Genomic DNA, 56,907 nt, shown 5'->3' with positions numbered 1-56,907 from the left:
GGAAATCGCTGGGCCGCGATCCAGCGCGGTTTTCGACGTCCAGGGCCCACTCCCAACCAACCTTGGCATTCTTTTCGCGCGCCTGGACGTCCTGCATGGCAACGTTAAGATGCTGTGCAGAAATGGTTTTTCAGAGGGCTCATGCAACCCTATGAATATGGTTGGGACCTCTTTTCCCACGTCTGTTCCAGAAGAGGATGGAAATTATGGATGATGATGGCCAGCCTAATGGGCACCCAGTTGCTGTCTGCTGACGCGTGGTCCGATGTCGGTCCCGCGCCTGTCATCCTTACGGCCAATGTGATCCATGGTGATGGAACGCAACGATGGGTCGCCACGGGCCAGGTCAAGGTGGTATACGGAAACCGTATTCTCTACGCAGACAAGGCCATCTATCACCAAAAAGACAATACCATTGAGGTAGTAGGACACGTCAAGCTGGTCAGCCCCGGACTGATTACCCATGCTCCACAAGCGATAGTCCACCTGACGACAAACCAAGGGTACATTCTGAAGCCGCGTTACGAACTACCCGCTATTCAAGGGCATGGATCGGCTTCTCGCGGTGAGGAATTGGGCAAAGGGATCTATCGCATGCAGCAAAGCTGCTTTACCACCTGTGCTGGCGGTTCTCCGGCCTGGCAACTCTATACGCATGTGCTCAATCTGAATCAAACCCAGGGCATGGTCAGCACGCAAAACACCACATTGGATTTTTTTGGCCTGCCGGTTTTCTGGTCTCCCTATTTCCAGTTTCCTTTGCGGCGGCATTCCGGGTTTCTGACACCGAATTTCGGTACGTCTGCCATTAACGGCACGGATGTCAGCATCCCTTACTATTTCGATATAGCGGACAATCTCGACGATACCCTGACCCTCAATTACTACAGCGCACGTGGCACGTTGTTGCAAAATCAGTTTCGTTATCTTGAGCCCGACTACAACGGCGACCTACAGCTAGATGTTTTGCCCGATGATGCCCTTACCCACACGACAGTTTGGGCCATTTCTTGGCAGCATCAACAGAATCTGGGGCAGGGATGGTCATTGAATGTGAACTACAACCGGGTCAGCTATGCAGGTTTTTTGTCCGACTTCGGATCGAGCGGAGGTTTGACCGGCGGTTCACTAGGCGGTGCCAGCGCCGCTGCGTACATACCGGAATCTGCAGGGGTGAATTATGCGAACAGTCATATCCAGGCTGGCATTGGGTTGAACGCTTATCAACTACTCCTCCCAACGACAGCACCCTACGAGCAGTTACCGCATGCCTATCTGAATGGGTATTGGGCTCCGGCCCCGAGAATGTTTGCGCAGGTTACCTCGAGCCTGGATGAATTCTATGCACCCACTGGGGTTATCGGCCAACGCCTGAACCTGGTCCCCAGTTTCGGATGGAAACTTTCCAGCGGATGGGGTTATCTGGAGCCGCAGGCCTGATTGTATTACACCCGTTACCAATTGCAGCGTACGACCGTAGGTGAACCCGCTACCATCAACCGGACGTTACCAGCACTCAGTCTCGCAGGCGGCCTCAATATGATCCGTTATGGAGAGAATGGGAGTACTGACTTGCTCCAGCCACGCTTTAAATACCTGTATATCCCAACAGTTAACCAAAGCACAATTCCTAACTTTGACAGCAGTGAGCCTGTCATGTCCTTCCCCGCAATCTTCTCAGACAATCAATATAGTGGCTGGGATCGCATCAATGGAGCCAATCAGGTAGCTGTGGGGCTGACCAATACCTGGCTTACCGCAACGGGGCAGCAGCTCTGGCAGATTTCTGCTGGACAAATTCGCAGTTTCAATGCTACGCAGATCAACTTGAGTGGTGATATTGTTCCGGCAGCGCCACAATCGGGTTATTTCCTGCAAGGGAGCTATACCCCGACAATCCACTTGAACACCCTTTTTTCCAGTGAAGTTAACTCTCAATTCAACGCCATCAGTAACCTGAACTTGGTATCTCAATGGACACCCGGGAAAGGCCGTGTTCTTAATCTGGATTATGCGTATATCCAAGGGGATGTCGATCAGGTCGGAATATCGGGTGCATGGCCCATTGTTCATCGCATCCAACTCCTAGCCAGTTACCAATATGGTGTTAGTACCCACCAACCTCTGGAGCAGCTCGGTGGCATCGGCTATGACGGCGGCTGCTGGGACGCGCGTTTTTATGCTTATCATCAGATATTACTCGGAGGACAAGGGAATGATGCGGTCTATTTTGAAATTCAGTTGCACGGTTTAACCAGTTTGGGCAACGCCTCAAAGGCCGTGATTAATCAATACATACCGGGCATTCCCAGTGGCTTTTGAATGTAACGCACCCTTTTAACCCTATTGAATTAAGGACGTCTCCCATGAGCCTGCTATTACATCCCCGTATAAATCTATCGATAGTCATTGCGGCCGCGCTGACCATGAGCGCTTGTGCACAAACCACTACGCCCCTGAAATTATCCCCCACCAATGCCAGTCCCACGCAATCAGCGCTTGTGACCCTTCCAAATTTTGCGCCCGTTATGAACAAGGTGGGACCTGCTGTCGTCAACATCAGTAGCACCAGTGTGCAGTCCGGGTATACCCAACAGTCACAAAATCCGTTTTCTCCCGATTCGCCGCTCTATGAGCTTTACCAGCAATTTCTAAGGTCTCAACGCCCCTTCATTACCCGACATCAACAGGTGGAATCCTTGGGATCCGGTTTTATTATCAGCACCAATGGATACATTATCACCGCCGCACACGTTGTTAAGGGTGCGTCAAATATCGTCGTTACCCTGACCGACCATAAGGCCTACCATGCTCATCTGGTTGGGCTCTCCGTACGCTATGATACGGCTCTCCTCAAAATTCAGGCGCATCATTTGCCCACGGTGACTTTGGGGAATGCCCATCGACTGCGGGTAGGGGAATGGGTTTTGGCCATTGGTGCGCCCTTCGGTCTGAATAATACTCTCACTCAGGGTGTTGTGGGCGCATTACAGCGGCCTTTGCCAAGTGATCTGTATATCCCCTTTATCCAAACTGATGTACCCATTAATCCGGGAAGTTCTGGTGGCCCCCTGCTCAATATGGCCGGTCAGGTAGTGGGTATCAATGACCAGATTTACACCGAAGACGGCGGCTACATGGGCTTGTCTTTTTCGATCCCTATCAACACCGCCCTACGTGCGGTGCAGGCCATAAAAAATCATCAACCTTTGCAGTTTGGCTGGTTGGGAGTGGCGATGCAAAGCGTCACACCAGAGATGGCGGAAGCCCTTCATCTGAAAGAACCTATTGGCGCCTTGCTTGACTCGGTAGAACCTGGAGGACCGGCACAAGTGGCAGGCTTGCAAAGGGGCGATGTGATACAATCTTTTAATGGGTACCCCATTGATTTCATTGGTCAACTGCCTATTCTTGTCGGCCAAACTCCACCGGGAGCCACGGTCCCTATTGGAATCATCAGAAATGGAAAATCTAAAACCATAGAAGTCCGTGTCGGCATTCAACCGGAAGCACCGAGGATTCCACCCAGTGCCCCAATGACTCAGATTACCCGTCTAAACCTGCAGGTGGTACCCCTTGATGCGCAGATAAAAAAAGCCCTGCAGATTGATTACGGTGTCATTGTCATCAAAGTGAGGCATGGCCCCGCACAAACCATCGGCATCAGACCGGGAATGCTCATTAAACAAATCGCTGGGCAGGATATACGTACTCCCGAGCAGTTAAAGCATCTCGTCGCAACACTTCCAGCTAAAAAACCCATCCCCATCCTTATTCAAATGGGCCAGGATAGCACTTTTCTGACCATTGAACTCCCTTGAGATCGCTGTTTTTGTGCAAAACTGATGCAAAGTGTGAATGGATTCGGCAGCTTATTTACACTTGTTGACAATTTGTCGCTGGCAACAGAGGGGGCAAGTCGTTAACGTGTATTCCACGGAAAGGGACGAACCTTTTCCCCCCTGAGAGACGAGGAGCAATAGAATGTCGAAACTGAAATATGCAGTATCCGGTTTGATGATTGCCGCATTCGGTATGACTGCTTTGCCAGCATTTGCCGAAGATGCACCCCCGCCGCCCATGGCCGGACATGGCCCCATGGAACCGGGGATGATGCATGGCCATCACGGACCATGGCAGCATGGACCCATGCGTGGTCCCTGGATGCAGAATATGCCCGTTCCCATGTTGATGCCTATTGTCTGGCGCCATGCGATTGACCTGAAATTGACCCCGGCACAGGAGAGCGACCTGAAAAATTGGCGGAATACCCAGCGTAAGGATTTTCCGGCCTGGCGTCAGGGCATGATGGCGCACAACAAGGCGCTGCGCGATGCTCTCCTCAACGGTGAATCCGGTGCCGCGCTGGCACCGCTGAAAGCGGCTGTGGTCAAGGATCATGAAATGATGCTGGATCGGGGTATTGAGCAGGTTCAGTATCTTCATAAAATCCTGACCCCGGTGCAATGGCAGACCGTCGTGAAGATGGCGGAGCACAAGGGCCATCGTCCAGGACCCTGGGGTAAATAAAATGGCTGAGAACGGCAAGATACTGCTGGTCGATGATGATCCCAGAGTGCGGACCATGCTGGTCCGCTATTTGGAAGGGCAGGGTTTTGCCGTTCAGGCAGTGGGGTCCGGGGTACAGATGGACCGACATCTGGAGCGGGAATATTACGATTTGTTGCTTCTGGATGTCATGATGCCCGGCGAAGATGGTTTCAGCATTTGTCGCCGCCTGCGTGTGCAGGAACCCCAGCTGCCAATTATCATGCTCACGGCACGGGGCGACCTCAGTGACCGGGTAGAGGGGCTGGATGTGGGTGCCGATGATTATTTGCCCAAGCCTTTTGAACCCCGTGAGTTGACGGCTCGTATTCGGGCGGTGTTGCGGCGTAGTCAGGAAATCCGGACGGTGGATCCGGCGCCTGGAGCCATAGAATTCGGCCCCTTTCGTCTGGCTCTGGACACGCGCAGCTTGTGGCGGGGAGCGGAAAAAATCTCCCTGACCGATAGCGAGTTTTCCATTTTACATGCCCTCGCCAGTCACGCCTGGCAACCCTTGTCCAGAGAGCGTCTGCTGGCTATGAGTCATGGGAGTGAAGAAGTCACTGCGGGATCGCGGGGAGTCGATGTGTTTATTTCCCGGTTGCGGCGCATTGTGGAAACGGATCCGGGTGATCCGCGTTATATACAAACCGTGTGGGGACGCGGCTATGTGCTGGTGCCCGATGGCGGAAATGTTTCTGCGGAGCGGGAGGAAACCTAGCACACCCTTATTAAACCTAAAAACGGCAATTGCCGTTTTTAGGCTAAAGGGTTCTTTTTGACGAGGGCATTTTGGGCAAGGCCGGGGCGGTGCTTCTCCGACATCGCGCTCTGTTGGTTCAGAATGCCCTCGTCAAAAAGCGCATTGGGGTGAAGGATTATGAAAAAAAATCAATTCTGGTGGCCGGATACCCTGTTTAACCGGATGTTTCTGATTATTGCCGGATTGCTCTTTCTGAGTCAGTTAGCGGTTTACTGGTTTTTTAATATTTATCAGGCTAATCCCCAGGCCGAGCATATGGCTCAGAATTGGGCGCAGGTTCTGACCCTCAGCGAAACGCTCAGTCCTGCCCAGCGGACCGCCATTCAGCCGATTTTGTCCCGGCAAGGTTTGCAGGTGTTGCCGGCCAGCGCGATGAGCGGGCGCAATCCCCGCATTCCTCCCTTGGTCAATGCCCTGCAGCAACTCCGGCAGATGGGCTGGCCGGACGCCCTGTTGCGTTTTGATCCGCGCTCCGGGACCTTGTGGTTGCAGACGCATCCCGGTGCGGCTCTGGCTCTGGCCATGCCGATGCCACGTCCGGCAGGCTTACCTCTGCCCTGGTTCAAGCTTGCCGCTATTCTGCTCTTGTCCTGGTTGGGCGCGTATTTGGTTGTACGCCAGGTTACCCGCCCCCTGACGCGTTTGATGCAGGGCGTAGATCGCTTGCGCAGCGGGGATACCCTGGGGGATTTGCCGGAAGCCGGGCCTGCGGATTTACGGCGTCTGGCGGAAAGATTCAATCAGACCCTGCGGGACCTGCAGCGTTTGTGGCGAGAGCGGGAAATGGTTCTGGTGGGAGTTTCCCATGATTTGCGGACGCCTCTGACGCGGATGCGTTTAAGTGCGGAGTTTCTGCCAGCTGAGGAAGAAGCCCGGCAGGAAATCATCGACAATATTCAGGAAATGGACAAAGTCATCCATCAGTTCATGGGGTATGCGCGCAGCGGCGAACGCGAGCTGCTGGTGGAAACCGATATCGGGAGCTGGTTGCAGCAACTGGTGCTGCGTCAGCAGGCTGAAGTGCGCTGGCATCCCGCGCCTGGTCCTTTGCCGAAATTGGCCATCCAGGAGGTCGGTTTGGCGCGCGCCCTGCAAAATCTGATTGATAATGCTCAGGTGCACGGCGTGGGACCCGTAGATATTTATGCCGAAAAAGTCGGTCAGCAGATGCTGATCCGGGTGCGGGATCATGGTTCAGGGATTGCTGAATCCCAGTTACAAACCGTACGCGCTCCTTTTGCCCAGGCGGGCAAGGGCGGTGGGATTGGTCTGGGCTTGGCCATTGTCGAACGGGTTATGGCCTACCATAACGGGCAGTTGAATTTGTATAATGCCCCTGATGGCGGCCTGGTTGCCGAACTCGTCCTGCCCTTGAGTCAGCCTTACTGAACCGATCTGTTCAGGGTGTCGGCTTTTGCGCCGGGCACAACTTGCGGAGATTGGCTTCGGCGGAAGGGCTGAGATCGTGCCAGGCAATATTGCCGCATTTGCCACTGAGGGGGCCTTGCAGAGAGCCTTCCTGAGAAATGGTTTTTCCCACCGGAAAGTCGGCCACGGACACTGTAGACACTGTTGGTGCCGCGAGTTTTACGGCGGCGGCCGCTTCAGCTGCTTTTTGGGTCCGTTGGACCGATTGCTTATGCTGCCAAAAGAAAAAAGCCAAAACGGCGATCAGCAGCACAATAATGACCACGATCAGCCAGCGCCAGCTTTGGTATGATTGCTCTTGCTTCATTGCTTCGGTCCCTCACGGTGTTCAGCAGGCTAACTGTAGCAAGGCATCGGCTGTTTTGCCAAAGTTGCTGCAAAGCCTCCGGGCCAACTGCCGTTTTTATCGGGAAGCATGGGTTAATGCTGGCGTAAGCGCTGAGGTTTTCGTTATAGTCGCGGGCAGAAAGGAGGTGCAGGCATGAGTGAAAAAATGTGGGGCGGGCGCTTCGCTGCAGGTACGGATAGTTTGGTGGAAGCCTTCACGGCATCCATTCAGGTGGACAGCCGGTTATATGCGGAGGATATCCGAGGTTCGCAAGCCCATGCCCGCATGTTGGGGCGGGTTGGCGTGCTGACCGCCAGCGAGGTGGAAGCCATTGTCGCCGGACTGCAGCAGGTGGAGCAGGAAATTGCCGAACAGCGCCTGCCATTTGTCGACAGCCTCGAAGATATTCACATGCATGTTGAATCCCGTTTGACCGAAATCATCGGGGACGTAGGGAAAAAGCTGCACACGGGCCGTTCCCGCAATGATCAGGTGGCCACCGATCTGCGCCTCTATACCCGCTCCTGTGTGGATGATCTGGTCGCCGCTTTGCGCCATCTGCAGGGAGTATTTGTGGACCTGGCCGAGCGCGAGGTGGAAACCATCCTGCCCGGCCTGACCCATATGCAGGTGGCGCAGCCGGTCAGCTTCGGCCACCATTGCATGGCCTATGTTGAAATGTTTCAGCGCGATGCCCAGCGTCTCCAGGACGCCCGCAAACGAGTTAATGTGCTGCCCCTGGGTGCAGCGGCTCTGGCAGGTACCACTTTCCCGATTGATCGTTGGGATGTGGCGCGGCAACTGGGTTTTGATGCCGTCGCGGAAAACAGCCTGGACGCTGTTTCCGACCGGGATTTTGTCATGGAAGTGCTGGCTGATCTGGCCATGATTGCTGTCCATTTATCGCGTTTATGCGAAGAATTGATTTTGTGGATGTCCGCACCTTTTGGCTTCATTGATCTCCCGGACAGTTTTTGTACGGGTTCCAGCATTATGCCCCAGAAGAAAAATCCGGATGTGGCGGAAATCATTCGTGGCAAAAGCGGTCGGGTAGTCGGTGATCTGGTCGCCATGCTGGTGCTGATGAAGGGCCAGCCCCTGACTTACAATCGGGATAATCAGGAAGACAAGGAAACTTTTTTTGATGCGCTGGATCAGGTGCGGGCCAGCGTCGAAATCATGAGTCGCATGTTGCCGGGCCTGCAAACCCGCCCCGCAGTTATGCGCGCCCAGGCAGAACGAGGTTATGCCACGGCTACGGATCTGGCCGATTACCTGGTGCGTAAAAGTTTGCCTTTCCGTGATGCGCATGCGGTGGTGGGTAAAGCCGTGCGTCTCGCCCAGGATCGCAATATAGGCCTGGAAGCCATGCCCTTGCCTGACTTGCAGGCCCTGTCCCCGCTTATTACCGAAGAGGTTTATCAGGTGCTGACCCTGGAGGGTTCGCTTGCGGCCCGTAATCATCTCGGCGGAACGGCCCCTGATCAGGTGCGGGCGGCTATCGCCCGTGCCCGTGCGCGCCTGGCTGAGGAGCAGTCTGCATGAAATCCCTGGCCGCTGTGGTCTTCGTCTGGGTGTTGGTCCTCGGTCTGGCGGGCTGTGGACGGAAGACGCCACTGAGTCTGCCGCCACCCCCTCCGGCACATCCTGCCGCCAATACGGCTGTCGCGCCAGCACCAATCAGCCCGACCAGCAGTGCCACGGGGAGTGCTGCGCGGCCATGAATCCCTTCCATTACCATCAGGGAGACTTGTACTGCGAGGATTTATCCCTCGCCACCATTGCCCGGCATTATGATACTCCCTGCTATGTATATTCCGGGGCGGCGCTGCGCGAACGCTACCATTCCTTCAGTAACGCACTGGGTGACGGCACGCAGGTGTGTTATGCCGTCAAAGCCAACAGTAATCTCGCGGTGCTGCGTTTATTTGCTGAAATGGGTGCCGGTTTTGACATTGTTTCGGGCGGAGAACTGGAACGGGTGCTGCGTGCCGGAGGTGCAGCGGAGAAAATCATTTTTTCGGGCGTAGGTAAGTCTGCTGATGAAATTCGTGCCGCCCTGTCTGCCGGCATTGCCTGTCTCAATGTGGAGTCTGCTGCAGAGTTGTGGCGGATTGCCGATATTGCTGCTGATATGGGCCTGCGCGCGCCCATTGCCCTGCGCGTGAATCCGGATGTAGACCCCGGCACCCATGCGTACATTGCCACCGGCCTTAAGGAAAGCAAGTTCGGGATCCCCATGGATGCTGCGCGGACTCTCTACCTGGAGGCCGCAAAACATCCTGCTCTGGAGCTCAAGGGCATAGCCTGTCATATCGGATCTCAATTACTTAATCTTGCGCCCCTCGGCGAAGCGGTGACGCGGGTGCGTGCCCTCTATGCAGACCTCTCTGCCCAGGGCCTTACCCTGGAGCATCTGGATCTCGGGGGGGGGTGGGTATTCGTTATCACGATGAGAACCCGCCCAGTCCTGCGGATTATGCGGAGGTTCTCAACCAGGCCCTGCAGGGCCTGGCCGTCAAAAGGGCGGTAGAGCTGGGCCGGGCCCTGGTGGGGAATGCAGGGGTTCTGCTGACTAGGGTGGAATACCTCAAGGATAATGGCAGCAAGCAGTTTTGTGTGGTGGATGCCGCCATGAATGATTTGTTGCGCCCCGCTCTTTATGGGGCCTGGCACGATATTTTGCCACTCCGCCAGGATGCGGCAGCCGGGCAGGTCATGGATGTGGTTGGGCCGATCTGCGAAAGCGGCGACTTCATCGCCAAGGACCGCCCCGTTCGTGCGGAGGCAGGACAGTTGTTGGCCATTATGGGTGCCGGTGCGTACGGCTTTGCCATGAGTAGCAACTACAATACCCGGCCCCGGCCCCCGGAGGTGCTGGTCCATGGTCATCAACATCGCCTCATTCGGCGACGGGAAAACTGGGATGATCTGATGGGCATGGAGCTCCCCTGACCCCAATTCATTGTCCAGGGCTTGGTGTTTGATCTGCACCATGACTTGCCCTGCGGCCATCGCGAGTGCTCATTTTCTGCTATCGTTATATAAAGCTGGTTGTTTTTTTGCGGGCGAAGTGATTGCACCGTTTGTCGATGTTTTGGCCAGCAGCCCGCACGTCAGTGAGGAGGCAGACATGGCAGCAGAAATGAAAGTATTCAGTACCGGAATTGATCCAGAAGACTGGATTCCCAAACGTTTCGCCCATCCCGGTGAAGGCAGGACCCCGTCCATTTTTTGGCAACATCTTCCCCCCAACACCAAGAGTCTGGTGTTGCTCATGGAACATCGGGAGGCCGAATCGGGGCAACGGGTACATTGGTTGCTCTACGATATTTCTCCAACGATCGAAGGTTTACACGAGGGGGGTCCTCTCCCCGATGGCATCCTCACCGGACGCAACAGTTTCGGGACGTTGGGTTATCGCCCCCCTGAGGCAGCGGCTGATCACCAGTTGCAGCATTATGATTTCCTGCTGCTGGCGACGGACAAAGCCACACTGGGTCTGGCCGAAGGGGCTGATTGGGAGGCGGTAAAGGCGAGATTGCATACGCCAGGCCATGACGCCGACCAGCTTGGCCCGCCCCCTGCCGCAGATCCGCGTGCCCGTGAAATGCACAGTTTGGGGCATGTGCTGGATCATGCCGAATTCTCAGGGCATTTCGCGCTGGATAATCCTTGACTTGACCGAAGCTGCTCCACCGCTGATAATACGCGGCCTTGACGCTGTTCTGGTGTCGTTTGCGTATGTATGGGAATGTAGCTCAGTCGGTAGAGCAGCGGCCTTTTAAGCCGTGGGTCGCGGGTTCGAATCCCGCCGTTCCCACCATTAAAAACAAACAGTTGTGAATCGCGTAAATTACTCCATAGCAGCAAAATGTGAATCTGGTCCCCATACAGTCCCTACTTGGCGGGATTTTTTCGCGCTGGCGCTTCCCACGCCCAGATACCATCGAACCGTTACGGTAACGCAATGGCGAGAGCAATCTCAGTTGTATTCGCCAAAGGTAGAGCAGTGGGCAATGCTTCTCACCAGTCCTTCTTCTTTCTTGGCGGGTGTGAACATCTTGTTCGAATAGTAAGCACCTCCATTACCCGGAAGGGCGCCGCTATTTTCAAAAAGTATGGCTGGAGTGACTGATTTTTACCAGGAAGAGCGCAGCGCTGGCATCTTTTGTCCCAATAAGGTTTCCAGTTTTTCAATATCCGGTGCGTAAATTTGTTCCAGATACTGACGTGCAGCCGGATCTATCTGCGGTTTGGAAGCGGCTTTCAGGATCAGATTCTGATATAGCCACCATTGCAGCTTTCTGGGCATCAGATGATAACCAATCCAGCGGGCTAGCGGACTGGATGCGCAACGCCGCGACCAGTTCCCCCGGGGGGCCTTGAAGCCATTGTGCACCTGGTCTACATCCATTTCCTGAAAGGGTGCAGGGTCAATATGCAAGTGAGCAGCTACGCGCTTTAGAGTCTGTTCAGGCGCATTCACCAGATCGTCAAATTGCAGGACCAGTACCTGATCCTCACCAAAAATTTGCAGATAGCGCTGCACCTGATCGTGATACAAGCCAAGATCCACATACAGTCGGGACACACCCCAGCCTTTTTCACTTTGCGCAAAATCCCCCTGGAGTAACTCTACTGAAAAAGGAAGATCCACAAGACCCTCACGAAAATCCATCAGGTAGTGGGAGTGGGCGCGGCTGACCGGGTCGCGCAATAAAATGATAATACGGGCATCGGGGGCGACGTCATGAATGCGTGCTGGAGCTTCCGGATACCAGAGGTTGGAAGTACTGGCATCACCAATGGCCGGAAAGTCTCCGGCATTTTCGTAAAGATGCAGGTAGGCATGTTCTTCACTAATGTGTTCAATGAGATGCCGTTGTTCTGGCTTGGGCTGAATCCGGGCAAAATAGTGTGGTTCTTTAAAGGCCGGTAAAAATACCTCGGGATGCCCGCGAAGGTGACGATACATAGAGGTGGTGCCACCTTTCACTGTTCCGGTAATAAAAAAATTGGGCCAGAGGGCATGGCTGACGGAATTTAGGCGGGAAGGGACTGAACTGGACAAATCAACTCCTTGACTGAAGGTTGGTGTTGCATCCGAAGCTGTAAGCCCGGCGAACTCGCCCCAGTATAGCATTTCCTGTCTCTATCGTGCCTGAAGCAGCTAACGGGGTGACTGCCCTGCTTGGCTACCATGGCGCACAAAAACCCTTCAGGAAAGCAGATACTCCGGCATTTCAGGGCAAATTTCTGATCATGATGCGCAAATACGCTTTTTGTGCGCCGGTGCTTAAATTCTCCGCTTCATGCAAGCGCGCTCTAACCCATGCGTCGGCTTTTTCTGCATTACCTTTGGCGGCAATCAGGTTTTCCCAGTCTTTTGCTCAGGTTAAATTCTCAGGGTTTTCGATCATCTCAAGAAATTTCTGGAGCATTATCGAGCGCCGGTCGGGTTGTGGTGCGGCCATGAAATTCAGGCAGACCATCTGGTGGCTTTCCAGCGTGGCGGTAGCTACCTGCCAGTCGGAGCGTTTGTCTAACACTCTTTTGCTCATGAAGCCGATGCCCAGGTTGGCATTGATCATCGTGCCTACCGATTCAATATCGGCTACTTCGATAAAATGCCTGGGGACGATGCCACGGCGGCGAAATTCCTTTTCTATGGCGCCGCGTACAGCAGAACCCGGTTCGCGCCAAATAATGGGATAACTTTCCAACTCCTCAAAGGAAACATTTTGGCGTCCGGCTAGAGGATGCTGCAAGGGAGTGACAATGACAATTTCATTATCCTGCCAGGGTACACTTTTAAAATAATCGGGCAGTTCCGGAAGATCGCTGTCACCTTCATAAAAAAACACATCTACTTCGCCCGCCGCTGCATCTTTCCAGTATCGTTCGCCGCTTTTGATGTAGAGATTGATCCCCGGATATTGCTGTCTGAATCGGGTTAGAAAAGGGGGTAAATAATAATTGGCAATGAGGCTGGTAGAAACAATATTGAGTTCTCCTTCCATGAGGCGCTGACGACGCCTGATAATACTGTCAATATCGCGCAGGACGCGGCGTAGGCGTTCAATGTCGGGAATGAGTACGGCCCCCGCCTGAGTGAGCTTTACCCCATTGATTTCACGCGTATAAAGAGGCTCTCCGACCAGTTCGGTCAGTTTTCTCAGGCGTTCGGAAATGGCCGATTGGCCCCGATGTAAATGCTCGGCGGCCGCACTGATGCTACCGTGCTCGGCGATGGCCAGTAGGGAAAGAAGTTGTTCGTCATCTGCCATTATCGATTTCTCCGATAAAGTTACCAATAAAATACATTTGCTATGATGTCTGGTGTATCCGTATGTTTAAACCCTATATCGCACTTTACAAATATAGGGAAAATATTTCCATGGCCACAGAAAGTTTAGCGCCCTCAGCCGATACACTCTCCGTTACAGTACGTCGGACACATTCTCAACATGGTCAGGTTCGTGCAGAAACTGCCCTATCCAGTCATCGTATCAACGTCTATTTGCAGGAGATCGCTTATCATGAACTTTTGACTGCATTGGAAGAAGAACATCTGCTTAACAGAATTCAGCACAATGATCGTGAAGCCTGGCATGAATTACTCGAAATGCATTTACGATTGGTGTTACGTATTGCACGGAGCTATCACGATCAAACACCGCACGCTTTGATTGATTTTATTGAAGCAGGTAACCTGGCGCTGATTGACGCCGCTCGCCAGTTTGTGGTGGATGGCAATGAGCGTTTTGCCATTTATGCGACCCGACACATATGTCAGAGACTGGATTCCAGTATGTCGGTGCGCGGTCCGGCGGTAGCTTAGACCGAAAGATCAATATGGCTCGATAGTTACGCAGAGCTGGCGGGAGGGGGTGCTGTGACGGCAGATCTTTTTGAAAACTTTCTCTTGCCTGCTACGGCGGTGGAATCGCTTGAAGAAGGGGCCACGATTCTGAGGGGTTGGGCCTTAGCCGATGCCGAATCCCTGATTCATGCGGTGCAACAGGGGTTGATGCAGTCGGCACTGCGGCAGATGAGCACCCCGGGTGGAAAAACAATGTCCGTCGCCATGAGTAATTTCGGCTCATGGGGATGGGTGTCGGACAGGCAGGGTTATCGATATGTGTCCAAAGATCCAGAAAATGCGGAACCTTGGCCGGAAATTCCCGCCATTATTTTGAATTTGGCTCAAGCTGCGTCAAAAAAAGCGGGTTTTGCCGGTTTCACGCCAGATGCCTGTCTGGTGAATGTGTATGTTCCGGGAGCGCGGATGTCTTTACATCAGGATAGGGACGAGCAGGACATGGATGCGCCCATTGTTTCCATTTCTCTGGGTTTGCCAGCCACTTTTCTGTTTGGCGGTGCGCAACGCCGGGATAAGGTGAAACGTATTTTTGTAGAGCATGGTGATGTGTTGGTCTGGGGCGGTCCTGCCCGCCTGCGCTATCATGGTGTTGCTCCGATCAAGCCGGGAGAACACCCTCTCGTGGGTGCACGGCGCATTAATCTGACTTTGCGCAAGGCGCACTGAAATTGCGGATGTCGGTCTTTGCACGCTGAACGCGATTGACGTCGTCCCAACGGGAATTGTTTTGCTTATTCCGCAGGAATAACATGAGCCCTCGTGTTCCGGTAGCCAACAATAGGAGTGCTCGTGAGCGTAGAAAATTCCGACGGAAAAGAACTGAGAAGTGTGGCATTGGCCATTGGTACGGCGCGCACCAGATGGGGCCGCAACCTGAAAATCATCACCTTTTTTATTACTTTTGTGTTGACCCTGCTCATCCCTATGGGGGTCATCGTCATTTATTACCTATGGAAGCATGGCGCGCAGATTGTCAGTGAAAGGGAAGCGTTGACAGTTTCCGCATCCGTTCTCGACTACGGCAACAGCACCGGCGAAGAATAAGCCGAGGCTGGAGCAGGCGGTGGCAAAAGAACGGTCGGCGGACGATTGCTCGGGGGGCGGATAGGTCTGGGTGGAGGCCGCCGCCAATGGGGTGGACGACCGGGTCGATACGGTGGAAAAGGCGCAGGGCCGATATAGGCCGGTATGTAAACATGGTGCTCGGGCTCCGGGGGCGGTCGCAGGCTGTTTTGATAGTTATTCAGTGCCGCCAGGAGATTCAAGCGTTCTATGGCTGTCAGGGTTTTATCGCTGGCTGCTGAAGATGGGGTTACAGTTGCTGCCTTTTGCGGAGTTTGCAGATGCGCTACGGGCGGTGGTGCCGGAGGAATGGGTGGCAGAGACTGCAGCTTTGATGCGTTTGGTGGTGGCTGATCACCATAGCTGACGGTGCCATTGGGAGACACCCAACGGTAAATGGCTGCCTGGGCAGGTAACAACGCGTTACCTGCAGATAAAATAAAAACGGCAGCCAAAACCCGACAGGCACGGCTGCAATGAAGCAAAAAACCTTTCAGTAAATGCTGGTCCATGGTTATTGTTATTACTTAAAAGGCCGGACATTGTAAAGTTTTCGCCAATAGGAGTCCGGTGAACTCTGGCATAAGGCCGTGACAGGCTATTCCGGCTTTCCCCAGGCATTTTCAGGCAACCGGGCATATTGTCCGGTAAACTTTTCCGGTTCCATGCTGAAGGAAACAGGGGTTGTGTCGCCGGGTTGGTAACGAACAATCCAGAAGTAGTCGAAGGTTTTCTTGGGCCAGGTTTGCGGTACATTCTTGAATTTGTTGAGATGCAGCAATTGCCGGAAAGTGATCTGTTGCCCAGGAAACTGGGCTTCCAGCTTGGCATTGGCAATATGTTTATGTTCCCACATGATGACCACAACCTTCTGATCATAGGCGGGATTGGTCATGATGTCGTGAACGGCTTCCCGGGTGCGGAGATTTTCCTGCACCATTTTCTGATGTTTGCTCAGACCTGGTTCCGGAACGACCGTAAAGGCCGTCACCGGAAGCCCCCAACTCTGCGCTGTCGGTGTCATGGTTTCAATGGTATGCAGGGTGATGGCGATGAGGGCGGCGGGCTTTTCGTGTGCTGGCAGCAGGCTATGGGTTGCGTTTTTTCCCAGATACTGCCGGGCGAGGGCCGCTGCGCGGGCCTGACCCACGGGTGACAGGGCGTAGGGGTTCATTTTTTCGCCATGGCGCAGCAGGATGATTTCAGCCGGTGTGGCAGAAGCTACGAGGGGCAGGCAGACGCCACCTAAAGCAGCAATCAGCAGGGTGGTAATAAGCTTGAGGTTGTTCATGTCTGGACTCCAGTACGAGTAATAGTGGCAACACGATAAAATTTAACGACGCAGCAGCAGTCCCCGGGCTACTCCCAGGATGAGTGCCGAACTGAGCACGCCAATGACCGACATGGCCATGCCATCACCAATGACGCCTTGCCGGAAATTGGCATAAATGTAAGTGGAAATCACCTGTACCCCCGCAGGCTGCAGCATCAACGAGGCCACCAGTTCGCGCATGGACAGGGCAAATACTACGGTCGCACCCCCAATCAGCATCGGCCAGGCGATGGGAATATGCACTTTCAGGAAAGTTCGCAAGGGCCCACTACCATGTACCCGGCTGGCGTTATCCAAAAGCGGCGGTATTTGCGCCAGCCCGGCGCGGGCATAGCGCATGGCAAAAGGAAAGGTGGTGGTGGCATAGGCAACGCCGAGAATGGCGGTAGTGCCGAAGACGGGCAGGTGGTTCCATGGCGCATTCCAGAAAAGGATCATGCCCACGGCCAGGACAACGCCGGGTATGGCCATGGGCAGGGTGGCCAGCAAATCCAGAAAAGTAGCAAAACGACCACTACGGCGGACAATATTGGCCGTCAGCAGGGCGGCCACCATGGTACCAAAAGCCACCAGGGCGGCGAGTTCCAGGCTGGTTTCAAGGGCTCCGAACGCACTGGATTGATGAGAGAGAATATGATGGTAGTGATGCCAGGTGAAATTGCTGAATTTCAGTCCTACCGTAATGGCTTTCTCAAAAGACACCGCCAGCACCGCCCCGATGGGTAACAACATGGCAATCAAAACAAAAGCGGCTAGAGGAAGCATTGACCACCAGCGGCTTGGGTAGTGAAGCTGGTGGATTTGTCCACGATTTTCGTTGGCCAGGGGACGATAAAAAAACCAGGCGACAATGCCCAGGGTACACAATACCAGGCCGATGGCGGAGGCGCGTGGCAAATTGACGGGCCAGACATTGGTGGCGGCCTCAATGCTGGTGCTGAGCACAGTAACTCCGGCATAGCCACTCAGCAAGGCAGGCACACCAAATTCTGCTGAAGTATCCAGGAAAACCAGTAAACCTGCAGCGGCCAATGCGGGCAAAACCAGGGGCAAAACGCCGACGCGAAAGGCCCGCCACAGTCCTGCCCCATGTACACGGGCTGCCTGAATCAGGCGAAAATCCCCATTTTGTAAGGCTGCACGCAGAATAATGTACACCAGCGGGGTGAGATGCAGGGCCATTACCGCAGCCATTCCCGCCAACGAGTACAAAAAATTTTCCAGGGGCGTTCCGAGACCATGGATGAGTTGTTCAATGAGTCCTACCGGACCAACCAGCAAGGTCCAGGCCTCGGCAGTCAGGTAAGGTGGTATTAAAAAGGGGATAAGAATCAGCCCTTCCCAAACCAAGCTGAATTTGGGCGGGGCGTAAAACATCAACAAGGCCAGAATCAGCCCGATGGGCAGCGCAAAAACCACCGCCAGAGCAGCCATGCCTGCGGTGCCCAGCAGGGCGTGGATAAAGTGCTGGTCTACTCCCAACTGCAGCAGAGCCATGCCATGATGATGGCTGGCGTCGGGCTGCAGCGCCTCGAAAACGATGGTGGCCAGCGGTGCGAGAACCAGCAGGCCAAGGATGCCAAAAACCAGCAGCCGATTCAGGCTGCGTCCCATCATTGACCGAGAATGTCCTTGCGGAATTTGGCCAGCACGCTGGCGCGGGTTGCGGCGACCTGATCCCAGTTGACCTGCATGACCGGATAAGTACCGAGCTTGGCCAGAGCAGGTTTGGCGGCAACGCCATTCAGGGAAGGATAGAGATTATATTTGGCGACGAGTTTTTGTCCGGCAGGGGACATGGTGAAATTGACAAACTGTTCGGCCAGCTTTTTATCCGGCGCCGACTGCATGATCATGATGGGGCGGGGAATCAGCATGGTGCCTTCTTTCGGGTAAATCAGCTGAATGGAGTTGCCCTGTACCTTGGCCTGCACGGCGGCATGCCCAACGCACTCCACCATCCCACTGCGTTCACCGGAAAGTACCGGCATCAGTGCGGTATGATTAGTCCCCGGCCAGACGGTGCCATTGGCTTTCAGGTCGGAAAAATATTGCCAGGCCTTGTTGCCGTATTTATCCACAAAGGCAATGACAAAATCCGAAGCCGTGCCCGAGAGCAGCGGGTTGGGCGCGGTGAGGTGATTTTTCCAGACGGGAGCGGTCAGATCAAACCAGCTGGTAGGCATGCTCGCGCCCTTGGGCAAGGCTTTGGTGTTCATGACCATGGAAACCGTATCGGCACCATAGGGCAGGAAGGGTCCTTTGAGCTGCATGGCCGGGAAAAGATTTTTGTCGATGCTTTCAGGTTGATAGTCATAAACCATCTTGTCTTTGGCGAGTTCCAGGCCGGCTGTCCAGTCGGCGACCATGACCACATCGGCATGCGGATGGTCAGCTTCGGCCGCAAGGCGGGCCATGACTTTTCCGGTGCTGGATGTCCACACGGCGACGTGATCACCGGTTTTTTTGCTGAATGCGCGCGCCAGAGCCTTGGCTAAAGAAGCTGGCGCAGCACTGTACAAAGTCAGCGTGGCGGCAGAAGCAGTGCCTGCAAATGCCAGACTCATGATGGCCAAGGTAACTTGTTTGACTACGGGTTTCATAGGGTTTTCTCCTGAGTTGCGGAAGTTTCGGCAGGAATGCACCAGCCGTGATTTGGGTAAATTTGCCAGTGGCGCGGACCCAGACTGCTTTGCTGGGAGTAGCTCAATAATTCGTGCTGGCCGAAAGCCTGCAAATGCACCAGATAGCGACCATCACTCCAATGGGAATGAATGGCTTCGCCAGCAAATGCGGCTTCCGGGCCGTCGCAGTCAATGTCTCCGGGGCGCAGCAGCAAAAGACCAGGTTTGCCTTCACGTAGTGTATCGGCCCCGGGTACCCATATTTTCTGGCCATTTGCCAACGCGACTTCGGCTTTACCGCCCTGATATTGAATAATCTTTACGGGTAGGCTCCGGACGGAGCCGCTGAGTCGAGCTACATTTTCACTAGCCGGGAAACGGAACAGTTTCTCCGGTTGATCCCATTGTTCCAGATGACCGCTGTGGAGAACGCCGACATGTTGGCCCAGATAAAAGGCTTCGCTGGGATCATGGGTGACATGCAGGGCGGCAATGCCTTCTTCACGAAACAGGGTACGGAGAAAGTAGCGGATTTCTTCGCGAACCCCCTGATCTACGGCGGATAAGGGTTCATCCAGTAAGACCAGACGCGGACGGGCGATGATGGCGCGGGCAATGGCGACCCGCTGCCGTTGCCCACCCGATAATTCGTGGGGTTTGCGCTTTGCTGCCGTAGCAGGAATGTTCATTTTTTCCAGCAGCAGCATGGCCCGCTCGCGATCTACCGGAAGCCCCTGAGCGCGCAGGGGAAAAAGAACATTATCAATGACCCGGAGGTGGGGCCAGAGCGCCGCATCCTGAAAAACCATACCAATGCCGCGTTTTTCGGGAGGAATCTGTATGCCCCCGGCGGTGAATACATGCTGACCGCGCAGGCGAATACTGCCAGCCCGGGGCTTGATGAGTCCAGCAATGGCCGCCAGCAAGGTGCTCTTGCCTGATCCTGATTCACCCAGCAGGCAGGCGTAACGACCATCTTCAAGATCCATCTGGACGTTACTCAATACTGTCTGGGCGCCAAAGCGCACATTCAGTCCCTGCACCGAAAGCGCCGGTTCGTTGGGCACAGCCGCGATTGCCGGCCGGTTTTTTACCTGCAGTTCAGCAACCATGGAACGTTAGTAGATGTGTAGTTTGTTTAATTACAAGGGTATTCATCATTGTACGGCTACAATCAGCTTGTTTCGAGGCATGACAATTATCTCCATCTATTTATGGAGCGTAGTGTACGCCTCGAATGTGACAGTTTTATGACAACGGGTGCTAGGAAGAGGATTCTCCTGAACGCTGGTCGGTCAGAGGCCGGGAATGCTGGTCAAGCCGCCATAGACACCCAGCCCGGCAGACAGAATGACCACAAAAAGAACCAGCCAAAGGTATGGGCCACGCAGGCGATGCTCAGCGGGGAGTGCTTTCATTGCCAGAGCGACCAGGAAACCAAGAACCAGGGGCAGCAGCAGGGCGTTCATGACTTCCACACCAATATCCAGGCTGACCAGGTCGGGAATGCTGATCACGGCCACGGCACCGGCGATGATGATGGCGGTATATATTCCGTAAAACCAGGGGGCGTCTTTGGGGTGGTGTTCGAGGGAGTGGCGGAATCCGGTGACTTCTCCCCAGCCCCAGGCTCCGGCCAGTGAGGCAACAATGGCCGCTACCATGCCGGCCCCCAGAATACCCAGGGAAAACACCAGGCGTCCCCAGGTGTCTCCCAGGTACGGGGTGATGGCCTCGGAGAGTTGATGGACGGTATTCAGGGGCGCGTTGGGATTGAGGCGGCCGATAGTGGCCGCTGTGGCAATCAGCACGGCGGCCATGATGGCCTGGGTAAGGACGGCACCAATGGCTGTATCCCAACGGGCATGCCGATAGTTCTCAGGATGGAGCCCCTTATCGGCAACGGCGGACTGCTGATAAAATACCATCCAGGGCATGATGACAGCACCGATGTTGGCGGCTACCAGCATCATGTAATTCTTATCAGTAATGGGTGCATGGGTCAGGCCGTGGAGAATATCCTGAAGATCGGGGTGAGAGACCCAGGCGATCCCGAAAAAGACCAGTTCAAACAGGCCCATGATCAGGGCAATGCGCTCTACGCGCCGGTAGGAGCCGGTCCAGACAATGGTCAGTAAGGTGGCTGCGGCGAGAATGACACCCACGGCACGCGGTAATCCATATAGATGACTCACCCCTGCAACCCCCGAAAACTCGGTCAGCAGAGCACCGGTAGTGGCGATGCTCAGTCCGGCTACCGACAAATAAGCCCAGCCGGTGCCAAAGGTTTCACGAATCAGTTCACCGTGCCCCTTGCCGGTGAAAATTCCCAGGCGTACGGTGAGTTCCTGCACGATGTAGAGAATCGGCATGAGAATAAATTGCAGCAGCAGCAGTTTGAAGCCCCACTGCGCGCCACTTTGGGCGGCGGTGATAATGCTGCCGACATCAGTATCGGCGAGCATGACGACCAAGCCGGGGCCAAGTACAATCAGAAAAACAGACCAGCGGGAGTGGCGCTGAGGCATTGTGGAGTTGTTTGCAGTCATTATTAAGAATAATCCGTATTTACGTTTTTGGTTTGCGAATGATTCCTGTTTAATAGAAAGTTGTCAAGTCTTGAGAGGCGCAATGACTGGAAATTGTAGCCTGACTACCAGCCCTCCCTCTGCGGCATTCTCAAAATGTATGGTCCCGCCGTGCAAGTCCATGATGCGCTTGCAGATGCGTATTCCAATACCCGCACCGTGGCCGGTTTGACGCGGAAGTGTGCCCTGATTCATGGCCAGGAGATGCGCTGCAGAAACTCCGGAGCCGTAATCCCGCAGTTGTATTTCCGTGTGCCCGGGATGACTGAGAACCCGAATCTGCAGGCTGCCGTCGCCGTAACGGCGCGTATTGTCGAAAATAATCCGAAACACCCGCTCCAGCGCCAGGGGGCAACATCGAAAAGAATTTGCACTATCACCAGAATGATTTTCCGCAACGCTGATGTCCAGCCCATAGCGTTCCCTGGCAATTTCCTGCATTTCCTCCAGCCAGTCCCGCACGTTGACGACAACGGCTTTTTCCTGATCCCCGCTGCGCACGAGAGTCAGAAACTTGTCGATGGTTTCGTCCATCTCGTTGACATCCACACACATGGCGGATTTCTGTTCCAGAAAATCTGAATCGGGCAAGTGCAGGGTCAAAAGCAGTCGGGACAGCGGCGTCCGAAGCTCGTGGGAAATGCCCGTGAGCAGCAGGGTGCGCTCTTCATGAAGACGATGCAGATCATTGGCCATACCGGTAATGGCCTGAGTCAGGTGCTGTACTTCCAGGGGACCACCGATGGGTTGCAGGGTGTCGGGGGTATCACCAAGACCAATGCGTGGAGCTTCAGCGGCCAGGCGGGCCAGGGGGCGGTTAATCTGGCGGACAATCAGCCAGGCCCCCAGCAAGGTCACCAGCGCAATGACTCCAAGACGCATGAACATGAATCCCTGCCCACCAAAGTTCATAGGCGATACCGGCATGCCCAGCCAGGGCTGGTGAGGGCCGCCGCGTATCCACATCCAGGTAGTAGTACCCTCATCCAAACCTACGCGGAGTCTGGCCCCCGGTACCTGCTGCTCGACATAGTGAGCGGTCTTGTCCATGAAGTACTTATCTGGAATTTTGCCCGGTTTGGCACTGGCAGGTCGCCATTGCAGGTTTCCGTTGGGGGCATATTGTGCCCCGCTACTGATCAGTGCGTGGTCGGTTTGCAGCAGAAACTCGGCAAAGCGTTCGGCGGCTGGATTCATCACATACTGATGAAAAAGAACGTAAACAGCGGCTTGGGTGCCAAGCAGCAGCAGGCCGAGTAGCAGCAGGGTCCGCCCCAGTGTACTGCGGGGCCAAAATGTACGGATGTTCAGGGTTCGGCCACGAAGAGGTAGCCGTGTCCCCAGACCGTACGAATGTGCCGGGGGCGACCAGGGCCTTTGTCGAGCAGGCGGCGGAGCCGCGATATCTGCATATCGATACTGCGGTCATCGGCTTCCAGCTGGCGGCCACGTGTCAACCACATCAGTTTTTCACGGGTCAGTGCCTGTCCTTCATGCTGAATGAGGGTGGCCAGGGTTAAAAATTCAGCGCTGGTCAGGGAGATGAGCTGGTCATGAAGATGAATTTCCTGGCGACTCATGTCCACCCGAAACGGACCCTTTTCAAAACTGGCGGTGACCCCTGAGGTTCTGGGCGCACTGCCCCGGACCCGGCGCAAAATGGCCTGGATACGGGCAACCAGCTCACGGGGATGAAAGGGTTTGGCCAGATAATCGTCGGCACCCATTTCCAGGCCTAAAATCCGGTCGACTTCGTCACCCCGAGCGGTGAGCATGAGAATCGGCACGTCGTGCTGCTGGCGCAGGCGTCGGCATATCTGCAGGCCATCTTCATGGGGAAGACCCAGGTCGAGAATAATGAGATCTACCGGGTTTTCTGCAAGACTGGCTTCAATCTGGCGACCATCACCCATGCCCTGAACCACAAATCCATACCCTTTCAGGTGGGATTCCACCAGGCTGCGCAGTCGCAAGTCATCATCAATCACTAAAATTCGCGCTTTGTTTTCCATGCATTGTACTGTACTCCCCGGATGCGGATAGACCAAACGTAAATGTAACAAACGGGGTGCTCCGGAAATGAACAGACACTTTGTTACATATTGGAGCGGTGTCTGCGCACGATTGTTACAGGCCTCCCCGTTATGCTTTTCCTGAACTTCCATTGGACCTGAACAAGGATAATACATGGCACAGGAAAATGCGGCGGCCCGGCGCTGGCCGGGACCCCGAATACGCAGGCGGGGCATCGCCATATTGTTGGGCTCGGGTTTGATGATCGGTTTGGCGGGTTGTGCGGTGGGCCCCCATTGGTCCGTACCGAAGATGCGTACGCCGCCATCTTATAATGCCCATCCCGCTGCTTTGCCGGCAGACGAGCAAAAAGTCCAGTGGACGCAGCAGCAGGCGCGTTCCTGGTGGTTGTTGTTTCACTCAAAACCGCTCAACAACTATATCCAGCAGGCCATGCAGGCTAATCCGGATTTGCAGGCAGCCCATGCGGCTTTGGCAAGGCAGCAGGCGCTGATGGTGGCTGCGCAGGGGGGCTTGGCTCCACAGGTTTCGGCAAACGCGGGAATCAGTCGCGCGCGGGCCTTGCGGACAGGTGCCGACGGCGGACAAAGTTACCGTATTCCGGGCAATCTCTATAGCCTTTTTCTGGGCACCATTGACGTCAGCTATAACCCGGATGTGTTTGGCCGGCAGAAAGATCTGGTCCATGCAGCCCGGGCACAGGCGGCGGTGACCAAGGCCAATCTGCATCAGAGTGAAGTGTTTCTCGCCGCAGACGTCAGTCGGGCTGTCATCAGTGGTGCCGCCGCCCGCGCCCAGTTGCATTCAGCCCGGCAGATTGCCACAGCGGATGCCCATTTGCTGAAACTGTTGCAGCAGGAATATAAACTGGGTGATCAGAATCTGCAGAATGTAGAACAGCAGGCGGCCATGACGGCCGCTGCGCGTGCCCGCATTGCCCCTCTTGCGGCAGATCTGGCGGCGGCCCGCCACGCCCTGGCGGCGTTGCTGGGGCAAACGCCGAATGTGGCCCTCAGTATTCCCGCTCTGCAAAGTCTGCATTTGCCCGCCCGCTTGCCCACGACCATTCCCTCGGCACTGGCTGAAAATCGTCCGGATATCCAGGCGGCAACAGCGGAGATCAAGGTTGCTGCTGCCCAGGCGGATGTGGCGACAGCCAATTTATATCCCCAATTCAACATTTCTGCGGAGATTGGCAAGGCAGCCATGACCGGTGGCCTGTTTTTCAACCCTGTTTCCACCCTCTGGTCAATGGGCGCTGGCTTGGCAGCGCCCATTTATAATGGTGGCAGCCTGCATGCAGAGCGGCGTGCGGCGTTGGATCAGTATCAGGTAGCCAGTGACCAGTATCGCAGCACGGTATTGAATGCCTTTAAACAGGTGGCCGATGCCTTGCGCACCCTGCAGGGTGCTGATACGGCTTACATTCAGCAAAAACAGGCACAGCAAGCTTCTGCCAGGGCCCTGCACCTGGCCGAGGCCCGATATCGGGATGGTGCTACGGACTATGCCACGGTATTGAATGCCGAAATTGCCTATCAACAGGATTCTGTCGCCGCTATTCAAGGCCGCAGTCAGCGCTATCTGGATAGCGTCGCGCTGTTTGTGGCGCTGGGTGATGGCTGGCAACCGGATCAACCAGCACCCAAAGCGCATTCTGTGCCCTCTGAAACCCCCATGGTAAACACTGCAGGAGCCCCCGCATGAAAAAGGCGTTTCTTCTCTTAGGATTGGTTGTTGTGCTGCTTTTTGGAGCCGTGTATGGCTGGTATGCATGGCGGCAGCAACGCCTGCATACCCAATTGCTTGCTGCTGCCAATCCGGCGGTGACGGTTTCTGCTGTAAAAGTCAAAACCCGCAATATAGCGGGTGAATTGACCGCCGTTGGCGAGGTGGTGCCGCAGCAGGGCGCAGCACTTGGCCCGCAAGTCGGTGGGGTTATTCAGAAACTGTATTTTCACTCGGGACAAACGGTGCGCAAGGGGCAGTTGCTCCTCGCCCTGGATCCGGGTGCCTTGCCGGGACAGTTGCAGGCAGCTCAGGCTCATGCCCGGCTGGCTTTGGTCGATTATCGACGCGCCCAAAAGGTTTATGCCATTCACGGTATATCTACCGCCGCACTGGACAAGGCGCAATACGATGCCGAGGCCGCTCAGGGAGAAGTTTCAGCATTGCAGGAGTCGCTGGCCGACACTCAACTCCGCGCGCCATTTTCGGGAGTGCTCAGTCTGCGCACCGTCAATACCGGTGAATTTATTCATGCGGGAACCGCTGTGGTGCATCTGGAGAATCTGCAGCATTTGTATGTTGATTTCACCGTTCCGCAACGCGATGCCCAGATCCTGCACAAAGGTGCGCCGGTGCAGGTAGATATTCACAATGGCGACGCAGTTCGGCACTACAGCGCTTCTGTACAGGCGATTTCCAGTCATGTGCATGCGGATAATCGTGCCCTCAGTGTAAGAGCCTTGCTCCAGACCGAACCGGGGTTGAAGCCGGGTATGTTTGTGCGTGTGATTCTGGAGAAAGAGGCGCCCAAAGCAGCGCTGCTGATTCCCACTGTTGCGGTGAGCTTCAATACCTATGGTGATTTTGTTTATGTGCTGAGTCCCGGGCCGGACCATCGGCTGATCGCCCGCGAACAAAAAGTGCTCACCGGCATGCAGAAGGGCCAGGATACGGTGATTCGTTCCGGACTCAAGGTCGGGGATACGGTGGTCACAGCCGGGCAGGTGAAGCTGCACAGTGGCGACTCCGTGCAGATCAATAATGCTGTGCATCTATAGGGACGAAGACCAACATGCATTTTACCGAACCATTTATCCGTCGCCCGATTTTGGCCATTTCCCTGAGCCTGGTACTGTTTTTCTTTGGCCTGCGCTCCCTGGGGCTGATGCCCATCACCGAATATCCGCCTACTGATAGTTCGATGATCACGGTCACGACCCACTATTTCGGGGCCACCCCCAAAACCGTCAACGCCTTTATCACCGCCCCTCTGGAAAAGGCGGTGGGTCAGGCCCCAGGCATAAACTATATGACGGCGGTCAGTGAAGACGGTATTTCCATTCTGACCCTGTATATGCGGATGGGGGAAAACCCCAATGCCGCCCTGTCGCAGGTGCAAAGCAAGGTCAATACGGTCCTGAATCAGCTGCCCAAGGGGGTCATGCAACCGGTGGTTCAGGAAATGTCTGGTTCAGGGGCTTATCTGATGCTGTTGAGTTACCACGGTAAGGGCTTTAATCAGCAGCAGATTACCGATTATCTGACCCGCGTCGTGCAGCCCGCCATTCAATCGGTTCCAGGCGTGGGTCTGACTGCCATTCTGCCTCCGGGTACCGGGCCTAACGGTAATACTTACGCCATGCGGGTCTGGCTGAATCCGCAGGAAATGGCGGTATTGGGAGTGACCCCGGCGCAGGTCAGCGATGCGCTCAAGAAAAATGACTTTGTCGCGGCGGTAGGGCGGTTGCGCGGCGAATATACGGCAGTATCCCTCAGTGCCAATACCGCCCTGCATAGTGCGGCAGAATTCCGCAATCTGGTAGTGGCGACGGTGCACGGCGTACCCATCCATCTGGAGCAGGTCGCCAAGGTCTCTTTGGGCGCTCAGACTTATGATTCATCCGTCATGGTGGATGGACAGCCGGCTGTCAATATCGGTATTCAGCAGGCCCCCGGCAGTAACGCCCTGCAGGTCGCCCAGGGTATTCACAAAGTCATGACCCAGTTGAAGACGACCATGCCTCCGGGAATGCAGGGGTACACCATTTATAATGGGGCCCAGTTTGTCAAAAGCTCCCTGCAGGAAGTAGAAATCAATATTGGCCTGGCACTACTGGTGGTCATTCTGGTCATCTATTTGTTCATGGGTTCCTGGCGCGCGCTGATTGTTCCGGCACTGGCGATTCCTGTGGCCATGGTGGGAGCCCTCACCATACTGCATGCTCTGGGATATACCCTCAATTTGCTGACCCTGTTGGCGATGGTGCTGGCTATTGGTCTGGTGGTGGACGACGCGATTATTGTGGTGGAAAACGTTCATCGTCATATTGAACATGGGGCAACTCCTTTACATGCGGCACTGCTCAGTGCCAAAGAACTGGCCAGCCCGATTCTGGTGATGGCCACGACGCTGGTGGCCGTATTTGCCCCCATGGCCTTTATTGGCGGGTTGGTGGGCCACTTATTCAGCGAATTTGCTTTTACCATTGTGGCCACGGTGCTGTTGTCCATGATTGCCGCGCTGACCCTGGCACCTATGTTGGCTTCACGAGTTTTGAAAGCGGGACAGGAGGGCCGGGTCTCCCATTTGGTGGATCATGTATTTGGACGCTTGAAGGCCTTTTACGGACGCCTTCTTTTCGCGAGTTTGCGGGTTTGGCCGGCCACCGTGGCTTTGGCGCTGGTATTGACGGGAGGCATCTATTTTCTTTTCAGCATCAGCCAGAGTGAGCTGGCACCGCCGGCGAATCAGGGCATTGTTTATGTGAACGGCGTTGCCCAGCCCACGGCGACGCTGGAATACATGAATGCTTATGATCACTATCTGACGAATACGGTTTTCGACAAAATTGCCAGCCGCAGTCATAGCTTTGCGGTCAACGGGGTGGGTATTGGCGGCATGCTGTTAAATAATGAAGTGATGGCGGGTGTGGTTCTGAAGCCCGAGCGCGGCGCTGTGACTACGCAACAGGTCAAAACCAAGGTGCAGAAGCTGGCCGGGCAGGTACCCGGTATGAAACTGTCCGCTTTTGGCTTGCCGCCACTCCCCGGGGCAGCGGTCGGCTTGCCGGTGCAGTTCGTATTGACCAGTACGGGAGGCTCCTATCATCAACTGGATGGCATTTCTGCCAAACTGGTTCAGGAAGCCAAAGCCAGCGGCCTTTTTTCTTTTGTCTGCAAAAATCTGAAGTACAACAATCAGATTCAGCAGGTGGTCATTAATCGGCAAATGGCTGCATCGTTTGGACTCAGCATGGCCGATATCGGACAAAATCTGGAGACGCTATTGGGTGGCAACTACGTCAACTACTTCGATATGGACGGTTTGAGCTATCGGGTAGTGCCACAAGTACCACCTGCGTTGCGGGCCAACCCCGATTTTCTCAAGGCCTATACCATTAAAACGCCTTCCGGCGCCGAGATTCCTCTATCCACTTTTGTGTCCCTGAAGTCGGAATCGGCACCGACTTTTTTACCGCAGTTTCAGCAGTTGCCGGCGGTATTTATTCAGGCCAACCCGGCCCCTGGCGTGTCATTGGGACAAGCGCTGCAGTTTTTGCAATCTCATGCGCAAAAAATTCTTCCCGGTGGTGATCAGATCCATTATGCCGGTGTATCCCGCCAGTATGTGCATCAGGGTAATGCGCTGGCGATCACTTTTGCCTTTGCCCTGTTGATGGTGTTGCTCCTGCTCGCGGCACAGTTCAACAGTTTCCGGGATGCTCTGGTGGTGCTCACGGCTGTTCCGGTGGCTCTGTTTGGGGCGTTGTTGCCCATCAGTCTCGGCGCTTCCAGTGTCAATATTTACTCGGAAGTAGGAATGGTCATGCTGATTGGTCTGATTGCCAAGCAGGGGATTCTGATTGTGCAATTTGCCCGGGTCATGCAGGAAGAAAAGCAACTGGACAAACGCCATGCCGTCGTGGAAGCAGCCACTTTACGGCTACGTCCCATTTTGATGACGGTGGCCGCCATGATTGCCGGAGCCGTGCCCCTGCTTTTTGCCAGTGGGGGTAATGCCGATGCCCGATTCTCCATGGGTCTGGTCATTGTCAGTGGTCTGGGCTTTGGGTCCCTGGTGTCCCTGTTTGTGATTCCGGCCTTTTATCTGTGGTTTGGGCGATCGGTGCATCACCATGCGTTAAAGGCGGGGTCTTGAGTCATGGCATTTGTCAACCCAGCGCCAATGAAATGGCTATTGTCCGGTTTCAGGGGCAGCACGTAGCGGCTATTACAGCCAAGTTAATACTTGAAACGTCTGTAATTAACTGCCAGGTCATGAATGGGCAAATTCAAGCAATATTTTTTGGCGTAATTTTCTGGCTGTCATGGGTGTTACGAGATTGCTTTTGTGATTTTCGTAATGTCCCATGACCGAAACAATATCCCCATAGTGTAACAGGGCGTAAACCTTGCGTGCGTTTTTGTAGGGCTCCTCCACGCAACCCGCACTTTGAGGCCAGCCGTAGCCTTTGCGCGGATAAAAGTGAATGGCGCGGCCATCGTAAAAGTAATTTACGAAATGCACATTGGGCGCGGTATAATGTTGCCAGCGGACATGATATCCATGATAAATACTTCGGTCTGAGGCAGGGAGTAAATGGTATTGCTGGGGGCTGACCGCAATAGGGAATTTACCGGTCATGGTAGTTTTGGCAAGGCGCTGATAAATTGGCCAGCTACCATCCGGGGTGGAGTGCATGACCCCGGTGTTGACGACTGTCCGGTAAATCCATTGTCCTTTTCCCTGGGGATCGGGTGGCACCTGCCAGATCTGCAAGTGCTCCGGGTGCGTGCTCTTGTCCACCTTAATCCATTGAAATGGAAAACGATTTTTTGGGATTGGCGCGCGCAGGGCTGAGAGGACTTCCGGTGTGACCCGCCCGCGTGAAATGCCCCGGCGATTGAGCAAGTGATCTGCGCGTTCAAACTGGATCAGACCGCTACGAAAAGCGGGATTATAGGGCGAATAACCCCAGTTGTTGGAAATTTTTTGCAGGGCCCGGGGCACGGGAATATTCCATGCGGCGACTGTATGCATGCCCCCATAACGACCCATATACGTGCCATAAACCAGGTGTACGTATCCAGTAAGGGCGAGAATTTGCCAGACTTGTTGCCAATCTTGCGGGTTTTGTGTGCGGATAATGGTGTTGGTGTTGGTGTTGGTGTTGGTGTTGGTGCTGGTGCTGGAATCAAAAGTATTGGCGAAGGCCGGTACATTTACTGTTAATGCGCCTGTTATGCTGGCGGCAGTTAGGATAACCCCTATTTTTGTACTAAGAAACCGGGAACGTGATTTTTGATGGTGATGGCGTATTTTCATATGGATATTCGACACGTCTGGATGATTTTAGTTCTCTGACTCCGGTTCAAGCATGGTGTTTTTGATGATTTTTAATAACTTTTGGCAACGATTAATTTCGGCATCCATAATGGCAATTTGATCGTCCACTTCCGTGCGTGTACTAATATTGATGGAGTGGAGCACTTCCGCACATTGCTCTTCGACAATATCCAGCCGCTTTTCCAGTATATTCAGAACATCAAGCAGTGTGGGATGATAATCTTTTTCTGACTTCCCACGGGTTCTTAAAGGTCTATGTTGAAATCGTTTAATCAAAATATGCTCGTGTTATAATAAGTGAACCAAACCAATGTCTTGTCTGCTAATTGCCAGCTTTTTTACTGAAGAGAAGTAGTGTTTGTAACGCATGATCTCGACAGAGAGCTCAAAGCATTGGTCCGCTATGGTTTCGACATTTTCCGACGGCATGGATTTGCGGACTTCGCCGAGGCGGTCTGCAAGCCGTCCATAACGGGACTCAATATTTTCAATAATATCCAGCGCCGTACTTAAAGAATTTTCATCATATTCCGTAGACATTTTTCACCTCGCTTGAAAAGGGCGATGTTCTGTTTCAGAACATCGCCGATACGCTTTTAGTGCGCTCCGTAGGCCATCTTTTTACTGAAGCGACCACGGAACACCCAAATCTGATACCAGTTGTACATGATCATGATGGGGAAGAAGCCCGTCATGAACAGGGTGAATACGGCAATGGAATCTGCCGGATTGGCCGCCTGCACAATGGTCCAGGTATCGGGTACCACGTAGGGGAAAATGGTCGCCCACATGGCCGCCCACAACAAGGCAACCACGCCAATACCCCACATCATCGCGCTGAAGTCCTTGCGTACGGAGTGATTGGTGGAGGACTTGAAGGCGAAAATGAGCACGATAATGAACCAGATCAACCAGATCCACCAATCCGAACCGGTCCACTTGGCTGCTGCCCAGGGGAAGAGTGCGTAAGACCAGACCAGTGTAATGACAATAGCAGCCAGAGCCAGTAAGGAAACAACATTCGTCCATTTACGAGCCCGTTCATGAATGGGATCACCGGGAATGAAGCGGGCACACAAATACAGCCCTCCGGCAAGACTGGCGGCAATGACTGCACCAACCCCCGTCCAGATGGAAAAAGGCGTCAAAAAGTCGAGGATGCCACCCGAAAAATGCATGATAGGGGTGGTATAATCTTGCATAGCAACACCATGGGCCGTTAACGCACCTTGCATTGCCAAACCGGACTTCATGGGAAAGCCCTGCAATGTAGCGCCCAGGGCAACACCCGCAAAGAAGGTGGGAAACAAACTGCCGACAGCAAAAGCCCAACCCCAAAAGCGTTTGCTTTTCTTGGCATGAATATGAAATTCAAAGGCCACTGCCCGGGCAATAATGCCCCAGAGCGCAAACATCAAAGGAATCATCAGGTAGTTGAAAGCCGAACCGTAAACCAGTGGAAAGGCGCCGAAAAGCACGCCACCCGCCACGACCAGCCAACTTTCATTGCCGTCCCACATGCCGGCCATGGATGCCATAATGGCGCCACGTTCTTCTTCGTCTTTTGAAAACAGAGCGAAAATGCCAGAACCAAGGTCCGTACCGTCCGTGGCAATGTACAGAAAAAAAGCGAGAGAAAGGAGCAGCCACCACCAGGTCGTCAATGTCCCGGCGATGCGTCCTATTGATAAAAGATCCATAAATGACTCCAGTAGCTTGTGCGGGGAGCTCTGCTCCCCGTCATGATTTTGAGAACGTCAGAAAGCGCTGATCAGCGATCCGAACGCAACATGGGCTTGCTGGCGAAGGTCGGCGTCACATGACCGCCACCGGCTTTAACGTCTGCAGCATCCGCATGATCATGATCAAACAGCGTGCTGGAGTCTGGAATTCCATCCACCCCTTTCTTGATGACGCGCGTAAAGAAGTACCAGGAACCTGCCCACACAGTGAGTTCGAAAATGATGTAACCCACCCACCAGATGATTTCCATGGCGACCGGCATATGGCTGGTTCCCTGATAAGTCCGCATCAGACCGTTTACTACCCAGGGTTGCCGACCGACTTCACGGGTCCACCAACCACACCAGATGGCCAGGTAAGGCAGGAATGCCGAGAACACCAGAGCCCGCAGAAACCACGGACGCTTCCGCAATTCTGTAGCATTGAGCTTGCCACGCAGGCGCAACCAGTTACCCCAGATGGCAATAAAGAAGAGGAAGAAGCCGATGGCTACCATGACCCGGAAAGAGTAGAACGGTACCCAGACATCGGGGCGATCTTTGGCCGGGAAGCTGTCCATACCGGTAACCTTACCATTCAAGGTGTGGGTTTCGAGCAGACTCAGTACATGCGGAATAGTGATGGCAAAGACGTTGCCGTCATTTTTGGCGTTGGGAATGGCAATCAGATGCCAGCCGGTGTTTACCTTGCCGTTGGGCAAATAGGTGTGATAGTGGCCTTCCATAGCCGCCAATGAAGTCGGCTGTGTTTGTGCGACTACACGACCCACGCTGTCACCAATGAATATCTGCAAAGGCGTCACAATGATCAGCGCCAACAGTGCGGGTTTGAGCAGTTTGGTAAACAGGTCCGCATTACGGTTTTTCAGGATGAAAAATCCGCTGAGTCCAACCAGTACAAATAATGCCAATTCCACAGTGGCCACCCACATGTGCGGAAAGCCCCACTGGAAATTGTCATTGAGAATGGCATTCCACCAGTTGGTCACCTGGAACAGTCCATTTTTCAGGACAACACCGTCCGGCGTCTGCATCCAGGAGTTGGCCACCAGAATCCACATGGCCGACAAGCTGGAAGAAAGGCCCACATTGAAGGTTGAAAACAAATGCATACCTTTGCTGACTTTGCCCCAACCAAACACCATCAGGCCGATGAAGCCGGCCTCATACATAAAGGCGGTAATGGTTTCAAAGCCAAGGATGTTCCCGAAGAAGGGGCCGACGGCCTGAGAGAAAGGGCCATAAAGAATACCAAAGGCCATTTCCATGGTAACGCCGGTGGCGACACCGGCGCCGAAATTGATGATGAAGATTTTTTCGACAAAGCGATTGAGTTTGTACCACCGCTCATTGCCGGTACGAAGCCAGGCGACTTCCATGATGAAGAGCAGCCAGGACATGCCGATCGTCAGAGGCGTCCAGAGAATATGCATGGAAGTAATCCAGGCGAAATCCAGACGGCTGAGCAAGATCGGGAGAGAGTTTTCAATGATCATAACTTCCGTCCCCCATAAATTTTGTGAATAAGAAAGGTTTTGTTGCACCTCTACTCTTGCAAGGCTTATGCCAATATTACTAATTACTGTAATGCTTTGATTTGTGTTCGGCCGGTCGGATGTTTGCAGCATTTGCGGTTGATATGCACCGCTATAAAGTGGTTTAAAACCACCAGTGGTGAAAATTAAATAAAACAAAAAAGTGTTATTACTTGTTTATATTATTTATTCAGTCTATCAGGAGAGTCTGATAAATGGCTTTCCGCAGAATCAGGCAGCGCATGTGCTATATTCTGTGTTTTGAATGGTTCTGAAGACAGGTGCGTTGGCATGATGAATGTCACTGAAGAAAAGCAGCATCGGGATTTTGCTACAGAGGTGTTGAGCGCGCTGTTAGCCACAGACCCAACCGAAAAAGTGACACAGGTTCGGGCGCTGCACTGTACGGGTGCAGTCCGGGCGGCACTGTTGCCTTGTCCCGGTGTCCCGGGGCGACCTGCCCGTCCTGAGCTGGTCGCGCCCAAACAATTACCCAGACGCCGGGCGCTGAGCACCCAGGCCGGTCGTTTTGCCCTGCTCCATGCCTTGGCTCACATTGAATTTAATGCCATTAACCTGGCTTTGGATGCGCTGTGCCGTTTTGTCGATCTGCCCGTAGCCTATTACCAGGACTGGCTGCAGGTTGCCCAGGAAGAGGCGGAACATTTTGTTCTGCTGCGCGGGCTGCTCCAGGCTATGGGTGGTGATTATGGTGATTTACCTGCCCATGATGGTCTCTGGGAAATGGCTATGGATACAGCGACTGATCCTCTGGAGCGTATGGCGCTGGTACCGCGTGTTCTCGAGGCGCGAGGTCTGGATGTGACTCCGGCTATCCGCGAGCGATTGCAGGAGGCAGGAGATTGCGCCGCCGCCGCTGTGCTGGAACGTATTGAAAGCGATGAGCGTGGTCATGTAGCCATTGGGAGTCGCTGGTTCCGTTATTTGTGCAAACAACGTGGATTGGATGCAGAACAGGCTTTTCGCCAGTTGCTGCAGGAACGCTACCGGGGCCGTATTCAGGGGCCGTTGGCCCTGGAAGCGCGGCGCGCCGGAGGTTTTTCCGAACAGGAGTTGCTGTGGTTACAAGAATGTGTCGCCCAGAATCAGCGCCCGGTGATGGGTTCTGCGGCGGAGGAGAAATCGGCGCATGTCTGAATCGGCCACCACCCGTATTCTGGGTATTGAAAGCTCCTGTGATGAGACCGGCCTGGCTGTGTATGACACCCTCCAGGGTTTGCTGGGTGAAGTCCTGTTCAGCCAGATTGATCTGCATGCGCCTTACGGCGGGGTGGTTCCAGAGCTGGCCTCCCGGGATCATGTGCGCCGGCTACCGCTGCTGCTGGAACAACTCATGCTGCAAACCGGGGGGCAACGCCCCGATGCCGTAGCCGTCACGGCGGGGCCGGGATTGATTGGCGCCTTGCTGGTGGGCGTGAATTTTGCGAGGGCGCTGGCCTTTGCCTGGGATATTCCGGTTATTCCCGTTCATCATCTGGAAGGGCACCTGCTTGCCCCCCTGCTCAATGGCGTGGTGCCCTTTCCTGCGGTGGCTTTATTGGTTTCCGGTGGGCATACCATGCTCATTGAAGTGCGGGGGCTGGGTGATTATGTTTTGCTGGGTGAAACCCTGGATGACGCAGCTGGTGAAGCTTTCGATAAAGCCGCTAAAATGCTGGGACTAGGTTACCCCGGGGGGCCGGCTCTGGCAGCGCTGGCGGAAGGTGGTGACCCCGAGGCATTTCGTTTGCCAAGACCTCTTTTGGATCGTCCTGGCATGGACTTCAGCTTCAGCGGGTTGAAAACAGCCTTTCGTCTGGCCTCCATGAAAGTCCCTGAAGAGGATATGACCCAGAGAAAAAATCTGGCTGCCAGTTTTCAGCAGGCGGTGGTCGACACCCTGTTTCGGAAATGCCAGCGCGCCTTGCAACACACCGGTCTGAAGCGTTTGATTGTGGCGGGCGGGGTGGGAGCCAATCGTGCCTTGCGCAGTGCTTTGCAAACCCTGGCTGCAGAGGGCGTAGAATTATGTATCGCCGATTTGGCCCATTGTACGGATAATGCCGCAATGATTGCCCTGGCTGGTGCCTTGCATCCCGAAATGGCCCAGTCTGCCAGCTCCGACTTCCCAGTAAGGGCGCGTTGGTCGCTGGTCAAGGAGGAAGCATGACGGGTGAATCTTTTTCTCTGGATACAGAAGTAGAAGAACGGGCTGCCGTCGATCCGGATTTCCAGCAAGGCCTTGATTGGCAGCAGACCGGTCATCCCGAAGAAGCGGCAGAAGCCTTCAGGCGTTCACTGGACGCGGATCATGACAGCGCATTGATCTGGACGTTTTATGCCTGGGCACTGGCGGCATCGCGGGACAGTCATGGCGCAATTGCTGCCTGCCGACGGGCCATCGCCTGTGACGCCGAGTGGGGACAGGCCTGGAATGATCTTGGCGAATACCTCATGGATACCGGACGGGAAAATGAAGCCCTTTTTGTGATTCGGCGGGCGCTGAAATCCCGGCATTTTGATGCGCCGCATCTGGCGCAAATGAATCTGGCGCGTTATTACCTGCATCAGGGCAGCATGCGCCGTGCCCTGGCCGCTGCCCAGGAAGCACAGCATTTGGCGCCCGGATTTCGTCCTGCCGAAAAGCTCGCGCAATGGATAGACGAACGCATGCAGGAATGGAATATCCGCGATTAGGATTTTTTGAAGGGTGTTTCGCGGCCATCGAGCAGGCGCTGAATATTACTGCGATGCCGCCAGAGGATCAGGATGACCAGCACGATAATCAGGGCATGCATACTGCTGCTGGCAGACCAGGCAAAAACAAGGGGTATCGCGCTGGTGGCGGCCAGCAGCGCGGCGAGGGAGGACACCCGCATGACGGCAAAAACCACTATCCATACACCCAGCACCGATAATCCCAGTAAGGGCATCATGGCCAGCAGGATACCCATGGCCGTAGCCACTCCCTTACCCCCCCGAAATCCAAAATAAACGGGATACAAATGGCCGAGAAAGGTCGCCAGTGCGACGGCGGCCAGGATCCAGCCTTCCGCACCCAGCCATCGGGCGACCACAACGGGAATGACGCCTTTGATCAGATCGCCACAAAGTGTCAGGGCTGCGGCTTTTTTGCCGCCGATGCGCAGAATGTTGGTTGCCCCCGGATTCCCGGATCCGGATTGCCGGGGATCACCCAGGCCCATGGCACGACCTACCAGAATGGCGGTCGCGACAGAGCCGATCAGGTAGGCTCCCACTATGAAAACAATATCAATAATGACAGACATGCAGTGCGTTGGCCCGGAAAAGCGCTATTATAGGCCCAGACGCGACGCCTTGTCGCACTTTTCGGGATGACTATGGATATTCTTTTCGTGCGGGAACTGAAAGTAGATACCCGCATCGGTATTTATGACTGGGAACGGCAGGTCAAGCAGACCGTTTTGATTGATCTGGAAATTGCCGCCGACACCCATGCTGCCGCCCAATCGGACAAGGTGGAGCAAACCATTAATTATCAGACGGTCTGTCAACGCCTGGTCAGTCACATCAGTGCTTCTGAAGTGGAGCTGGTGGAAACCCTGGCCGAGCAGATTGCCGATATTATCCGGGATGAATTTGCTGCGCGTTGGGTACAGGTGACGGTGCACAAACCGGCAGCAGTGCGGGGCACCCGGGATGTAGGGGTACGCATAGAAAGGGGCAAGGATTAACCCAGGCTGAAACAGTCTGCGTACAGGTCGTGGTCGTCCGCCCGGGTGATCTGCACGGCCAGGCGGTCACCGACCTTGAGGCCGCCCGCATTACTCAGGTGGACCACACCGTCTATTTCCGGCGCATCGCTGACCGAGCGGGCTATGGCCCGGCCCCCGCGTTCCAGGGCATCTACCAGCACCTCACGACGCTGACCCACATGCCGCTGGAGCCGTGCACGGCTGATGCTTTCCTGCACCCGCATGAATTCGGCGCGACGTTCTTCCCTGACTGCTTCCGGAACGGCACCGGGCAAGGCGTTGGCGGGTGCGCCTTCGACCGGAGAGTAGGCAAAACAGCCCACCCGGTCCAGTTCGGCAACGCGCAGAAAATCCAGCAGTTCTGAAAATTCGGCTTCGGTTTCTCCGGGAAAGCCGACAATAAAAGTGCTGCGGATGGTCAAATCGGGCACCTGTTGCCGCCAATGAGCAATGCGTTCCAGCGTTTTTTCGGCAGCAGCAGGGCGGCGCATGGCCTTGAGAATCCGGGGGCTACCATGCTGCAGGGGCGCATCCAGATAAGGCAGGATTTTTCCCTCTGCCATGAGCGGCAGCAATTCATCAATATGGGGGTAGGGGTACACATAGTGCAAACGCACCCAGACACCCAACGCTCCCAGCGCCGCACAAAGATCGGTGATCCGGGTTTTGATGGGGCGCCCATCGTGAAAGGCCGTGCGATATTTGCGGTCGACGCCGTAAGCTCCGGTGTCCTGGGAAATCACCAGCAATTCCTGGACGCCTCCAGAAACCAGGGCTTCGGCTTCCCGCAAAATATCACCGGGTTCGCGACTGACCAGTTTGCCACGCATGCTGGGAATAATGCAGAAACTGCAGGACTGATTGCAGCCTTCGGAAATTTTCAGGTAAGCGTAGTACGCCGGAGTCAGACGCAGACCCTGGGGGGGGACCAGATCGGCATAGGGGTCATGGAGGGGCGGAAGCGCGCTGTGTATGGCCTCCAGTACCGCGCCGGACTGCTGTGGACCCGTAACGGCCAGCACCTTGGGATGCACATTGCGGATAAAGTCCCCGTTATCCTTGGCCCCCAGACAACCGGTGACGACCACCTTGCCATTTTCATCGAGGGCTTCGCCAATGGCTTCCAGCGATTCTGTCACCGCTGCGTCAATGAAACCGCAGGTGTTGACTACCACCACATCGGCATCGGCGTAATCGCCTACCAGCAGGTAGCCCTCAGCCCGCAACTGGGTAAGGATACGCTCGCTGTCCACAGTGGCTTTGGGACAGCCCAGACTGACGAAGCCGACTTTCGGGGTTTTGCTGGGAGGATTGTTCAAAAGGTATTACTCACGCTGACGACTCCGGGGACGGCGCCGACAATGCGTTCCACCACCTGTTTGAGATCAATGACCGCGTTGGGACAGCCCGCGCAGGCACCCTTCATGCGCACCCGGACATCGCGCTGGATAATGTCTACCAGTTCAATATCGCCGCCGTCGCGCATGAGAATGCGGCGCACGGTGTGCACGGCTTCGGCGACCGCCTCGGGGTCGGGCAGGGGATCATCCGGACCATAACGCTTCTGACGGTCCAGTCCACGGGCGGCCATGGCCTGGGCATGGGCAATTTTGGCTGCGGCCAGTGGGTCCTGCTCTTCCAGAGCATCCAGTTCTTCTTCGCTGTAAAAGCGGATGGGGGCTTTGCTGTTCATGGGATCAATATAACATGCGCCCGCCATCGACGACGAGGTTATGGCCGGTGGTATATTGGGCGTCAAAAAGCAGATAAGCCACCGCCGAGGCGATATCCTGAGGATTCCCGACCCGCTTCAGGGCGTTGCGCTCCAGCAGTGCCTGTTTATCTCCATCCGGAGGGTCCTGGTTTTCTGCCCAGAGTACTACGCCGGGAGAAACACTGTTGACGCGAATATCCGGACCCAGTTCTTTGGCCAGAGAGCGGGTCAGCGCCAGCAGTCCCGCTTTGGTGACGCTGTAAGGCAAATAAGAGCGCAGGGGAATCTCGCCATGAATATCACCGATGTTGACTACGGCTCCGTGACTGCGGCGTAAATGGGGGGCTGCCGCCTGGGTCAGGAACAGGGGCGCACGCAAATGAATGGCCTCCATTCGCTGCCAATCCTCAGGCGTGATTTGCGCAAAAGGGCTGGACTGATAAATGGAGGCGTTATTGACGAGACCATCCAGGCGGCCGAAATGCGCCACGCTGGCGGCAATCAACTGAGCGGGAAAAGTCATAGAGGCCAGATCCCCGGCGATCAGCAAACATTCTGTACGGTATTGATGGCGCAGTTCGGCGGCCAGGGCTTCGGCATCACTGCGGGATCGCCTATAATGCAGGACCAACTGGCAGCCTTCGGCGGCCAGTTGTCGGGCGATGGCGGCCCCCACCCTGCGGGCGGCACCAGTGATCAGAATAACTTTTTCGGTAGCTTTCAAGAGGATTCCATGCGCCCAGAGCGTCCCGATTTTTTAACCCATTCCCAAGGAGGGCGCAAGGCCAGCCTGCCGGTCCCGGATGCGGCCGCGCAAGCCCATTCGGCGCTTTTGCTGGAACGGATTCGTGCCGAAATCCAGGCTGCAGGGGGCGTCATTTCCTTTCGCCGCTATATGGAGATGGCTTTATATACTCCGGGTTTGGGATATTACATGGCGGGGCAAAACCGTCTGGGTGCCGACGGCGATTTTGTGACCGCTCCGGAGATGGGTTCGCTGCTGGGCAGGGTGTTGGCACGGGTGCTGGCCCCGTTGCTACAAACGGATGCGCGCAGTGACGGTATCCTTGAATTTGGGGCAGGCCGTGGCTTTCTGGCGCAACAAATTCAGCAATGCCTGCCGATGATTCCTTACACGGTGCTGGAACTCAGCCCCGATCTGCAGGCACAGCAACGGGCAATGCTTCCCTCAGTCAATCATGTGCAGCAGCTACCCGCGCACTGGCGCGGCGTCATGCTGGCCAATGAGGTGCTGGATGCCATGCCGGTAGTGGTCGTCGAAACAGATGATCGGGATGTGTTGCGGGAACGCGCTGTGCGCTGGAATGGAGAAGGGCTGGAATGGGCCTGGATGCCGGAGCCTTATGGCATTGGGGCACTCGACCCCGGTCTGCTGCCGCTGATGGCGCAGTGGCCTGAACATTACCGTACTGAATTACACCCTCTGGCCACCGCCTGGATGCGGGAAGTGGCGGATTCCCTGCAGTCCGGGGCGTTGATCCTGATTGATTACGGCCATGAGGCGGGCGAGTATTATCATCCTCAACGTCAGACGGGCAGTTTGCGCGCCTATTATCGCCAACACTGGCTGGATGACCCGTTTTATTGGCCGGGATTATGCGATCTGACGGCCCATGTGAATTTCAGCGCACTGTTACGTGCTGCGCCAACGCTCGGTCTGGAAGTGGATTTTTATGGAAATCTCGCCCGTTTTCTGGTGGAGCATGGTCTCGCTGACGTTTATGCAAAGATGGCCGCCGGGCAGGAGGTCGCAGCCCTTTTTGCATTGAATAATGAAATCAAACGCCTGACCATGCCCCAGGAAATGGGTGAAAGCTTCAAGGTGTTGATTCTGAAAAAGAGAGAAAAAATATGACGATAAGCATTTACGGTATTCGCAATTGCGATACGATGAAAAAAGCTTTTGCCTGGTTGAACGCGCAAGGCTTGCCTTACGATTTTCATGATTACAAAAAAGCCGGAGTGGCCCTGACAGACCTGCAGCATTGGGCGACGCTGTGGGGCTGGGAAGCGCTGATTAATCGCAAGGGTACGACCTGGCGGCGCTTACCCGAAGCCGCACGTGACTGCCAGGATGCAGACACGGCTTTTGCCTTGATGATGGCGCATCCCAGTCTGATCCGTCGCCCCATTCTCATCAGCTGTGATCAGGGCGTGTTGGGCTTTGATCCGGAACGCTGGCTTCAGATCACCCGAGAGTAACGGACCGACTTTTGTGGCAGGTAAGCATCAAAAACCATACAGACATGACGGATCAGGAGGCGGCCTTGGGGCGTTACCTGCAACTTTTCTGCATCCATCTGAATCAGTCCGTCTTCTTCCAGTTGCTTCAGGGCGGGCAGGCAATCGTTAAAATGGGTTCTGAAATGGATGCCGTATTGCTGCTGTAGTGCCGCAAAATCCAGGCGAAAATCGCAGGTCAGCCGGTTGATGATATGCCGGCGCAGCAGGTCTTCTTCATTCAGGCGTATGCCCTTTTCCACGGGAAGATGACCATGATCCAGCCGCTCTCCCCAGGCATCCAGCTCTTTGATGTTCTGGCTGTAATTGGGGCCGACCATGGCAATGGCACTCATGCCGAAGGCGAGCAGGTCACTTCCCGCATGGGTGGAATAGCCCTGGAAATTACGATAGAGGCTTCCTTCCCTTTGGGCCAGGGTCAGTTCGTCTTCTGGTAAGGCGAAATGATCCATGCCGATATACACATACCCGGCTTGCTGCAGTGTTGAGATACTTTCCGTGAGAATGCGCAGCTTGTTTTCGGGAGAGGGAATATCCGTTTCCAGGATGCGCCGCTGTGCCGGAAAGCGTTCGGGGAGATGGGCGTAATTGAATACCGATAACCGATTGGGGCGGAGGGTAATCACTGCTTCCAGGGAGCGGGCAAAACTTTCCGGAGTTTGTAACGGCAAGCCATAAATCAAATCCAGACTGATGGAGCGAAAACCCAGGGACCTTGCCTCAGCCATCACTTCAGCCAACAGTTCCAGACTTTGTTCCCGATGTACGGCTTTTTGCACGGCAACATCCAGATCCTGCACGCCAATACTGATGCGGTTAAATCCGGATTCCCGGAGGCGCTTGAGGGTGCCCGGTTCCAGAGCGCGGGGATCAATTTCAATACCATATTCTCCCTGATCATCGGGGAGGAGCTGAAAATGCCGATGAATACTGTTCAGCAGAGTGGTCAGGTCATTCTGACGCAAAAAGGTGGGGGTGCCACCGCCAAAATGCAGTTGCTCTACCGGACGGCTGGCATCCAGATGCTTGAGATACAAAGCCATTTCTTTTTCCAGCCGCGCGACATAAGGTCCGCCCCATTCGTGATGACGGGTGACCACCTTGGTGCAGGCGCAATAAAAACAGAGGTGTTCACAAAAGGGAATATGAAAATACAGGGACAGTGGCCGAGCTTGATGGTTGGACGCCTGTAGCGCGCTGATCAGGTCGGTCTCGTCAAAATCGGTGTGAAAGTGCGGCGCTGTCGGATAAGAGGTATAGCGTGGCCCCGCATGATCGTAACGCCGGATGAGATCGGAATCGACAATCACGCTTTGTTCGGAATCAATGTGCACGGGGACGACCTCTGTCAGACAGGGAATTAGCTCAGATCATACGCCCTGAATATCTTTTACTCCAAGTAGATTTGCAGCCACACTGGCTCGGATTTCATCCAGAAAGGCGCGCATGTGCTCTTGTTCCGACTGCTCAGCCGTGGTGGCTGCCTGCAAAGTCTGCCAAAGACCTTGGGAACCCAGTGGCAGGGCGCGCACATAACCCTTTTCACCGTAGCTCCCCACCGCCCAGGAAGGGAGGGCGGCAATACCCTGACCGGAGGCGACCAGTTGCAGGATGATGACCGTCAGTTCGGCGTGACGCCGGCGCCAGGGCTGGATACCAGCGGGTTGCAGAAACTCCCGGAATAAATCCAGACGTCGGTCTTCTACCGGATAGGTGATGAGGGTTTCCTCCAGAAAATCGGCGGGCTCCAGATAAGGCTTGCTGGCCAGGGCGTGGCGAGGATTGACCAGAGCGACCACTTCGTAGGCAAACAGGGGATGCAGGACAATGTCCGCAGCCATGGCATCAGGAGCAGTCAGTACGGTCAGATCAGCCTGATGACTTTGCAGGAGGGGCAGAGGGTCCTGTTGAAAACCGGACACCAGGTCCATCTCGACGTCCGGCCAGTTTTCCCGGAAACGATCCATGGCCGGGGTCAGCCAGTCAAAGCAGGTATGACATTCCACGGCAATACGCAGACGTCCACTGTTGCCCAGTGCCCGGCGTTTAAGTTCTTCCTGCAACTGCCGCACGCGGGGCAGAACTTCCCGCGCCGCCGCCAGCAATTCTTCGCCGGCAGGGCTGAGGCGCAGTTGGCTGCCCCGTTCGCGGTCCAGAATATTGACACCAAATTCCGCTTCCAGACCCCGGAGCTGATGGGACAGGGCGGACTGGGTCAGATGCAGGCGCTGGGCTGCGGCAGCCAGACTGCCAAACTGGGCGACAGCTTCGATGGTGCGCAGGTGGCGGATTTCAACGGGCATGGCAGACTCGAGAATCAGGAGGTTTCAGAATGCATTGTCCCACGATCATCGCGTCCTGCAACATGTTTTAATCTTCGAAACGGCAGTCTGAGCGGGCCAAAGTCGCTGCAAAGCCCCAGGCCCACCGCCGTTTTTAGAATGATGGATTCCTCTTTCAACCTGTTTCTGTCATGATCGTTATATTTATATGGAAACAACGTCACAAAAGGTTCATAAAACTGTCATCATCTTGTCACATAGCCTCGTTATTATGCCCACAGTGTTGCAAAGAACCCTAAATCGAGGAGGTCACATGTTGAAGAAAAACCGCGTTGCCGTTGCACTGTTTGCTGCCCTGAGCGGCTTTGCTGCTGTCGCCCATGCCGACAGCAGTTCCACAGGAAATACCCTGGCTGACTTTTTTATGCACAGCAAGGTGGATGGACAGATTCGTTCTTACTACTTTGATCGCTTTTTTGGAAAGAATGCCACAAATCTCAGCGCCTTCTCGCTGGGTGGCTACATTAACGTGCATACGCCTTCTGCGGCGGGTTTCAGTGCTGACGTAGGTTTTTATACAGCCAACAGTCTGGGCGCCAATCGCGTTAATCCTGATGTGACCTTGATGGGCAAGGCCGATTCCATCAATGCTTTGGGTCAGGCTTATCTGCAATATGCCATTCCCGATGTGGTGATGATTCGTGCCGGTAACCAGGAAGTGAACACGCCTTTTGTCAACGGTTCTGATTCCCGCATGATTCCGGCTACCTATCAGGGTATTTTTGCGCAGGTGACCCCTTACTGCGGCTGGAATATTTACGGCATGCGGATGTTCCGCTGGAAGAGTCGCACCTCCGGTGATTATTACCGCGATAACCTGTATTACAACACCGGTTTCGACGGTGACCCCATTTATGGTGGCGCCGCTGACCTGCCCGCAACTACGCCAGCTTCTAATGGTATTTTGGCGTTTGGTACAAGTTACAAGAGGTACGGTATCAACGCTCAGGCCTGGTATTACAACTTCTATAATTTTACCAATATGTTTTACGGTGATGCCAGCTATACCCTGAAAACTGGCATGGGGCTGGATCCATTCCTGGGCGGTCAGGTGGTACGCGAGTGGGATGCCAATAGTCGTCTTAATGGTGCCTACGGAGCAGGTAAAGTAGATGGTTTCCAGGGCAACGGCGTCAACAGCACTGCCTGGGGTATAAAAGGTGGTGTCAAATATAACCTGGATAACGCTATTTTCGGCAAAGGGGCACTGACAGCCGCTTACAACGAAATCGAATATCATCCTGGAGCCATCGGTGGTGGTGCCATTGTTTCGCCCTATACCGTCGGTTATGCGACAGATCCCCTCTATACCACTTCCATGATTCGTGGTCTGGTGGAAATGGGTCCCGGTCATGGCTTTAAAATTGGCCTGAGCCAGCATTTTCTTAACAACAGCTTTTTGTTCCAGACGGCTTACGCCCAGTACCATCTCCAGGCGGCAGGTTATGCTAACGATATCTATGGTGATCTGACTTACTTCCCCAAGGGCTTCCTCAAGGGTTTGTCCATTCGTGACCGGGTGGAAGTGGCCCATGGTGATCTTTCGACCGGCTACTTCATCTACAACCGCGTGATGTTGACCTACGCATTCTAAGCTGACGCATACTGCGAACCTCAGGGAGAACAATGATGATTGCCAAAAAACATGTATTACTCGCGGTAATGGTGATGGCGGCGGCGGGTTGTGCGGAAGCCCCCTTTCAGGGCTGTCCTGCCAACAAGGCACCGGTAGCGGCACCTGTGCCGGCCCCGGCTCCTGCGCCCGTTCCTGTTCCGGCCCCCATTGCACCGGTGCAGCGTACGGTTCTGCAGAGCAAACCCATTACCATCACGGGTATCAACTTCAAGCTGAATTCTGCCAAGCTTATGAGTCATGACATCCAGGTTCTGGATCAAGTGGCGGATTTTGCCCAAAAGCACAGCAGCGCGGTACTGGATGTCAATGGTTACTGCAGTAAGGTAGGCAGCTACGCCTACAACCAGCGTTTGTCAGAACAGCGCGCTGACAGTGTTGCTCGGTATCTGGAAGCGCACGGTGTGTCCCGTTCGCGGATGGTGCTGAAGGGCCATTCCTATAATGATCCGGTCGCCAGCAATGCAACGCCGCAGGGTCGTTTTGCCAACCAGCGGGTGGAAATCAATTCGACCATTCAGGTGGAAAAAACCGTCAACTAACGGTCAAGGTATCGCCTGAACATGTAACGATTTTACCTCTGCAATGCTCATGGCATTGCTCCTCCTCTCCTCGCCCCGCTCTGCGGGGCTTTTTTATTCCGGGTATTTCGGATTATCGAGAGGAGAGCTGCTGGAGAACCTGTTCGGGAAGCAGATCTTCCATGCAGCGGTGGTGCTTGAGAGGGCATTCTCTTTTGCCGCAGGGGCTGCAGGAAAGTCCCAGACGCAGGGCCACGGCGCCGGGTGATAAGGGCGGAGTCATTTGCAGGGGGGTTGATCCATAGAGGGCTATGACCCGGCTGCCGACGGCCCCGGCAATATGCATCAGACCCGAGTCATTACTGACGGTGATTTCTGCCAGAGAGAGCAGGTCGATGACTTCTGTGAGGCTGGTACGCCCACCCAGATCAAGCACTGTCGGGACAGCTTGCGCGATGGCCTGGGTGATTTCGGTGTCTTTCGGACTGCCGAAAAGCCACACCGGTCGTCCTGCCTGAGTCAGTTGCCGGGCCAGACTGATCCAATGGCGTACAGGCCAGCGTTTGGCCGGGCCATATTCTGCCCCGGGTGCGAGTGCCACCAGTCCTGCACCGGGATTTTGGATATTCAGACGTTGCAGCGTGACGGCAAGTGCAGCATGATCCACCATCAGACGCGGTGCGGGTAAATGCTTGGGTTGCGGCAAACGTCGTGGTAACCCCAGGGCCACAAAACGATCTACTGTCCGTGGCAGGCGTTTTTTATCCAGGTGGTGGCGGTCATTGAGCAGCATTTTTCGGGCATTGCCGCCAAAGCCGCTGCGGTTGGGAATCTGGGCCCAGTAAGGAACCAGTGCGGATTTCAGGCTGTTGGGCAAACAGATAGACCAGTCATAATCTTCTTTCTGGAGGGTTTCGGCGATACGGCGGCGTTCTTTCCAGCCCAGTTTGCCGTGGGGAATATCCAGAGGAATGCCGCGCCGCACTTCTGCTATGCGCGAGGCAACCGGCAGGCTGGCCAGCGGGGCAAGGACATCAATCTGCAGCTTGGGCCAGCGCCGGCGCATGACCTGCAATAATACTTGCGCCATGACCATGTCGCCTACCCAGGCAGGACCCACCAGCAGCAGGCGGGCCGGATCATAAGCCCGGGCCAGGCGGGTATTATGGGCGGCAAAGGCGTCTTCTTCGGCGTAAGGCGGTTCGATGGTTTCCGGTAAAGCCTCTGACATGTTCATTTGCCCAGAAGCATGATCAGCGCTTCCGCAGTAATCAGGATGATGATGATCCATTCCAGAACGGTCTCACGATTATGGCGACTGGCAACAATCATGATTTCCAGTCCTTCATGAATGGCATCGAGTTTTTCATCCAGGGCGCGGAAACGGCTGGTGAGTTCCAGATCGGCGGAAAGCTCCCGGGAGAGTATTTCCAGCCCTGGTGTTTCCCAGACAATGTCCGGATTATCCAGCACCGCAAGACGCGACAGGATTTCGGTGCGGGTCGCCGAGGTGGAGGCCAGAAAACGCAGATGACTACCCCGGCGTCCCGGAAGGCGACCGGTACGGGTGACCTCGGAGAGTAAATTCAAGGTGGTTTCCAGGAGGGTTTCGACGGCTTCTTCGTGAAGTTCGAGGGCGAGGCTTTGGGCCAGGCGCAAAGCCACCAGGAGGATGCGCTCTTCGTCCAGATGCTTGAGGGTTACGCCATCCCGGCCGACGGCATCCCGCTCACCGGTTTTAATGAATAATTCTTCGACTTTCGGATTGCTGATGGCGGTAAACTGGGCCTGGACGCTGGCAATAATCCGCGCCTGCAGGGCCGGTCCTGCTCCAAAAAAACAAAGCACCCCGGAACGGAACATGGCTACCCAGGCATCTCCGTCGCGGAGCAGACGGTGGGCGGGATTGTTATCCACCAGATCCATGTCGAAGGTTTCGTCCCAGTTTTTCAGGGCAATATGGCGTACGGGTTGAATGGCGTGAAGAATACTACTCATGCATTTATCCTTCGGGGAGTAATTTGCCAGGATTCAAAATGCCCTCTGGATCAAATAGTTTTTTGATGGCACGCTGAATGCTAAGATTTTCGGGGCTGAGTTCCAGCGGTAAAAATTCCCGTTTGGTAGAGCCGATGCCGTGCTCGCCGGAAAGCGTGCCGCCCAGGCGGAGGACCGTCTGAAAGAGTTTTTGCAAACCCTGACGGGCATGGCGCATTTCCTCATGGTTTTCGGGGTGCACCAGAAAATTGACATGAAGATTGCCGTTCCCGGCATGGCCAAAGCTGACAATGTGCAGGGATTGTTCTTGGGCAATGGCTTCAATGGCTTCCAGTAAATCGCGCAGACGACTGACCGGGACGACCACATCTTCGTTGATTTTCAGAGGGGCCATGGCTTTGGTGGCTGGAGACAGGGATTTGCGCGCCGCCCAGAGTGTTGCCGTGGCCTGGGCATCTGTGGCCTCCAGGATTTCCAGATTACCGTCTCCAGCAAGGGCCTGGCGCACGGCTTCCAACTGGGCGGGGATGGTTTCGCTTTCGCCGTCGACTTCGACCATCAACAGCGCCTGACTGGCAGCGGGCAGGTCTGTTGCGGCGCCCATACTGCGTACGGCCGCCAGGGCATGAGGGTCCATGAGTTCCAGGGCGCTGGGTGTATGTCTTTGTGCCATGACCCGCTGGACCGCCGCGCAGGCGCTGGCGGTATTGGCATAGGCCGCGCGAAGCGTGGCTTTGGCCATGGGCAGGGGCAGCAGGCGCAGGGTGACTTCGGTAATCAACGCCAGCGTACCTTCACTCCCCACCAGTAAACGGGTCAGATCATAACCGACCACGCCTTTGCTGGTACGCACTCCACAGCAGAGCGTTTCCCCGCAGCCGGTGACGGCGCGCAAACCGAGCACATAATCCCTGGTCACCCCGTATTTGACAGCATGCGGCCCCCCGGCATTCATGGCGAGATTACCACCAATCCGGCAATAGGGACTGCTGCCCGGATCAGGAGGATAAAAAAGCCCGTCCTGAACAACATGGTCATTGATGGCGGCGGTAATCATGCCTGCTTCTACCGTGATGGTCCGGTCTGCCGGGCTGTAATCACAAACTTCCTGCATGCACTCAAAACTGATGACGGCGCTGCCGGGTACCGGTTGCGCGCCGCCGACATTGCCCGACCCGGCCCCTCTGGGGATCAGCGGTAAATGATGGCGACGGGCGATGTGGACAATAGCCTGCACTTCTTCATGACTCCGGGGAAAAAGCACCAGGGCTGGGAGACAGCTTCCAGGGGTATCATCACGGCTGTAAATGGACAGGGTATCGCTGTCATCCCGAACTCTCTCGGTGTCGAGAGCTGCACGCAGTGCCGGAAGAATGACGGCGATGCTCATGGTCGGGAATTCCGGATTTTCTGTAAGAGGGCGGAGGTGCTGCGTTCGTGCCGGAAAGGAATGCTGAGCACGCGACCGCCGCGCGCCTGGACCTCGCGGGCACCGACAATGCGTTCCACCGGCCAGTCGCCGCCCTTGATCAGGACGTCAGGCTGCAGTTTTTCGATGAGTTGCAAGGGGGTGTCTTCATCAAAAGTGGTGACGAAATCCACGGACTGCAGGGCCGCAAGTACCGCCATCCGATCGTCTTCCGAGTTGATCGGGCGATCCGCGCCCTTACCCAGTCGACGCACGGAGGCATCGCTGTTCACGGCGACAACCAGGCAGGCGCCTTCCGCGCGGGCTTCGGCGAGATACTGGACATGGCCACGATGCAGGACATCAAAAACCCCATTGGTGAACACCAGTGGACGACGGTAAGTGCAGGCCTGTCTGAGCTGCTCATGGTCGTGCAGAATCCGTCCCGAAAATGACGCGACGCTATGGGGCGGATTTGCATTTTCGGCAAAGGCCGCGTCCACATCGCTGCAAAGGGCATGAATGATGACCAGATGGACTTCCTGGATGCGCGCTGTACTGGTTTCGGGGACGCGCAGTTCAATATCCGCCGCCCCCAGCAGGCCGGCAAGTTGTCCGCCATCCTTGCCGGTCATGGCCAAGGTCCACATGCCCCGAGCCCGGGCCGTACGGATGGCCTGCAGAACATTTTCGGAATTGCCGGAGGTACTGAAAGCTACCAGACAATCGCCGGGTCGGCCCAGGGCCTCCACCTGACGGGCGAATACCTGTGGGTAGGCAGAATCATTGGCAATGGCGGTCAAGACGCTGCTATCCGTGCTGAGGGCAACGGCGGGAAGGGCCATGCGATTACTTTCAAAGCGGTTGACCAGTTCGGAGGCCAGATGCTGGGCATCTCCCGATGAACCACCGTTGCCGCAACATAAAACCTGGCCGCCGTTCTGCAGTGTGGCTATCAGTCTTGCACTGGCGTCGGCGAAAGGTGCGGCGAGACTCTGTGCAGCATGTTCCTTGGTGGCGATGCTGGCGCGCAAGGCGGTATTTATCCGGTTAGGCATGGTCATGGGCTGGGCACTCTGAAAGCATCGCGAATCCACTCCGGCGCTGCGTCACCGTCAATGGCAATCACGTCAAACCGGCAAGGACGCAGACCATGCCGGGGATTACGCAATAAAAAATATTCGGCAGCGCGAATCAAACGCTGCTGTTTCCGATGGTTGACGCTGGCGGCGGCAGACCCTTGCCGATTATGGGTGCGCTGGCGCACTTCCACGAACACCAGCGCCTCATTATCGAGTACGATCAGGTCGATTTCCCCGGAACGGCAACGAAAATTGCGCAACAGCAATTTTAGTCCGGCCCTCAGCAGCAAAGCTAAAGCGCGATCCTCACCTTGCTGACCGAAATTTTGGCGCGGCGAAGGCATGCGTTAATTTAGCTGCCGGGTTTGGGAATGGCTGGTAAAGGCACAATAGCGCCATTCTCTACTTCCATCCATTCCATGTCACGCACGATGCGGCCCTCTTTACCAAAATGTAAGGTTCCGGTGGCGCCTTTGAGAGGCTGGCTAAATTGTTTGGCGAGGATTTTATCGGCAAGCTGGTAGGCATCCAGACCAAAAGCGGCCATCCGCCACTGCGCATCACTGGCATTGGGCAGGCTCGTGTGGAGGAGTGCAGCGGCCTGTGGCTTGGTCGTAGCCGGTTGAATAATCCAGGGCATATCCACGGACTCGATTCCGGAGAGATTTTGCGCATTGCTCGGGAGGGTGGACCCATGTAAAAGCGCCGGACTGAAAATCGGGATATGACTGTTGATGGAACGAATAGCAGAGACTGCAGCGTTGGCATTTTTGCTGTCTGCGACCAGGAAAACAAAATCATGCGTTGAGCTGGTCCCGCTGAGCAGTTGCTGCGCCTGACCATTCAGAGAATGACCAGGTAGATAGGTGGCGACTCCTGCGACACTGCCACCCAGTTTTTTCCAGGTATCAATAAAATCGGCCTGAATGGCAGCGCCACTGGAATCCTGCGGATACAACACGTAGACCCGTCGATAGCCTGCTGCATAGCCCTGATTGGCAATTTGACGCGCCGCAACATCCCGACTCAGACTGAAAGTATATAACCCCGGTTGTTGTACCCCGGCATCGGAACCCAGAGCAATAACCGGAGGATCTGAAGGTTTGCGTACACTGGCCACGGCATTGATGTCCTGCGGTAACAATGGCCCGACAAATATCTGGCAACCTTCCTTGACTCCGCGCTCAAAGAGTACGGCGGTATAACTGGGATTCCCGGTACTTTGCAGCAGCTTGACGGCCGGCCCGGAGGTCAGCTGTGCCGCCGTTTCCATGCCGGCACTGAGGGCCTGGGAAAGTCCCGCATAACTACCGGTGGAGGGAAGCAGTGCACAAATACTGCCCTCCTGACTGCTGGTAGTATCGGCGACGTTCAGTTCGTCATGGCTGGTAAAATTGATGGGCGGGTGGCCAGGATGCGCGGCCATCCAGGCATTGATAGCGGCTTTGCGTTGATCCGGATCAGGATTATGGCGACTGATCAGGGCAATGGCGAGCCATTCCTGTACCAAAGGATTACCACTGCGTCCCTGCCAGTTTTGAATGCGCGCCGACGAAACAGAGTCCAGAAGAGCATGAATACGCTGATGGTTTTTGTGGATGGCTGCGCCGCTGAGCAGGCTGTCCCGTTCTATCAGAAAATTCAGGGCGGTCAGTTCATGCCCCTCTTGCGTGTATAAAGTGGCCAGGGTTCCCATGGCCTCGGCCCGCACCTCCTGCGGTGTGCTGGCGATGGTCAGCAGTTCTTCCAGATTGCCTTTGGCTCTGGGTGTCTGTCCCTGATCCATCAATCCCTGGGCGCGTACCCACAGGGCTTGTCCCCGTAAACCGTTATCGTCATGTTCCAGGCGCAGGACTTCATTGGCGAGGAGTACCGCTACTGGAGCTCTGTTGCCCTGCAGGGAGGCTTGGGCAGCCTTCAGCAAATACTGGAGTTGTGTCTTGCCCTGAACGGCCGCCGCCGCCTTGATGTAGTCTTTGGCGGCTTCCAGGTCATGCCCCTCTGCGAGTAACGCATCTGCCTGCCGGGCACTTGCCGCTTCAGGAGCGTTTGCCGCAGTGGCTACGGGAGCCGGAGCGGTACTGAGTACGGGCTCCGGCTTATGTGGCATACTCGCGCAGGCGCTCAAGGCGGAGGCGACAGCCAGGGTGGCGGTCAAACGTGGCAACTGGAATAAACTGGTCGGCAGTTTCATGAGCAGAGTGTATGGAGAATGGAGCAGTGGTTCAATGACTGAAATGCATTCCGGGCTGTTGACAATTATCGCCACCCCCATTGGCAATCTGGAGGATCTTTCGCCACGGGCCGGGCAGGCCATTGCGGGTGCCAGCCTGATACTGGTGGAAGATCGCCGTCATGCCCAGCGCTTGTTCCAGCATCTTGGTGTACAGCCCAAAACCATGGCCCTGCACGAACATAACGAACGGGCACTGGCCCCGCAAATTGCCCAGCGCATTGCCGCCGGTGAGCAGGTTGCATTGCTTTCTGATGCCGGTATGCCGTTGATTTCCGATCCCGGTTTTCCCTTGCTGGCGTTGCTGCGCGAACAGCAGTTACCGGTCACCATTATCCCCGGACCCAATGCTGCTGTAGCGGCGTTATCCTTGTCGGGCTTGCCCAGTGATCGCTTCAGTTTTGAAGGATTCTTACCCGCCAAAGCGGGTGCCCGTCGGGCGCGTCTTGCGGCATTGCAGTCGGAATCACGGACCATGATTTTTTATGAAGCCCCCCATCGCATTGTGGCAACCATAACGGACATGGCCGAACTTTGGGGCCGGAATCGGCCTGCAGCGCTTTGTCGGGAGCTGACCAAAATCTACGAAGAATGTTTGCGCGACTCTCTGGGCGGGCTGCTGGAGCAACTGTCTCAGCACCCCGATAAGGTGCGCGGCGAAATGACCCTGATACTCGGCGGGGCACCTGAACAAGACCCGGGTGAACAGGAAGCGGATCGCTGGCTCGCCCCTTTGCTCGAGGAGTTGCCACTGACCCAGGCGGTGCGAATTGCTGAAGCGCAAAGCGGAATGGCCCACCGTCTTTTATATCGTCGCGCCCTGGCCTTGACTTCCGGGCGTGAGCCCGCTTAAATACGCGCTCTTGGCCCAGGTAGCTCAGTCGGTAGAGCAGAGGACTGAAAATCCTCGTGTCGGCGGTTCGATTCCGTCCCTGGGCACCATATAAATCAAACGATTAGCGATAACTGGTTCGACTACATCTAATCTACGGCTGTATCTTTTGATGGAAGCGATTCCGGCGAATGTGATCCTGGAGATGGTGCTTACACGCCACCCTGCTATAACCATCATAGCCCTCTGTACATAAGCTACATGCTAGTGCCCATCTGGCTTGGGCATGTCTTGGGCAATGCGCCATTTTCCCAGGATTTTCCCATGTGGGACCCTTGTGTTTACTGGCTTATAAATTGACAGAAAATCGGTTTGTCAATCTGGGGGGGGCTGTTAAATAACCGTTACCGTAACAATTTCATGGTGTTTTTCGCGTCTGCTGAGTCCCCACGTTACACTGAAAGCCAATCCTTGGGTTCATCCTAACAAAGGTACTAAAAGTCCCAGGGTTTAGCCCCCCCCAGTTAAGCTTCTGCTGAACGCTCATTCCTGAGCGCCTTTCCGGATCTGTTGGAAAATGGCGTTAGAAGGCCGTCCTGCCGATCCCCTGTTGGTCAATCACGTCACCAATGAAATGAGATCTGTTTTCTGTATCTTTATGTTCTTTAATGGGCTTGACGAAAACGTAAGGGGTTTTAAGTTTCGGGACAAGGAAAACGGATATTCTTTGGCACCCATACGCCCATTTGGGGGAGTGGCACGACGCATTCTCAAAACGACCGTTTTAAGAACATACAGAGTGTTTCCCCGAAACCCATGGTCCGAGACAGGAGAAATCACGGGGGATGCCAGAATGCTTGTGGCCCTTGTGAATTCAGGCTATTGCAGAGTTTCTTGTGGGACCTTTTGTACCTTTGTTGGGATCCACCCTCTGTTATGGCTAACGAGTTAAAAGCGTACCTGTGCGATCAGTCAGCAAAATTCTTTTCCTTCTTCACCCAGAACCTCGCTTATCCAGAAGTAAAACGGGACTATCCATAAGATCATCACAAGAGACTAACCATTCGAATGCGGGTGGGCCGTAATATTGGGGCAGTGATATCTGCAAGCTAAACCATATGACAACTGCCCGTATGCCAATGTAAAACGAATAAGGTAAGAATTAATCAAATATAAGATATAACGGTACGTCAAATCGCTCTCTAATTTTTTCAATTAATGATGGCTCTTTTACGTCACCCAGTATACGCTCTAAACGCATACGCGAAAGTTCAGCACGTTGAGCTTCATTCAATTCACACTCGTCTATTTAAAACGGGTCGATCCCGGCGAATTCATTTGATTCGGTAGTTTTATTAATTTCTTTCTTTTTCCAAAATATTCCCTTCATTTAAGTATCCTAGTCGACCATATCAGCTTATGATACAACTGCCTCAACTACAGTTAAAGGGGGCTGAAGTTAAAATGGAACGAAAACGTAATTTAAAGTACGTTAAGGTCGCTGCATAGCCTATATTTGCTAGTTTTTTTATGTCCCATCACCAGATGAATCGGTTACAGGGACCTCGGTCCACATATTGCAGATTTCAGGATGATCAAAACCGATGTGCGAATTTCAGCGCATGTCCATCATGCTTTTTATATTACTTTTGTACACAAGATTAGCTTTTATCCGAAACTGATCTTTTATGGACAGATTCACACAGAACTAGGCTCCAGATGCTTAACGTGCTTTAAATTCAGAGTTCTGAAGGGCCCCCAATTACACCGGAAAGCGACGAACAAGTTCCTCCTCGATTTCCCTTGGAGAATTGTTGGATAACGTCGCGTACGTGAGACAAATTGTTAAAGCTGCTCTGGATTTCGTCATCAGGGTCGTATGGACCACCCCAGACAAATACATATTCTTTGCCTTCGCCGTCCCATGGCGTTTCGTTCGCAGGGTCCTCGTAGCGATCAAGAAACCACCGCCGCATAGCAGCGATTTGAAGTTCCTTTGGGGCAGAAGCGATCCAATCATCATCCGGCTCAAAGAGACCACTATTGAAGCCGCCTGCTTCGGGAGGTAGCTGTGTCATGATTTACGTATCTTATGAATGTGCATCGCGGACGGGATTGGGACGTCTAACGTAAATTCGACTGCACTGTCAGTGCAGTAAAAAACTGAATGACCTCCTTGCGGACTTACCGGACATAATGCACCGTTCTGTCTCGTGGGCCAAAAATCCTGAAGGGCAGATCGCCCGGTTTTTGCTCGGTTCTTCTGCTACCCAGAAGTGCCAATTATGGGACATTACGCTGAGCCTATTCATTTTGTCACTCCAAAATGGCCTGTATCCTGGTTATCACTTCGTTGACTATGGACTCTGGGACCATCTCGACAAACTTGCTGTCCCTTGCCATAAGATCAACGGTGCGAGATTGGTTGCTCATCACTATCCCCTGTGTTTTTGTTCCAGACCCCATCAAAGAGACTGCAAATCCCGCGAATCTAGCTTGATTGCCACCTTGAGTGATGGGGCAGACCCAAACCAGGCCAGAGCGATTGAAGGCTTCTCTCGATACGATTAGCACGGGACGATGACCTTGCTGTTCACGGCCTGATGTCGGGCTGAGGTTTGCCTGCCAAATCTCCCCTCGCCGTGGCCACCGCATCAAATTTCTTCGATTCCTGCTGACGGCGCATCTATCCACTCACGCTCTTCGGCGCTTATGGGCTGAGTAAAGTCACACTGCGATAGTAATTCGTCCAAGGTGTAACGCTTTTGTGCTGGTCGTGCTACCAGTGCGCCGTTTTCGATCTCCAATGAGACTGCTTGACCTTCGCCGACGCCCCAACTCCGTATGGTCGTGGCAGGTATGCGTAGGGCCATGCTGTGCCCCCACTTCTGAATTTTGGTCTGATTCATGCGCGTCCCCTGTGCTTGACGGATAAACATTGTAGATTCAAATTAACCATTGCGCAATCTAAGGGAGGCCACTTGAAGGGGGTTGAACCACAAACCGCCGAAATTTCCGTCACTCCATATCCAGTCCATTGCAGGTTTAGTCTCGCAATAGCAGTGAGATGGTAATGTGTTTCGGCTTCCTGACGAAATGAGGGATAGCCGTGAAGAGCACTGTGCATGATTCTTTAAGTGCCGCTTGTCTGCATCCCCTGCAGGGTTTCGACCAGTAACTGATCCGCSGWSKMRACMCG

55 protein-coding genes, 2 tRNA genes and 3 pseudogenes (1 of these 60 only partly in view) are annotated in these 56,907 nt (G+C 54.8%); 28 read left to right on the top strand and 32 right to left on the bottom strand.

Annotated features, from left to right (window positions below; all coding sequences use genetic code 11):
* The 6 genes and pseudogenes from H7F08_RS06760 to H7F08_RS06735 all read left to right on the top strand — a co-directional run.
* A protein-coding gene (locus H7F08_RS06760) for a hypothetical protein (protein WP_193640168.1) crosses the window boundary here: on the top strand, positions 1-108 show its 3' portion. Its footprint begins 342 nt before the window's first position; the window shows 108 of its 450 coding nt (coding positions 343-450); its start codon lies off the left edge, out of view; its stop codon occupies positions 106-108.
* Between the two features lie 33 nt (positions 109-141).
* Positions 142-2,322: pseudogene (locus H7F08_RS06755) on the top strand (LPS-assembly protein LptD).
* A 44-nt stretch (positions 2,323-2,366) separates the two neighbouring features.
* Positions 2,367-3,821 carry a trypsin-like peptidase domain-containing protein gene (locus H7F08_RS06750; protein ID WP_193640167.1) on the top strand — a complete coding sequence of 485 codons (1,455 nt, stop codon included), beginning with the start codon at positions 2,367-2,369 and terminating at the stop codon, positions 3,819-3,821.
* Positions 3,822-3,984: 163 nt separating this feature from the next.
* Positions 3,985-4,530 (top strand): Spy/CpxP family protein refolding chaperone, encoded by a 546-nt coding sequence (locus tag H7F08_RS06745; protein ID WP_193640166.1) that lies wholly within the window; start codon positions 3,985-3,987, stop codon positions 4,528-4,530.
* Position 4,531: 1 nt separating this feature from the next.
* Positions 4,532-5,269 (top strand): response regulator, encoded by a 738-nt coding sequence (locus tag H7F08_RS06740; RefSeq protein ID WP_193640165.1) that lies wholly within the window; start codon positions 4,532-4,534, stop codon positions 5,267-5,269.
* A 159-nt stretch (positions 5,270-5,428) separates the two neighbouring features.
* A complete protein-coding gene (locus tag H7F08_RS06735) occupies positions 5,429-6,700 on the top strand; it encodes an ATP-binding protein (RefSeq protein ID WP_193640164.1) in 1,272 nt (423 codons plus the stop codon).
* Positions 6,701-6,710: 10 nt separating this feature from the next.
* Here H7F08_RS06735 and H7F08_RS06730 read toward each other — a convergent pair whose 3' ends face one another.
* Entirely contained in the window at positions 6,711-7,046 is a 336-nt protein-coding gene (locus H7F08_RS06730; RefSeq protein WP_193640163.1) for a hypothetical protein, read from the bottom strand.
* Positions 7,047-7,220: 174 nt separating this feature from the next.
* Here H7F08_RS06730 and argH point away from each other — a divergent pair, with 174 nt between their 5' ends.
* The 6 genes from argH to H7F08_RS06705 all read left to right on the top strand — a co-directional run bounded on the left by argH (position 7,221) and on the right by H7F08_RS06705 (position 10,893).
* Positions 7,221-8,612: an argininosuccinate lyase gene (gene argH / locus H7F08_RS06725; protein ID WP_031575477.1), complete on the top strand. Its 1,392-nt coding sequence runs from the start codon at positions 7,221-7,223 to the stop codon at positions 8,610-8,612.
* Positions 8,609-8,791, top strand: a complete 183-nt coding sequence (gene lptM, locus H7F08_RS06720; RefSeq protein WP_031575481.1) for an LPS translocon maturation chaperone LptM — start codon at positions 8,609-8,611, stop codon at positions 8,789-8,791. Before argH ends, lptM begins: the two co-directional genes overlap by 4 nt.
* Positions 8,788-9,600, top strand: coding sequence for a diaminopimelate decarboxylase family protein (locus H7F08_RS06715; protein ID WP_227487830.1), 813 nt, complete (start codon positions 8,788-8,790; stop codon positions 9,598-9,600). Before lptM ends, H7F08_RS06715 begins: the two co-directional genes overlap by 4 nt.
* Positions 9,501-10,022, top strand: a complete 522-nt coding sequence (locus tag H7F08_RS15450; protein WP_254892749.1) for a hypothetical protein — start codon at positions 9,501-9,503, stop codon at positions 10,020-10,022. Before H7F08_RS06715 ends, H7F08_RS15450 begins: the two co-directional genes overlap by 100 nt.
* A 178-nt stretch (positions 10,023-10,200) precedes the next feature.
* A complete protein-coding gene (locus H7F08_RS06710; RefSeq protein ID WP_024893208.1) occupies positions 10,201-10,746 on the top strand; it encodes a YbhB/YbcL family Raf kinase inhibitor-like protein in 546 nt (181 codons plus the stop codon).
* Positions 10,747-10,817: 71 nt separating this feature from the next.
* Positions 10,818-10,893 (top strand) — tRNA-Lys (locus H7F08_RS06705).
* A gap of 315 nt (positions 10,894-11,208) precedes the next feature.
* On the opposite strand, the gene H7F08_RS06700 is transcribed toward H7F08_RS06705, so the two are convergent.
* Both H7F08_RS06700 and H7F08_RS06695 read right to left on the bottom strand, forming a co-directional pair.
* A complete protein-coding gene (locus tag H7F08_RS06700) occupies positions 11,209-12,141 on the bottom strand; it encodes a sulfotransferase family protein (RefSeq protein WP_140390866.1) in 933 nt (310 codons plus the stop codon).
* 319 nt (positions 12,142-12,460) lie between these two features.
* On the bottom strand, positions 12,461-13,357 hold the full coding sequence (locus H7F08_RS06695) for a LysR substrate-binding domain-containing protein (protein ID WP_010639453.1): 897 nt from the start codon (positions 13,355-13,357) through the stop codon (positions 12,461-12,463).
* Between the two features lie 110 nt (positions 13,358-13,467).
* Between H7F08_RS06695 and H7F08_RS06690 the strand changes: the two genes are divergently transcribed.
* The 3 genes from H7F08_RS06690 (at position 13,468) to H7F08_RS06680 (ending at position 14,997) form a co-directional block, all read left to right on the top strand.
* A complete protein-coding gene (locus H7F08_RS06690; protein ID WP_193640162.1) occupies positions 13,468-13,911 on the top strand; it encodes a sigma factor in 444 nt (147 codons plus the stop codon).
* A gap of 54 nt (positions 13,912-13,965) precedes the next feature.
* Complete coding sequence (alkB, locus tag H7F08_RS06685) at positions 13,966-14,619, top strand: DNA oxidative demethylase AlkB (RefSeq protein ID WP_193640161.1); 654 nt, start codon at positions 13,966-13,968, stop codon at positions 14,617-14,619.
* A gap of 123 nt (positions 14,620-14,742) precedes the next feature.
* Positions 14,743-14,997, top strand: coding sequence for a hypothetical protein (locus H7F08_RS06680; protein WP_024895073.1), 255 nt, complete (start codon positions 14,743-14,745; stop codon positions 14,995-14,997).
* Here H7F08_RS06680 and H7F08_RS06675 read toward each other — a convergent pair.
* From H7F08_RS06675 to H7F08_RS06640, 8 genes are all read right to left on the bottom strand, one after another.
* The gene (locus H7F08_RS06675) at positions 14,970-15,527 is read right to left on the bottom strand and encodes a DUF4124 domain-containing protein (protein ID WP_075323450.1); all 558 of its coding nucleotides are present in this window, start codon (positions 15,525-15,527) and stop codon (positions 14,970-14,972) included. The genes H7F08_RS06680 and H7F08_RS06675 overlap by 28 nt on opposite strands.
* An 86-nt stretch (positions 15,528-15,613) precedes the next feature.
* Complete coding sequence (locus tag H7F08_RS06670) at positions 15,614-16,306, bottom strand: histidine phosphatase family protein (RefSeq protein ID WP_193640160.1); 693 nt, start codon at positions 16,304-16,306, stop codon at positions 15,614-15,616.
* A 42-nt stretch (positions 16,307-16,348) separates the two neighbouring features.
* On the bottom strand, positions 16,349-17,965 hold the full coding sequence (locus H7F08_RS06665) for an ABC transporter permease (protein WP_193640159.1): 1,617 nt from the start codon (positions 17,963-17,965) through the stop codon (positions 16,349-16,351).
* On the bottom strand, positions 17,962-18,951 hold the full coding sequence (locus H7F08_RS06660; RefSeq protein ID WP_075323448.1) for an extracellular solute-binding protein: 990 nt from the start codon (positions 18,949-18,951) through the stop codon (positions 17,962-17,964). Before H7F08_RS06660 ends, H7F08_RS06665 begins: the two co-directional genes overlap by 4 nt.
* A complete protein-coding gene (locus H7F08_RS06655) occupies positions 18,948-20,039 on the bottom strand; it encodes an ABC transporter ATP-binding protein (RefSeq protein WP_162175886.1) in 1,092 nt (363 codons plus the stop codon). Before H7F08_RS06655 ends, H7F08_RS06660 begins: the two co-directional genes overlap by 4 nt.
* A gap of 228 nt (positions 20,040-20,267) precedes the next feature.
* Positions 20,268-21,521 (bottom strand): NRAMP family divalent metal transporter, encoded by a 1,254-nt coding sequence (locus tag H7F08_RS06650; RefSeq protein WP_024894581.1) that lies wholly within the window; start codon positions 21,519-21,521, stop codon positions 20,268-20,270.
* Between the two features lie 63 nt (positions 21,522-21,584).
* Positions 21,585-22,757 (bottom strand): ATP-binding protein, encoded by a 1,173-nt coding sequence (locus H7F08_RS06645; RefSeq protein ID WP_226831581.1) that lies wholly within the window; start codon positions 22,755-22,757, stop codon positions 21,585-21,587.
* A gap of 110 nt (positions 22,758-22,867) precedes the next feature.
* A complete protein-coding gene (locus H7F08_RS06640; RefSeq protein ID WP_024894579.1) occupies positions 22,868-23,572 on the bottom strand; it encodes a response regulator in 705 nt (234 codons plus the stop codon).
* A 175-nt stretch (positions 23,573-23,747) separates the two neighbouring features.
* On the opposite strand from H7F08_RS06640, the gene H7F08_RS06635 reads away from it, so the two are divergent.
* Genes H7F08_RS06635 through H7F08_RS06625 form a run of 3 tightly spaced genes read left to right on the top strand, consistent with a single transcriptional unit; the run spans position 23,748 to position 29,481 of the window.
* Complete coding sequence (locus tag H7F08_RS06635) at positions 23,748-25,301, top strand: efflux transporter outer membrane subunit (RefSeq protein WP_193640158.1); 1,554 nt, start codon at positions 23,748-23,750, stop codon at positions 25,299-25,301.
* Positions 25,298-26,380 carry an efflux RND transporter periplasmic adaptor subunit gene (locus tag H7F08_RS06630; RefSeq protein ID WP_010642395.1) on the top strand — a complete coding sequence of 361 codons (1,083 nt, stop codon included), beginning with the start codon at positions 25,298-25,300 and terminating at the stop codon, positions 26,378-26,380. Before H7F08_RS06635 ends, H7F08_RS06630 begins: the two co-directional genes overlap by 4 nt.
* Before the next feature lie 14 nt (positions 26,381-26,394).
* Complete coding sequence (locus H7F08_RS06625; RefSeq protein ID WP_193640157.1) at positions 26,395-29,481, top strand: efflux RND transporter permease subunit; 3,087 nt, start codon at positions 26,395-26,397, stop codon at positions 29,479-29,481.
* Between the two features lie 117 nt (positions 29,482-29,598).
* On the opposite strand, the gene H7F08_RS06620 is transcribed toward H7F08_RS06625, so the two are convergent.
* The 5 genes from H7F08_RS06620 to H7F08_RS06600 form a co-directional block, all read right to left on the bottom strand.
* The gene (locus H7F08_RS06620; protein ID WP_193640156.1) at positions 29,599-30,648 is read right to left on the bottom strand and encodes a L,D-transpeptidase family protein; all 1,050 of its coding nucleotides are present in this window, start codon (positions 30,646-30,648) and stop codon (positions 29,599-29,601) included.
* Between the two features lie 27 nt (positions 30,649-30,675).
* Entirely contained in the window at positions 30,676-30,945 is a 270-nt protein-coding gene (locus H7F08_RS06615; protein ID WP_065974927.1) for a hypothetical protein, read from the bottom strand.
* Between the two features lie 12 nt (positions 30,946-30,957).
* Positions 30,958-31,209 carry a hypothetical protein gene (locus H7F08_RS06610; RefSeq protein ID WP_024894573.1) on the bottom strand — a complete coding sequence of 84 codons (252 nt, stop codon included), beginning with the start codon at positions 31,207-31,209 and terminating at the stop codon, positions 30,958-30,960.
* A gap of 56 nt (positions 31,210-31,265) precedes the next feature.
* A complete protein-coding gene (gene cydB / locus H7F08_RS06605) occupies positions 31,266-32,369 on the bottom strand; it encodes a cytochrome d ubiquinol oxidase subunit II (protein WP_024894572.1) in 1,104 nt (367 codons plus the stop codon).
* Between the two features lie 71 nt (positions 32,370-32,440).
* Positions 32,441-33,907 (bottom strand): cytochrome ubiquinol oxidase subunit I, encoded by a 1,467-nt coding sequence (locus H7F08_RS06600; RefSeq protein WP_024894571.1) that lies wholly within the window; start codon positions 33,905-33,907, stop codon positions 32,441-32,443.
* Positions 33,908-34,237: 330 nt separating this feature from the next.
* Here H7F08_RS06600 and H7F08_RS06595 point away from each other — a divergent pair, with 330 nt between their 5' ends.
* The 3 genes from H7F08_RS06595 to H7F08_RS06585 are packed head-to-tail and all read left to right on the top strand — an operon-like array spanning position 34,238 to position 36,643.
* Complete coding sequence (locus tag H7F08_RS06595; protein WP_193640155.1) at positions 34,238-35,104, top strand: ferritin-like domain-containing protein; 867 nt, start codon at positions 34,238-34,240, stop codon at positions 35,102-35,104.
* Positions 35,097-36,116 carry a tRNA (adenosine(37)-N6)-threonylcarbamoyltransferase complex transferase subunit TsaD gene (tsaD, locus tag H7F08_RS06590; protein ID WP_193640154.1) on the top strand — a complete coding sequence of 340 codons (1,020 nt, stop codon included), beginning with the start codon at positions 35,097-35,099 and terminating at the stop codon, positions 36,114-36,116. Before H7F08_RS06595 ends, tsaD begins: the two co-directional genes overlap by 8 nt.
* Positions 36,113-36,643 (top strand): tetratricopeptide repeat protein, encoded by a 531-nt coding sequence (locus H7F08_RS06585; protein WP_193640153.1) that lies wholly within the window; start codon positions 36,113-36,115, stop codon positions 36,641-36,643. The genes tsaD and H7F08_RS06585 overlap by 4 nt, the downstream gene beginning before the upstream one ends.
* Here the strand turns inward: H7F08_RS06585 and plsY are convergent.
* The gene (plsY, locus tag H7F08_RS06580) at positions 36,640-37,236 is read right to left on the bottom strand and encodes a glycerol-3-phosphate 1-O-acyltransferase PlsY (RefSeq protein WP_193640152.1); all 597 of its coding nucleotides are present in this window, start codon (positions 37,234-37,236) and stop codon (positions 36,640-36,642) included. The two genes, H7F08_RS06585 and plsY, sit on opposite strands and share 4 nt — an antisense overlap.
* Before the next feature lie 72 nt (positions 37,237-37,308).
* Here plsY and folB point away from each other — a divergent pair, with 72 nt between their 5' ends.
* The gene (folB, locus tag H7F08_RS06575; RefSeq protein ID WP_193640151.1) at positions 37,309-37,662 is read left to right on the top strand and encodes a dihydroneopterin aldolase; all 354 of its coding nucleotides are present in this window, start codon (positions 37,309-37,311) and stop codon (positions 37,660-37,662) included.
* Here the strand turns inward: folB and rimO are convergent.
* Genes rimO through H7F08_RS06560 form a run of 3 tightly spaced genes read right to left on the bottom strand, consistent with a single transcriptional unit; the run spans position 37,659 to position 40,121 of the window.
* A complete protein-coding gene (gene rimO, locus H7F08_RS06570; protein WP_193640150.1) occupies positions 37,659-39,002 on the bottom strand; it encodes a 30S ribosomal protein S12 methylthiotransferase RimO in 1,344 nt (447 codons plus the stop codon). The two genes, folB and rimO, sit on opposite strands and share 4 nt — an antisense overlap.
* A complete protein-coding gene (locus H7F08_RS06565) occupies positions 38,999-39,376 on the bottom strand; it encodes a NifU family protein (RefSeq protein ID WP_010642367.1) in 378 nt (125 codons plus the stop codon). Before H7F08_RS06565 ends, rimO begins: the two co-directional genes overlap by 4 nt.
* Before the next feature lie 4 nt (positions 39,377-39,380).
* Entirely contained in the window at positions 39,381-40,121 is a 741-nt protein-coding gene (locus H7F08_RS06560; RefSeq protein ID WP_193640149.1) for a pteridine reductase, read from the bottom strand.
* Positions 40,122-40,130: 9 nt separating this feature from the next.
* On the opposite strand from H7F08_RS06560, the gene H7F08_RS06555 reads away from it, so the two are divergent.
* On the top strand, positions 40,131-41,273 hold the full coding sequence (locus H7F08_RS06555; protein ID WP_193640148.1) for a class I SAM-dependent methyltransferase: 1,143 nt from the start codon (positions 40,131-40,133) through the stop codon (positions 41,271-41,273).
* The gene (locus H7F08_RS06550; RefSeq protein ID WP_193640147.1) at positions 41,270-41,620 is read left to right on the top strand and encodes a Spx/MgsR family RNA polymerase-binding regulatory protein; all 351 of its coding nucleotides are present in this window, start codon (positions 41,270-41,272) and stop codon (positions 41,618-41,620) included. The genes H7F08_RS06555 and H7F08_RS06550 overlap by 4 nt, the downstream gene beginning before the upstream one ends.
* Here the strand turns inward: H7F08_RS06550 and hemN are convergent.
* A complete protein-coding gene (gene hemN, locus H7F08_RS06545; RefSeq protein WP_193640146.1) occupies positions 41,602-42,993 on the bottom strand; it encodes an oxygen-independent coproporphyrinogen III oxidase in 1,392 nt (463 codons plus the stop codon). The genes H7F08_RS06550 and hemN overlap by 19 nt on opposite strands.
* Positions 42,994-43,029: 36 nt before the next feature.
* A complete protein-coding gene (locus H7F08_RS06540) occupies positions 43,030-43,962 on the bottom strand; it encodes a LysR family transcriptional regulator (RefSeq protein ID WP_193640145.1) in 933 nt (310 codons plus the stop codon).
* 292 nt (positions 43,963-44,254) lie between these two features.
* Between H7F08_RS06540 and H7F08_RS06535 the strand changes: the two genes are divergently transcribed.
* Positions 44,255-45,595, top strand: a complete 1,341-nt coding sequence (locus H7F08_RS06535; RefSeq protein WP_031571524.1) for an OprD family outer membrane porin — start codon at positions 44,255-44,257, stop codon at positions 45,593-45,595.
* Positions 45,596-45,630: 35 nt separating this feature from the next.
* Positions 45,631-46,176, top strand: coding sequence for an OmpA family protein (locus H7F08_RS06530; protein ID WP_193640173.1), 546 nt, complete (start codon positions 45,631-45,633; stop codon positions 46,174-46,176).
* A gap of 112 nt (positions 46,177-46,288) precedes the next feature.
* Here H7F08_RS06530 and waaF read toward each other — a convergent pair whose 3' ends face one another.
* From waaF to H7F08_RS06500, 7 genes and pseudogenes are all read right to left on the bottom strand, one after another.
* Positions 46,289-47,386, bottom strand: a complete 1,098-nt coding sequence (waaF, locus tag H7F08_RS06525; protein WP_226831543.1) for a lipopolysaccharide heptosyltransferase II — start codon at positions 47,384-47,386, stop codon at positions 46,289-46,291.
* A 2-nt stretch (positions 47,387-47,388) separates the two neighbouring features.
* Entirely contained in the window at positions 47,389-48,153 is a 765-nt protein-coding gene (locus H7F08_RS06520) for an RMD1 family protein (protein WP_031571531.1), read from the bottom strand.
* Between the two features lie 4 nt (positions 48,154-48,157).
* A complete protein-coding gene (locus H7F08_RS06515) occupies positions 48,158-49,543 on the bottom strand; it encodes an FAD-binding oxidoreductase (protein WP_193640144.1) in 1,386 nt (461 codons plus the stop codon).
* Positions 49,540-49,956: pseudogene (gene rfaE2 / locus H7F08_RS15875) on the bottom strand (D-glycero-beta-D-manno-heptose 1-phosphate adenylyltransferase); the annotation flags it as partial. The gene H7F08_RS06515 and the pseudogene rfaE2, both read right to left, overlap by 4 nt.
* A 102-nt stretch (positions 49,957-50,058) precedes the next feature.
* A pseudogene (locus H7F08_RS15870) lies at positions 50,059-50,625 on the bottom strand (SIS domain-containing protein); the annotation flags it as partial.
* Positions 50,622-50,987, bottom strand: a complete 366-nt coding sequence (locus H7F08_RS06505; RefSeq protein WP_024893315.1) for a YraN family protein — start codon at positions 50,985-50,987, stop codon at positions 50,622-50,624. The pseudogene H7F08_RS15870 and the gene H7F08_RS06505, both read right to left, overlap by 4 nt.
* Positions 50,988-50,995: 8 nt before the next feature.
* A complete protein-coding gene (locus tag H7F08_RS06500; RefSeq protein ID WP_226831542.1) occupies positions 50,996-52,753 on the bottom strand; it encodes a penicillin-binding protein activator in 1,758 nt (585 codons plus the stop codon).
* Between H7F08_RS06500 and rsmI the strand changes: the two genes are divergently transcribed.
* Both rsmI and H7F08_RS06490 read left to right on the top strand, forming a co-directional pair.
* A complete protein-coding gene (gene rsmI / locus H7F08_RS06495) occupies positions 52,701-53,729 on the top strand; it encodes a 16S rRNA (cytidine(1402)-2'-O)-methyltransferase (protein WP_319026074.1) in 1,029 nt (342 codons plus the stop codon). The two genes, H7F08_RS06500 and rsmI, sit on opposite strands and share 53 nt — an antisense overlap.
* A 13-nt stretch (positions 53,730-53,742) precedes the next feature.
* Positions 53,743-53,818, top strand: a tRNA-Phe gene (locus H7F08_RS06490).
* Positions 53,819-55,447: 1,629 nt separating this feature from the next.
* Here the strand turns inward: H7F08_RS06490 and H7F08_RS06485 are convergent.
* From H7F08_RS06485 to H7F08_RS06475, 3 genes are all read right to left on the bottom strand, one after another.
* A complete protein-coding gene (locus H7F08_RS06485; RefSeq protein WP_193640140.1) occupies positions 55,448-55,786 on the bottom strand; it encodes a hypothetical protein in 339 nt (112 codons plus the stop codon).
* Between the two features lie 238 nt (positions 55,787-56,024).
* Positions 56,025-56,363 (bottom strand): type II toxin-antitoxin system ChpB family toxin, encoded by a 339-nt coding sequence (locus H7F08_RS06480; protein WP_193640172.1) that lies wholly within the window; start codon positions 56,361-56,363, stop codon positions 56,025-56,027.
* A complete protein-coding gene (locus H7F08_RS06475; protein ID WP_010639395.1) occupies positions 56,363-56,617 on the bottom strand; it encodes an AbrB/MazE/SpoVT family DNA-binding domain-containing protein in 255 nt (84 codons plus the stop codon). The genes H7F08_RS06480 and H7F08_RS06475 overlap by 1 nt, the downstream gene beginning before the upstream one ends.
* Positions 56,618-56,907: the final 290 nt, after the last annotated feature.

The organism is Acidithiobacillus sp. HP-11 (genome assembly GCF_015100075.1).
GTDB classification, from domain to species: Bacteria; Pseudomonadota; Gammaproteobacteria; order Acidithiobacillales; family Acidithiobacillaceae; genus Acidithiobacillus; species Acidithiobacillus thiooxidans.
This window is presented reverse-complemented; position numbering and strand designations above follow the sequence as displayed.

Coding starts and splice junctions, on each gene's coding strand:
- H7F08_RS06650 (WP_024894581.1), bottom strand. CDS start 21,521: ATGACTGCAAACAACTCCACAATGCCTCAGCGCCACTCCCGCTGGTCT.
- plsY (WP_193640152.1), bottom strand. CDS start 37,236: ATGTCTGTCATTATTGATATTGTTTTCATAGTGGGAGCCTACCTGATC.
- H7F08_RS06665 (WP_193640159.1), bottom strand. CDS start 17,965: ATGATGGGACGCAGCCTGAATCGGCTGCTGGTTTTTGGCATCCTTGGC.
- H7F08_RS06475 (WP_010639395.1), bottom strand. CDS start 56,617: ATGAATCAGACCAAAATTCAGAAGTGGGGGCACAGCATGGCCCTACGC.
- H7F08_RS06670 (WP_193640160.1), bottom strand. CDS start 16,306: ATGAACAACCTCAAGCTTATTACCACCCTGCTGATTGCTGCTTTAGGT.
- H7F08_RS06610 (WP_024894573.1), bottom strand. CDS start 31,209: ATGTCTACGGAATATGATGAAAATTCTTTAAGTACGGCGCTGGATATT.
- H7F08_RS06600 (WP_024894571.1), bottom strand. CDS start 33,907: ATGATCATTGAAAACTCTCTCCCGATCTTGCTCAGCCGTCTGGATTTC.
- H7F08_RS06735 (WP_193640164.1), top strand. CDS start 5,429: ATGAAAAAAAATCAATTCTGGTGGCCGGATACCCTGTTTAACCGGATG.
- H7F08_RS06535 (WP_031571524.1), top strand. CDS start 44,255: ATGTTGAAGAAAAACCGCGTTGCCGTTGCACTGTTTGCTGCCCTGAGC.
- H7F08_RS06660 (WP_075323448.1), bottom strand. CDS start 18,951: ATGAAACCCGTAGTCAAACAAGTTACCTTGGCCATCATGAGTCTGGCA.
- H7F08_RS06500 (WP_226831542.1), bottom strand. CDS start 52,753: ATGCCACATAAGCCGGAGCCCGTACTCAGTACCGCTCCGGCTCCCGTA.
- H7F08_RS06515 (WP_193640144.1), bottom strand. CDS start 49,543: ATGAGCATCGCCGTCATTCTTCCGGCACTGCGTGCAGCTCTCGACACC.
- waaF (WP_226831543.1), bottom strand. CDS start 47,386: ATGTCAGAGGCTTTACCGGAAACCATCGAACCGCCTTACGCCGAAGAA.
- H7F08_RS06485 (WP_193640140.1), bottom strand. CDS start 55,786: ATGACACAGCTACCTCCCGAAGCAGGCGGCTTCAATAGTGGTCTCTTT.
- cydB (WP_024894572.1), bottom strand. CDS start 32,369: ATGGATCTTTTATCAATAGGACGCATCGCCGGGACATTGACGACCTGG.
- argH (WP_031575477.1), top strand. CDS start 7,221: ATGAGTGAAAAAATGTGGGGCGGGCGCTTCGCTGCAGGTACGGATAGT.
- H7F08_RS06745 (WP_193640166.1), top strand. CDS start 3,985: ATGTCGAAACTGAAATATGCAGTATCCGGTTTGATGATTGCCGCATTC.
- H7F08_RS06640 (WP_024894579.1), bottom strand. CDS start 23,572: ATGGAAAACAAAGCGCGAATTTTAGTGATTGATGATGACTTGCGACTG.
- H7F08_RS06740 (WP_193640165.1), top strand. CDS start 4,532: ATGGCTGAGAACGGCAAGATACTGCTGGTCGATGATGATCCCAGAGTG.
- H7F08_RS06585 (WP_193640153.1), top strand. CDS start 36,113: ATGACGGGTGAATCTTTTTCTCTGGATACAGAAGTAGAAGAACGGGCT.
- H7F08_RS06645 (WP_226831581.1), bottom strand. CDS start 22,757: ATGAATCCAGCCGCCGAACGCTTTGCCGAGTTTCTGCTGCAAACCGAC.
- tsaD (WP_193640154.1), top strand. CDS start 35,097: ATGTCTGAATCGGCCACCACCCGTATTCTGGGTATTGAAAGCTCCTGT.
- H7F08_RS06715 (WP_227487830.1), top strand. CDS start 8,788: ATGAATCCCTTCCATTACCATCAGGGAGACTTGTACTGCGAGGATTTA.
- H7F08_RS06530 (WP_193640173.1), top strand. CDS start 45,631: ATGATTGCCAAAAAACATGTATTACTCGCGGTAATGGTGATGGCGGCG.
- H7F08_RS06505 (WP_024893315.1), bottom strand. CDS start 50,987: ATGCCTTCGCCGCGCCAAAATTTCGGTCAGCAAGGTGAGGATCGCGCT.
- H7F08_RS06540 (WP_193640145.1), bottom strand. CDS start 43,962: ATGCCCGTTGAAATCCGCCACCTGCGCACCATCGAAGCTGTCGCCCAG.
- H7F08_RS06750 (WP_193640167.1), top strand. CDS start 2,367: ATGAGCCTGCTATTACATCCCCGTATAAATCTATCGATAGTCATTGCG.
- H7F08_RS06635 (WP_193640158.1), top strand. CDS start 23,748: ATGGCACAGGAAAATGCGGCGGCCCGGCGCTGGCCGGGACCCCGAATA.
- folB (WP_193640151.1), top strand. CDS start 37,309: ATGGATATTCTTTTCGTGCGGGAACTGAAAGTAGATACCCGCATCGGT.
- H7F08_RS06710 (WP_024893208.1), top strand. CDS start 10,201: ATGGCAGCAGAAATGAAAGTATTCAGTACCGGAATTGATCCAGAAGAC.
- H7F08_RS06630 (WP_010642395.1), top strand. CDS start 25,298: ATGAAAAAGGCGTTTCTTCTCTTAGGATTGGTTGTTGTGCTGCTTTTT.
- H7F08_RS06550 (WP_193640147.1), top strand. CDS start 41,270: ATGACGATAAGCATTTACGGTATTCGCAATTGCGATACGATGAAAAAA.
- H7F08_RS06555 (WP_193640148.1), top strand. CDS start 40,131: ATGCGCCCAGAGCGTCCCGATTTTTTAACCCATTCCCAAGGAGGGCGC.
- H7F08_RS06675 (WP_075323450.1), bottom strand. CDS start 15,527: ATGGACCAGCATTTACTGAAAGGTTTTTTGCTTCATTGCAGCCGTGCC.
- H7F08_RS06520 (WP_031571531.1), bottom strand. CDS start 48,153: ATGAGTAGTATTCTTCACGCCATTCAACCCGTACGCCATATTGCCCTG.
- H7F08_RS06595 (WP_193640155.1), top strand. CDS start 34,238: ATGATGAATGTCACTGAAGAAAAGCAGCATCGGGATTTTGCTACAGAG.
- H7F08_RS06625 (WP_193640157.1), top strand. CDS start 26,395: ATGCATTTTACCGAACCATTTATCCGTCGCCCGATTTTGGCCATTTCC.
- H7F08_RS06695 (WP_010639453.1), bottom strand. CDS start 13,357: ATGGCAGATGACGAACAACTTCTTTCCCTACTGGCCATCGCCGAGCAC.
- H7F08_RS06730 (WP_193640163.1), bottom strand. CDS start 7,046: ATGAAGCAAGAGCAATCATACCAAAGCTGGCGCTGGCTGATCGTGGTC.
- H7F08_RS06480 (WP_193640172.1), bottom strand. CDS start 56,363: ATGCGGTGGCCACGGCGAGGGGAGATTTGGCAGGCAAACCTCAGCCCG.
- H7F08_RS06690 (WP_193640162.1), top strand. CDS start 13,468: ATGGCCACAGAAAGTTTAGCGCCCTCAGCCGATACACTCTCCGTTACA.
- lptM (WP_031575481.1), top strand. CDS start 8,609: ATGAAATCCCTGGCCGCTGTGGTCTTCGTCTGGGTGTTGGTCCTCGGT.
- H7F08_RS06620 (WP_193640156.1), bottom strand. CDS start 30,648: ATGAAAATACGCCATCACCATCAAAAATCACGTTCCCGGTTTCTTAGT.
- H7F08_RS06565 (WP_010642367.1), bottom strand. CDS start 39,376: ATGAACAGCAAAGCCCCCATCCGCTTTTACAGCGAAGAAGAACTGGAT.